The following is a 57,671-nucleotide window of genomic DNA, read 5'->3' as shown; positions in this document are numbered from 1 at the left end:
CACCATATGTTGAATATCAGCCTAAACAAACGGTCATGATATAAATTGGAAAATTAAAAACTTGATTATATAAACATTTGTACCAAAGTATAACAATTAAAGAATACTTTGAAGAAAATGTAATTAGTAAAATATATTATATTACCTACAGAGCTGTTTTTTAGTTCTGGCTTTTAAAATTAGAGCCAACATGCATTCTCTCAAGGGTCTGGTCTGAAGACTACGAGTATTCCAAAGAACTCAACTTATTTCAGCAAAGTTAAAATGCACATATTGCAATATTATGCTAACAATTGTGAAAATATATTCGGTCATAAATGTATACAAGTCAAACCAAAATGGCAGATATTGTTTACTTTTAGTATTCCTTACTTTCTAATCATATCTTGCAGCTATAATCTTTGTCCTTATGTTGTATCAAAAATATCTGACGAAAACGATCACCATTTTATTGATCTTTTTCATTAACCAAACCGGATGTAAACAAGCATCAGAAAAGACTCCCCTAAAGCCGGACATTCTGGTGAAAAACATGGATACCACGGTGCTACCGGGAGATGACATTTTTTTATATGCCAATGGCAGCTGGATAAAAAGTAATCCAATTCCTCCTGAGGAAAGCCGATGGGGTATTGCCAACCTGGTTGTAAATGAAAATTATCTCAAATTGCGAAACATATGTGAAGCTGCAGCCAAGAATCCAAATGCTGATCATAATTCAAGAAGAATAGGTGACTTTTGGTCGATGGCAATGGACTCCATACATGCAGACCAACTGGGCATTTCACCACTTAAACCTCTTTTGGACCAGATCGATTCCATACAATCCATTCCTCAATTATTACATATGGTGGCTGAACTGAATAAACTAGGTTCAAATACTGCTTTCAGCCTGTATGCCACTCAGGATCTTAAAAAAAGTGATCAAATGGCACTTTACTTAAATCAGGGTGGACTTGGTCTTCCGAATAGGGATTATTATTTCAATACAGATCCTCGAACCTCCAACATCAGAAATGAATATCCTCATCATATTGCTGTTATGCTCCAATTTCTCGGTAGAACTCAGGAGCAATCTTCTCGTGACGCACAACAAATTCTTTCACTTGAAACGGCACTGGCCAAATCCTCCAGAAAATTGGAAGATCTGAGAGATCCAAATGCCAACTACAATCCCTACACCATTGCAAAATTTAAAATGTTGACTCCGGCCATCAATTGGACAGAATGGCTGCAAGCTGCAGAAATAAAAGTTGATTCCTGCATTGTAGGCCAACCCGAATTTTTCAAAACGTTGAACGGATTGTTGACGACTTTGCCAATTGATCATTGGAAAGCATACCTTCGATGGAATCTGGTTAACTCTTTTGCCCACACATTGTCCAAAGAAATAAACGATCAGAATTTTTCATTTTATGGAAAACTATTGAGTGGTGCCCAGGTGCAGAAACCTCGATGGAAAAGGGCGCTGAATGAAGTGGAAAATTCAATGGGTGAATTGTTGGGTAGGGAATTTGTTAAAGAGTACTTCAGTCCTCAGGCCAAGAAAAGATATGAAGACATGGTAGAGGCCGTAAAATCCTCTTTTGCTGACCACATCCGGAATTTAGAATGGATGAGCCCTGAAACAAAGGTCAAAGCTTTGACTAAACTACAGACCATGAATAAAAAAGTGGGCTATCCTAATCAGTGGAAAGACTTTAGCAGTATGGAGATTGCAAAAAATTCATATTGTGAAAATGTCATGAACGCAAGAAAATGGTGGTATGCAGAACAAATCGACAAACTCTACAAACCGGTTGACCGGACGGAATGGGACATGACTCCACAGACATACAATGCCTATTACAATCCTTCAAACAATGAAATCGTACTGCCAGCAGCTATTTTTACTGTACCTGGTTTCAAGGATGAAGAATTAGATGATGCTTTGGTATACGGTTATGCAGGAGCTTCAACCATCGGACATGAGATCACTCATGGTTTTGATGACGAGGGACGTCAATTTGACGAACATGGAAATCTTAAAAACTGGTGGACAAAAGAAGATGAGGATCAGTTTAATGCCCATGCACAAAAAATGGTTCATCAATTTAACGAATATACAGTTCTGGACAGTCTCCACATCAATGGTAAAGCCACTCTGGGTGAAAACATTGCAGATCTTGGCGGGATAGTTCTTGCGTTGGATGCGTTTAAAAAAACACCTCAATTTCATGCTCACCAATCTGTAAACGGCCTTAAACCTGTCCAAAGATTTTTCATGGGTTATGCGCTTGGCTGGTTGGGTCACACAAGACCGGAAGAAATGGCCTCCCGTGTACTTACTGATGTACATTCACCTGCGCACTTGCGTGTAATCGGTCCTTTCACGAACCTGCCTGAATTCTATGATGCCTTCGGAATAAAAGAAGGCATGAAAATGTGGCGTCCGGATAGCTTAAGAGTGAAAATCTGGTAGACAAAAATAGCTACACTTTATAAATTCCTATTCCATCATGTTATCCAATAATTCCAATTAAGGCCTTGTCTAAAAACCATCGATGTTAGAAATCAATAATTTTTGAAAAATCAAAATGCACAATACTTCATTATGGAGTTTGCTCAATGGTAATTAAATAAAAGTGCAGTTGTCAATACGCAAAATCTAAACGATCCATTGAATAAGAACAAATCCCTTTCCGATTACCTCACCAATGTAAAATCACCACTCATCTCTACGATCCCTTTGTCAGTTCTTAACCTTGCATAAAAAACAAATACACCGGGATTTAAAGGCTGGGAATGATAAGTTCCATCCCATCCCACATTTGGTTGATTGACCGGAACACCATTACATCCAAATACTTTGGCTCCCCATCGATCGTAAATTACCAAATTCTCGACCGATCCATTTTCAGGGCCCTGGATAAAAAAATAATCGTTGATATTATCTCCATTTGGTGAGATTAGATTGGGTACATAAAAATTTTCTGATTCTTTAACCCGGATGTAAACTGAATCAAAACTGCTGCAATTTTGTTCATCTAAACTGAGACTGTAAATCCACCCATCCTGATCTGCGATAAAATTTAACTGATCGCAAGTTGTACAATTGCTGTATTTGTCAGGCTTCCAGTAAATACTTACAAGCCTCTTATTAGACTGAAGTTTGATTTCTACTCTTGTCCCACGTTCAACATCTTTATCAGGACCCAACTCAGTAATGAATTCGGATGGATTTAATAAAGTAAATCTTACTGAATCAGTAATGCATCCATCTCCATCCTTCACATAAACTTCATAATTCCCGGGCGCAAGATTTTCCAACCTATTTATGTTTGTAAATATTTTTTGGTTTAGGTAAAACTCATAAGGAATTGTAAAAATAGAATCATTGATGATAAATATTTTACCATTATTTTGATCAAAACATTGTATTGAATCCAACTTGTAATTAAGCTGTAATGGCTTGAATATAGTGTGAACAAAAACCAGACTGTCACAGCCGAATTGATTTTGATGTAAAAGGGTATCCATACCGCTGTCGAGAAAATTACATGTGAATAGACTGGTGAATGAAGTGTCAGCCGATTTATATTTCTTTTCCAAAAATAAAATACTGTCACAAGTATTAGTAGTATACACAACTGTATCAATTCCCACTTCCCTTAAGTCACAGGTGTACTGTATGGACCAAAGAGTATCTGATGGAATAAATTTAATATCAATTTGTACTAAGCTATCACAACCAAATTGATTGGAAAATTTTAACACCCGCTTTCCTGCGGAGGAAAAGACACAGGTTTTCTCCTCAAGAAAAACTGAATCGGAGGGTTTGAGAGATATCAATTCAATCACCAAACTGTCACAACCGTATTGATTGGTAAATCGATGACTGTATTGACCTGCTATTAAAGGATCACAAGTGCTGCTATTGACAACTATACTATCCTTTGGAATTGCGAGATGATAGACGATTACAAAACTGTCACAAAGTGCCGTGGTAAATTTTAGTGTATCTACATATTCATTCAAAAGTCCACATTCCCTTACCGTAATTCGGGTAGTTTGTTGCGGAACAAAAAAGGTATTTTGAATAACAAAACTGTCACAACCAAATCTGTTTAAGAAATGGTCTATTGTAAGTCCTACTTTTAAAGAATCACAACTCACAGCCTGTATGAATGTACTGTCTTTTTGTAAAGGGATATGTTCAATAATCACCACGGAATCGCAATATTGTCCTGCCCAAATCAATGTATCTGATGAATATTTCAGCAGTGCACAATCAAAATCTTTGATGACCGTATGAGGTGTTGGTTGCAGAACATACTGATAATAGATCAAAGAATCACATCCATTCATGTTGACAAGTCGAAGGGTGTCGCTTAATTTTTGTTTTGGGTCGCATGTGTACTGTTTAATAAATGTAGAATCAGAATCAAGTTTTATCTTTTCTAAAATTACCACACTGTCACACGCCTGAACAGTATATTTGATGGTGTCTAAAGTATTGGCTGGATAGGCACAGGAATAACTTTTAATACGCATGGTGTCACTTGCATTTCTATAGCTAAACGTTGCCGTACTACTATCTACATGACCACAAGGATCCCTTACATAAAAAGTAACCAACATCGGATTCTTTGTTGAGTCTCCATCGAAATTATGACTCAACCTTCCTGTATCACAACCTGAAAATGTATTGGAATAACCATAGTTGCTTAACCATAAATATAGAGAATCTCTAATAGCAGATACGCATATTAGATTTTTATTCTGCGGTTTAATTGTAAATCTTGGACTCACAGTATCCAGGACAATAAAATAGGCAGTTTCTGAATTTTCCAGTCCACAATCATCTAACGCTGTAAATTCAACTTTTACACTGTCACAAAAATTATGTGGTGTTCGTTCAAAAGAAGTTTTCCAACTTACATTACCACAATCATCTGCAGCAGTTGATTGTCCTTTTTTACTGACCCAGTCATTAAATTCTTTAAGTACATCTTCTGTACAATAAACGGTTTTATTAAGGGGGAGGTTTGTGAACTGTGGAGGACTCTTATCTACAATGTCAATGACCTGAGTTTCCTCTGTTAGATTTCCGCAAGCATCTTTAACAGTCCAATCTCGAATTAATTTTTTATTACATGGACCATGATTTTCTTTGGTCTCCTTAAGAGTTACTTGTGGATTGGCATCACAGTTATCTGTAATTATTAAAGTGGCTGCCTTGGGGACATCCTTTTCACATGCTACCTCAAGATCATCCTGTGGATTTTCAACTATGGGTTTTTCCAGATCAACTGCACATTCATAAATTTTAATATCATCCATCAACATTCCGATCTGATAAGTGGGAGAACTTGGGCCTGTGTCCTTTAATGTAAGTGTCGCACTGGTTGCATTGGCCGTAAAGCTATAGGATTTCTTCAACCACACTGCACTACCGGGATTGTTTGCATTCCAGCTGACATCCAGCCATGCACCATTGGCAATCTTTAAATTTGCGGAAAAGCTCCCGTTGGCTGTAAAGGTGGCATACCAGAATTCAATGGTGTAGATATATCCGGGTGTTAACCCTGTGAGTGGATAAAGCATGGTTCCAGCTATACTTCCTGTAAAAGGTGAACCAAACAAATCCACAAAGGCAGAAGCTCCGTTGGGATTTCCAGCAGCCAAAATGCCACAATAATCCTTATCTCCATGATCCACAGCACCCTGCGTAACAATCCATGGGCCAAATGAACTTCCTGCAGTGTAGGGAATATAACCTGCGGGAGCAGGGTAAGGATCAAATTCAAAATCCAATCCCTGGAAGTCTATCAACTTTGGGTTACCACAACAACAGGTGCCCTGCCCTTGCACATAACTCCCTCCGATAATCGTCAAGAGACAAATTATTGATGCTAATAATTTTAAATTATACACCTCCGTATTTTTCAACTCTTTATTATGAGTCTACATTAACGTTGGTAAGTTATGGATTCTTGATGCATCTTAGATAACTTCCTATCGTATTTTGAACAGCATCCCCAATTTGTTCGTCAATTCTTTGAAAGAATTGATTTCGATAAAACCTGTGAAATGATAAGTTCTGTTTAGTTTGCTACTTAGCAAAACTATATACCCAACTCCTTCAACTGTTTTGGATCAATCGTTGAAGGTGCATCGATCATCATGTCCCGACCTTGATTATTTTTTGGAAATGCTATGTAATCTCTAATGGAGGTACTGCCCTGCATAATAGTACAGACCCTGTCCAATCCAAATGCAATTCCTCCATGGGGTGGTGCCCCATGTTCAAATGCACCCATGAGGAAACCAAACTGATGTTCTGCTTCTTCCTTGCTGAATCCAAGGATTTCAAAATTACGTGCCTGCAATTCAAGGTTGTGAATTCTGATGGATCCTCCCCCCAGTTCTGCTCCATTGATAACCATGTCATATGCTGCGGCACGAACTCCTTTTAAATCTTCTTGATTGGTTGAATGCATCAACTCCATATCCTCCGGTAAGGGACTGGTAAAGGGGTGGTGCATGGCAAAAAATCTTTGAGCGTCATCGTCCCACTCCAACAACGGAAAATCCAATACCCACAAAGGTTTAATTACTCATGAAAGTCATTGAGAGCTATGCTGATACAAACTTTGTAAACTTGTCTTGATTAGAATTACAAAATTCTAGCTTCAAAGGGTTAATTAAGAAAACGTATTAAACCAATAATGATTAAACGATCAACAATCTAAAACTACCTTTTAGGAGGATTGTTATTACAATAACCTTCATACCTAAAATATTCGAGTGGAGTACTCTTACTCTTAAATTCAGTTAATTTTTTAGCTATGTTTGAATTTTCAGATAGATAATTCATAATCATTTCAAAAGCTTCAGAATATTTTTGATTGTCGACTATGCTTCCGCCTATTCGTTTCTTCAACACATCATCAAATTTAACTCTCAAATCCTCTTTAACAAATTGATTATTATCAAAAGCTAAGGACTTATAAAGTATCTCAGGATCCTCACGCTTTTTTGCTAACTGAAGCAAAACCCTTTTCAATGTTGACTGCTTATCAGATGTACTGAATAAATCGTCTGTTGTGTCACCATCTGCCAACACCTCGGCATAGTCCATTATCAATGAGGACTGCTCTTGTCGATTTAAATAAACAAAACCATTCATAAGCTTAAAATTTCCGGACCGCAAAGGTACAGATAATTAATGAATTATAACATGTTTTCCCAACCATATTATATTGTGAAGTACGTAATTTTAATACAATTATTATAATATTAAGTAATAAATATTATAACATTATTTAATCTGATAAATAAAAAATATAGTATTTCTCCTTATTATCTATTGATTATCAATTATTTATAAGCATATATTCATCATTTCTGAATTTCAAAATAATTTTATTTATAATACCTATATCTGCCAATCTACTTTGAAAATTATCAAAATTTCTAGGTAAAGCGGGAATACAATTGAGGCGTAATAGGGGTAAAATTTTAGACAAATACGGCTCCTTTAATTGCCATAAAGAATCAAAAAAGTTCATTTTGAACTTTAGAAATAATTTTTCATTAATAGATATTCTCATTAACAATTCATTAAAAATCAGTTCATAAGCCGGGGAAGTTAAAAATAACTCATATACATCATTGTCCACATTTACTTTAAAAATAGTAACCAATTCAAGTTTACTACAATCTGAAGACTTAATTATAGACCTAACCAATAACTTATACCTAGATAAAGAATCATTTCCATCAAATATGAATAATGAACTCCCATCTAGACTGAGTCGAGATTTAACATATTTAGGCAAATAAGAACTGTCAAACTTTAAAATTTGTCCTAGCTTTTCAATCGAGCTACTGGATAATTGATCGAATGGTAATAATTCAACTTTCATATTCAATTAATCCATCAATAGGGTGGAATCAATTTGATTCAATAGATCTCTCTTGATATTGAGGTAATCGCTCTCAACTTTTTTCAAACATTCTAATAGATCTTTTTGATTAGTTGTCTGGATAACATTGTTTAACAAATCTATAAAGTTAGTACCCCTTTCATATAAGACATGCTGTTTTGTTTCGTTAATTGGCTCCCATGAAGAATTATTGAAAGAATTAAATTTAAATTTAAAATTCATATGTGACAAATGATTTGAACCCGATGTGGCTACTATTTTGATAATTGAAAACCAGTTTGAATTAAAAATTTTAGAATTCAGATCAGCAACATTTTGTGATCCATTACAAGTTAGTTCGGAATCTGAAAATTTTCCTGATTTTAAAAATAAAACACCTTCCTTAGAATAGTTAAAATAATCACTAGGATCAATATGCTCATGCGATGTAAAATGAACATGCGAATAATTTTTAATCTGTTTCAAGGGAAAATCCTCATTACTTTCATAAATTTGATCATATTGTAACCACTCAATTGGATGATGAGCGCATGAAATAACAAGCGGTCTTTCCTCTTTAATGCGATGAATTTGATCAATGTAATTCACATCTTGAGTGTAAACTTGATTGCCTTGCTCCTTAAATATGGTTACCAAATCTATCAACAATTCCGAGAGTCCAGGCTCACCTAAACGAGATCCATATATTCTCTTAAGGTAACGCAAGATATCTTTAATTCCATCCCCATGACTATTAAGTGAACTATTAAGGATATTAAAACATACATTAAAGTTTGAATCAAAAAAGTAAGTTGCACAATTCCAACTATCTAACCCAGATTTATCTATTCCAACAACATTAAATTCACTAAAAAGATTTAGAAAAGCCTTATAGTTAGAAACCACATTAAGTCTACTTTTATCTTTGTAATCGAATTCCAAATATTTCTTAATTGCTATAAGTATTTGTTCCTTATCTATTATTAATCCTTCAGTATTATTAATAAAAGTACTCAATAACCTCTCCCATTCAACATCATGATTGCCTGGGGTGAAAATAATTGGTACATTTTTTAACTTACTGAATAGCATTTTAAACTTCTTAGAAATTTCATTAAAATCGAAATTTTTAGCGTTAAAAACTAAATCTCCATTAATTAATACATGCGTTATCCTATCTTTCCACTTACTTTCAATTTCAAAAATAAAATTATCCCATAAATAGTCAAATCCAGATTTTTTATTATCTCTATCTTCTACGAAGGGAAAACTCTGACTATACTCAACACGAAAATGAATATCAGATAGAAACAAAATATATACATCTTTCTTAAGTTGCATAAACTATATTTTAATCAAATAAGTAAATTTTGTATTTAAGAGCAATATCCCATAATTTATAAAACATTACCTGATTTTTTTTCATTTTCTCCTTGAACAGGTCTTTATCAGGCACAAAAAAATCTCCATTAGGATCTATAAATGTATTCTTGTAACCTTTAATTCCATTTCCAATCATACTTGCTTGAACCTGTATAAATTCTGGAATTGGATTGCCTTTCTCATAATGTCTCCTCAATAAATGGATTTTATATGGATCGGAGCTGCATCCACTGTTAAATTTCCGAAAATAATAAAGACAATCAAGCATAACTACATCAAATATTTTATTCAAATTCATTTCCGAATCCAAAGGTATCTGACTTTCATAAATATTCCAATTTCTTACAAGTTCTTCCATCTCAAAGTTTCTTAATAATAATCTATTTTGAAAAGCAATTTTTTTAATAAATCGAAATTTATCAGAAGGGCTTAACAAAATATTTTGTACCTCACTTTCAAAACATTTTAATACATTATACTCCGATGTCACTCTATCCAAGAAATCTTGTACACTAATATTAAAATTACCATCAGATACCACCTCACCAGCATACCTACTTATGCGTATAAAAAAATAATCCCACTCATTAATCAGTTCTGGTACTGGGCATGACAATTTCTCTAAATACTCTTTATCAAACAAATGTATTATTACTAAACCCCTAATCAAACATTCGGAAAATTTGTGTTTATTAAAATTTCCTAAAGTATTGTATTGAGTAGAATTCTGCAAATGATAAACCCAATGCCAATACCAAAATAATGATGTATCCCCATTAAAATTGACTAAATATACATACGCATCAGCAAAAAAATAATGCGGGTCAAAATTCTCTAAAAATAAAAATTTATATTTTGATCCCCAAGAGGAAGACTTTGAGTTCCAAAATTGAATTAAATCAAATTGATTTTCATATGAACCATTTAAAAATAATTTTTCCTCCACAGTGTAAAAATAAACTTTATTTATAATTTCTTTATAAATAGTAGCCATCATTAATGATGGATCTATTAAGTGATGAATATTATAATTCACAGAAATTCTGTTTGATTCAGTATTAACTTCATTTATTCTTGTTAATAGATAACCCTTTTTTAAATTATGCGGCAATCCTCGTCCTAACATTTTTATTAATGTATCATAAATGCTAATTACTTGAGTTGATGAAGCATTAAAATCAACATTGAAATCATGCAAATTCTCAAAATTGTAATTATTCAACACTCTATCAATAAAAGCATCCTCAAATGCTTCAATAAAATAAATATATTTTTTCTCAATTTCAGCGACTGGAATTAGTTCACAGTCTTCAGATTTTATAAAGGATTTCAAATTATCAGCATCCAAATCAATTTGAGTTCTCAATTCTTCAAGGAATGCTTTGAAATCAATAATATATGAATACATAATTGGATCAAGAATATTAGTATTATAATTATGAAATACTTTAATCAATTTCATTCTAATCTGTCTTGATAACCCTAGTGATTTAATGTTTGAATCAATTTCATCGATGTTTTTAATTAGATATTTTTTCAAATAATTAGAAAAATTATTTACCCCATTGGAAGTACTTAGATCACCGTTTTGTTTAGCTTCAAATTTTACTGTTGTTTTAAGTTTCCTAACATGATCAAATATTTCAGAATAATTATCTCTTAATAAAGTATAAATTTTATGATTTGAATTAAGACTTTTAGGTTCTTTTTCAATTGTAACATAATCAATTTTACCTGATTTGAAAAAATAGGGGGTATTGAAATTATCAATTTTCTTTATGTATTCAATAAAATTTTTATAATGACCTGGTTTAATATGCCATTCAATATCTGTGTATAATTCAGTTTCAAATTTATTATTTTCATCAAAGAATTCTTTAAATACTCCAAAATGGGAATGCGTATCTACAAAACAATGTGAATTTAAAATTTTTTCCTTTTCAATTCCAACTTTATTATAAAGTGATTTTTCTGCTAATTCATCTTTATTTTCACAATCATTCAATGTATATTCTCGAACATCTTGAATTATTTCTCCAAGTATATTAAACTGATCGGAAAAGACAATGAGTGTAATTTCACACCAATTGTATGTGTTTAAAATTATATATTTCTTACCATTTACCAATTTTTGCAACCTTTCTTGAATAACTTCTATAAAATCAGCCCCATTTCCAATCAACAATCCATTGTTCAATTTCAAATTCGAAATCATAATATATGGATATTTCATTACCTCTAATCTATTATCTTTAAGTAAGTTTGTGAACTTGGTAATTAATGATTCACTATTGAATTTCTCATTGGCAGTACCAACTTGAATTTGATAATTTATTGGTTCATTTGTAATTGTGTTATCTTTATAAGGTGGCTCAAAAACTTTTTGAGCAAATTTATAGGTATCTATAAGAGAAATCAAAGCAACATCGAAGGCACCAAATAGATGATATGCCAATGGCTTATATAAATACTTTTCATCATATTCAATTCCAGTTAATTCTTTAAATTGATCTTTCTGTTCTGAGTACAGTTTAGAAATATTAGTTATATAATCATTTGGATCAATTCTAGGTGGATAAGTAGTAAAAGCAATATGTACTGCATGATCCCAAACCTTTATATCCATAACCTAATCTACTTGATTTGTAAAGAATTTACAAAACTATAGATTTAGGATAACATGTTGGATACTAAAATGACAATTCCTTCAACTGTTTTGGATCAATCGTTGAAGGTGCATCGATCATCATGTCCCGACCTTGATTATTTTTTGGAAATGCTATGTAATCTCTGATGGAGGTACTGCCTTGCATAATAGTACAGACCCTGTCCAATCCAAATGCAATTCCTCCATGAGGTGGTGCCCCATGCTCAAATGCGCCCATCAAGAAACCAAACTGATGTTCTGCTTCTTCCTTGCTGAATCCAAGGATTTCAAAATTACGGGCCTGCAATTCCCGGTTGTGAATTCTGATGGACCCCCCCCCTAATTCTGCACCATTGATAACCATGTCATATGCTGCGGCGCGAACTCGTTTTAAATCTTCTTTGTTGGTTGAATGCATCAGCTCCATATCCTCCGGTAAGGGACTGGTAAACGGGTGGTGCATGGCAAAAAATCTTTGCGCTTCATCATCCCATTCCAGCAATGGAAAATCCAATACCCACAAAGGTCTGAATACTCCAGGCTGAATTAATTCCATCCTCCTGGCGATTTCAAGTCTCAGGTCTCCAAGCTGTTTTAACACTTTATCTTTTTCACCGGTGAGGATAAAAACTGCATCATGGGTTTCAGCGCCTATCTCAGCAGCCAATTTTTGCAATTGTTCTTCCGTATAAAATTTACTGATTGAAGATTTAGTCCCTTCAGGGGAGTACTTCACATACATGAGTCCCTTTGCACCTATTTGTGGTCGCTTCACCCATTCGGTGAGATCATTTATTTCTTTATTGGTGAATTTGCTTTCCAGTCCTTTTACTATAAACCCCTTGATGAATGGAGCACCATCTATAACCTGAAAACCTGCTCCTCGCAGTAATTCCAAACTTACAAATTTAAGGTCAAATCTAAGATCCGGTTTGTCCGAGCCATATGATTCCATGGCCTCTTGATAACTAATTCTTGGGAATACCGGAAGTTCCAAATCCAAAACAGATTTGAACAACGACCGCATCAATCCTTCAAAAGTTTGCAGGATATCTTCTTGTTCCACAAAGGCCATTTCACAATCAATCTGGGTAAATTCGGGTTGACGATCGGCCCTTAGGTCTTCATCTCTAAAACACCGGACAATCTGAAAGTATTTATCCATACCGGCCACCATGAGAATTTGCTTAAAGGTTTGCGGAGACTGAGGTAAAGCATACCATTGTCCTGGATTCATACGACTCGGCACTATAAAATCCCGGGCCCCCTCAGGTGTTGACTTGATGAGATAGGGAGTTTCAATTTCAAGGAATCCAAGTTCGCTGAGGTACTTCCTGGTCTCCAATGCGATCTTATGTCTAAAAATTAATTTTTCCTTTACGGGATTTCTTCGAATGTCGAGATAACGATATTTCAATCTCAGCTCCTCACCTCCATCGCTTTCATCTTCAATGGTGAATGGTGGAACTAATGAGGTATTCAGAATCTTTAATTCCCTGACTTCCAATTCTACCTCTCCTGTAGGTCGATTAGGATTTTTACTGCTCCGTTCACGGACAACACCCTTTGCTTGCAAAACAAATTCCCTGCCTGATTTACGGGCCAGGGTGCATAAATCTGCATCAGTTTCCATATTAAACGCTAACTGCGTTATACCATATCGATCTCTAAGATCAATGAATGTCAACCCGCCAAGATTTCTGGCTATTTGAACCCATCCGGCAAGTATCACTTCCTGCCCTACATGAGCCATTCTCAATTCTCCACAATGATGCGATCTGTACATATTTGTCTTTTTTGCGCTGCAAAAATAAGCGAACTGCAACTCAGAGCACAATTATTTCACATATGGAGAAACTTTTACTTTAAGGATTTTAAAAAGCTTCCATAGATAATTCATGTCATAGCTATTTCCTTTGGTCCATGAGGATAACAAACCGGTTCAAGATATTAATGACGCCTTTTATGAATAAAATTAAAAAGACATATATAAAAAAAGTTTATAAATTGACATTAGGCAAATAACCTGGAAAAGAATTTATTGGAAAGCTTTTTTTAGAATTTATAAATTATTTAGTGATTTAAGCTTCAGAAGATATTCCAGTGAAAAGGTTGTTTAAACAATCAGGAAATTACGGCCACTTCTAGGATGAGTTTCAATTTTAGATTCCGTCTCCATCAACCACCACCGCCTCAAAGATCAATTTTTTTAAAACCGGTATGTTTATTTCAGATTTCTTCTGAAAAGTCTTCATGTATACTTGTTTGCGATCCTTCTTTTCAAGATAATTGTCTTCATCCACCAGCAGATTGCCATAGCAGAAGCCAATGGTCACACCCTTTTTTACCCCACTCCAAGGAATACTCGAAGGCCAAATAAACAAAATTCTTTTCTTCATAAAGTAGAACGGAACATTGTAACTAATCTTCTCTCTGATCTCCGGAATACATTTGAAAATGAGTTCCCTGAGGCAGACAAAAATATCTCTTTCCTCTGGGGGAAGAAACTCAACTATCTCTTCTGCATCCCTGAATTTTTGTTTCTGTTTCAGCATTAAGTCTAATTGTTTAGTTAAGGTTGTTTCAAGGGCCAAACCATTTTTATCGAACCAAAATCATAATGCAATCGTGTGTTTTCTTTTTCCAGGATTAGTTCTCCCTTTTTATTGACAGCAACAATCTGAGCTTGGAAAACTTCCCCATCCGGCCTTTGAAATGAGCATAATTGTCCATAACGGTACAATCTCTCATTGTAGGCAGCCAGCCAATGATTGAACCTGCCTTGTTTAAGGTCTTCAAATCTGCCCATAAGCTCTTGATGAAGAACTGAAAGAATTTCCTTTAAATCGAATTCCTGATGTGCCTCAGTCCTCATCGAGCAAGCAGTGTGAAGTTCTTTAAAATCAACTTGATTTACGTTTAGTCCAATACCCAATATTGAATATTGAAGATGATGTGCGCGAAGGGTATTCTGTATGAGGATGCCCGCAATCTTTTTGTCATGAATGATAACATCATTTGGCCATTTTATCTCTGCCTCGGTCAAACCAAATGAATTCAGTGCTGCTAAGACTGATAAACCAGCCAATTGATGCAAAATAAATATATCCTCCAATGGAATGAATTGTGTCCGAAAAATAAAACTGGTCAAGAGGTTCCTACCAGATTCACTAAGCCATTCTCTGCCATATTGTCCTCTCCCTTCTGTCTGAACGTCAGAAAATATACAAAATCCATCGGTTGGATTGGTTTTTGATATAAGATCCAAAGCAAACCTATTGGTTGAATCTACTGTTAAAAGATGAATATGTTTGAAATTCAGGGATTCCGGAATCAATTTGTGGTTTATTTTTGCGTTATTCCTTATTGTTTACTCTAAAAATTTAATATTCTGATACAATCTAAAGCCAGGTCCAAAGATCTCCTCAAAGAAGAGGAAGAAGAGTTTCTGGACCTCATCATCGACGCAATCCAGGACATCAAAGGTAAAAATATCGTTCAGATTGATTTAAGACATCTTCAGGATGCTCCGACTAAATTTTTTGTCATTTGTGAAGGGGAAAGTTCCACTCAAATTAAAGCAATTGCAAACAATGTTGCCAGACGGGTGAAGGAAGAAACCAACAACAGAGCCAGCCATGTGGAAGGGCAAAATGGGGCAAAATGGGTGTTGGTGGACTTCTTTGATGTGGTCCTGCATGTTTTTGACAAAGCCACCAGAGATTATTATGACCTTGAAGATCTTTGGAGTGATGGAAAGTTTAAAGAATTTCAGAATATTTAACAATACAAAGGATTTAGCGTTATTAGAACTGTAAGTTCACCTAAAATCAATTTCAAAAATTATGGAATCTCAAGAAAACAATCAAGATAAAAAACCAGCCCCATCAGGAGGTGGTTTTAACTCCTATTGGATATATGGTATTTTGTTTTTGGCAATCATTGGTATAAACCTGTTTTACATTGCAAACCCAAGCAAAGATCCAATTACTTTTACCAGGTTTGAAGATATGGCCGTTAAGGGTGACATATCCAAGGTAGAAGTTACCAACAATAAAAATGCCTTTGTATATCTCAAAGAGGAATCATTGGTAAAAGAAGAATATAAAGATGCGGCCAAAACCACTTTAGGCTCAAAACCTCATTATTATTTCAACATTGGACCGGCAGAAAATTTTGCTACCAAAATGGATAAGCTAAATGAAAGGTTGCCAGCCAAGGTGGATATAAACTATGTTGAAAAACAAAATTGGCTGGGCCCTATACTTTCATTTGTTTTGCCATTTCTGATTATACTCGGCATTTGGATGCTGTTCATGAGAAGAATGGGCGGTGGATCCGGTGGTCCTGGTGGTCAAATCTTCAACATTGGAAAGTCCAAGGCCATGCTTTTTGAAAAAAACAGCAATACCAATATCACTTTTGAAGATGTGGCAGGCCTTGAAGAAGCTAAGGAAGAAGTAATGGAGGTGGTCGACTTTCTTAAAAACCCAAAAAAATATACGGCGCTCGGTGGGAAGATTCCTAAGGGAGTTCTCCTGGTAGGTCCTCCGGGTACTGGAAAAACCTTATTGGCAAAAGCCGTGGCGGGAGAAGCTGGCGTTCCATTTTTTACCATATCCGGTTCTGATTTTGTGGAAATGTTTGTAGGGGTAGGTGCTTCAAGAGTTAGAGACTTATTTCGTCAGGCAAGAGAAAAAGCTCCCTGCATAGTCTTTATTGATGAAATTGATGCAGTGGGTCGTGCAAGAGGTAAAACCCAGTTTCAGGGAGGAAATGATGAGCGGGAAAATACCTTGAATCAGTTATTGGTTGAAATGGATGGGTTCAGTACTGACAAAGGCGTAATCCTCATGGCAGCCACCAACAGACCAGATATTCTGGATACAGCATTGTTAAGACCGGGTCGCTTTGACCGTCAGATCTCTATAGATCCACCGGATCTTAAAGGAAGAGCTCAAATTTTTAAAGTCCATCTCAAGAAACTCAAACTGTCGGACAAAGTTACTCCGGAGATACTTTCTGAAATGACACCTGGATTTGCAGGTGCTGATATTGCTAATATTTGCAATGAGGCTGCTTTGGTAGCTGCACGTAGGAATAAAAAAGAAATTGAACTTGATGACTTCAACTACGCATTAGACAGAGTGATCGGGGGATTGGAAAAAAAGAATAAATTAATTTCTCCTGAAGAGAAAGAAGTCATAGCCTATCATGAGGCCGGTCATGCGATCTGCGGATGGTATCTCCCTTTTGCTTCTCCTTTGGTTAAAGTTACCATAGTACCAAGAGGTATAGGAACATTAGGTTACGCTCAGTACCTTCCAAAAGAAGAATACATAACCCGGACTGAAGCCATGCTTGATCGTATCTGCATGACCATGGGAGGAAGGGCAGCCGAAAAAATCACTTTCAATAAAATTTCGACCGGAGCACAGTCTGATCTTGATCAGGTAACAAAGATGAGTTACAGCATGATTTCTGTATTTGGAATGAATGAAAAGGTCGGAAACGTTTCCTTCTATGGCATGTCTAACGAATCTTTCCAGCGACCTTACAGTGAAGAAACAGCCAAACTAATGGATGAAGAAGTACGCAACCTGATCAATGGTCAGTACGAGCGTGCCCAAACATTATTAGGCGAAAAACGACACGAGTTGGAGACCTTGGCTTCTGAATTGCTTAAAAAAGAAGTCTTGCTCAAATCTGATGTTGAAAGACTTATTGGTCCAAGCCCTTATCATAAAGATAAACTCTCTGAGCCTATCCCATTTTCGGGTCAGCACGTATCCGATGAAAAGCCAGTAGAGGAAGAAAAAAAGGAAGAAAACAGTAATTAAAAAGCTGTATTTCCATAAAGCCTGATTAATTTGTAGTTTTGTCTGTACGTATGCCGGACATAATATCACATCTTGACCTTCAAAAGATACCTCAACACATTGCCATCATTATGGATGGCAATGGAAGATGGGCTAAAAAAAATGGCCAGCCTCGATTGTATGGGCATAAGGCTGGTGTAACTTCAGTTAAAGAAATAACTGAAGCCTGCGCCGAACTCGGAGTTAAACATCTGACATTGTATGCCTTTTCAACTGAAAACTGGAACAGGCCAATTCTTGAAGTTTCAGGGTTGATGAATTTATTGGTTGAAACAGTCAAACTTGAACTCCGAACTTTACTCAAAAATGACATCAGGTTAAACGCCATCGGGGATCTCAACGGGATGCCTGAGAAAACAAGGAATGCCTTACTATCTGGGATTCAGGAAACCTCCTCTAACAAACGAATGCAACTAAACCTTGCTCTTAATTACAGTTCAAGGTGGGAAATATTGCAAGCAGCTCAAAAAATTGCTTCTGATGCCAGGTCAGGTCTACTGGACCATGAATTAAATGAAGATTATTTTTCTAATTTACTCACTACCCGTAATATTCCTGATCCTGATCTATTGATTCGCACAAGTGGCGAACAAAGAATTTCAAATTTCTTATTGTGGCAATTAGCTTATACTGAACTATATTTTACAGAAGTGCTATGGCCTGATTTTAGAAAAAAAGAACTGTACAAAGCCATTTTGGATTATCAATCCAGGGAAAGACGTTTTGGAATGATTTCCGAACAACTCATTTAGTATATCCCCTTTAGTACTCGATATAACTTTTAGCCATTCGTTTCAAATCGTGCCCTTCTTCATGGTAAAAATCTTTTGGAATTTATGTTATTCCAGTTATGATTCATAATATTTCATTTATACAATTTTAACTATTTAATAAGCATTTGGATGCCTTAAATTTGATAACTTTAATTTTATTATAAATACAATGAAAAAATCTGTTTTGATATCAGGATCGCTTTGGGATTATATTTTGTCATTAATAATTGGGTTAGTTTTTTTAAGCTCTTGTAATACTACCCATTTTACTACTGTCAACAATATGCGGAACATTAACGGAAAGATTTACCTGTTGAATGATACCATTCTTGAAGGCAATGTCACCATAGGACTGGATGGCTCCTGGGGGAACAAGTCTTATGTAGAAATTTTAGAAAAAGGTCGTAAAAAAATTACCAAAGTCATGGTGGAAGATATCAATGAAGTCTATGTGAGGAATAATTATTACCAACCTAAAATCATTGATACCGGAATTTTTGGTGGAGAAATAATCAGATTTTTAAAGCGTATCACCAAGTCTGACTCCAAAATTCAATTGTTCGAATACCATACTCAAAGTACAGTTAATTCAGGTTTCGGACCCAGATCAGGAAGCTATAATGAAGATAATTTTAAATATTATGTTTCACTTCCCTTTCACAACAGATATGAATGTTTCAACATCAATGGTGAAGATATAGTCCCTGATATGGAAAGAAAGGTAAGTAAGTTCTTTGATGAATGTCCCAAACTCACAAAAAAAATTAAAAACAAGGAAGACGGATTCTATTATTCCTTCTTTACCGGATCTGCTGATAAAAAAATAAATATCTGGACCAACATCATAGAAGAATATGATAAATGCATGGAAATTAATAAGGGCAAATAAATGTGTACAAAATACCCCAATTGCCCAATTTTGACTTTTAATAAATAGATTCTAGGGAAAATCTCTATATCGAATTGGTTAGCCATCAAGATATTAGATTGAATTAATAATTTATTAATATCTAAAGCTGTGATTTTTAGCACACTATGCATTAAGATTTAATAATTTATTGATTTTCAGCACTTAATGTTATTAAACTGTCATTTTTTTTACGAAATTTGTCACACCATACGTGTGTTCAAATCTCAGTTTTAACTTTCATCATTACTGAAAATTTCATTTTCGGCTGTGTTGTTTGTGACTGATTGACGGTACAAGTGTGATTTACTACAGGCTACTAATTCAAACAAATCATGTCGACGCAGAATCTATACAAAGTTATTATTCAGGGGAAACTTGATTTTGGCAATGACCGGTCATATCAGAAAGTTCTGCAATTGTACGCCCAAAGAGCAGAAGTTCTTTACAAAAAAGAAATTGTATTTAAACAACCTGAACTCATCTTTTTTGATGATGAAAAGACTATGGTGCTTAACCGCTATATAGGTAATATCTCTGAAAAAGTATGGAAAAACACGATCAGCCTTCTGGAGTATTGCGCCCAATTCTCTTTCTCCGGAAGTATCAATGCATGGATGACAGACAGTGGAAAAATTATGCATCATTTTCACATTGAACCTCTCGGTGAGAAATCTTCAGTCATGCTTTATCAGGAAGGCAAAAGAAAATCTGAAGAGTCCGGATCAGAGCAAGAAGCAATTAAAGTCCTCACCGAAACTATAGAAAAATTTGAGAAACATTCCCAAGCTTATGAAAAAAGAGGGTATGTAAATTTTGTCCTGAAAAATTATGATGATGCCCTTTATGATTTTAAAAAAAGTATAAGCTTTGATCCAATGAATTCTTCTTCCTGGTATGGCTTAGGCCGTTGCCACATGATCAAAAGCAATTTTAAAGCGGCTATTGAAGCTCTTGAGGAGACTACTAAGCAATCCATCGCACTTCAACCCATTTATTGGGCTGCAAGAAGAGTCAAAGCATTGGCTCATCTTGAACTAAAAGAGTTTGAAAAAGCCATTTTTGAGTATAAACTTTTCACCTCCAGACAATTTTCAAAGGAAGACACTAATTTTAAACATTTGGCTATGGCTTGGTTTAACTTTGGTAAAGCCTATTTTGCATTAGGTCAGATAGATCTGGCTCTGGAAGCATTCGATAAAAGTGTCAGCCTGGAAGGATCTGACAACAAATTATTTAAAGGCGAGATGCTTATGCACAGAGGACTGGCACGAAAAGCTGCAGGAAAATCAGATTTTATTCTTGACCTTAGAAAGGCTTCCGAGTTGGGGCACGAACCAGCAACGAAACTTTTAACAGAAATGCACCTATCTTAGGTAATAATTTATCTGATATCATTCGTTATAACGGGAAATGAAAATTCCTCTTACTCTATTTATCATCTTAATTTGCTCGTGGACGTATGCCCAAGATTACATCTCCCTTAAATCAGCTTCTGAAAAGCAATTAAAATCCTACAAGAAGGCCATGGTTGCCTACCGATCGAATAAGTTTGATGATGCCATTAAGCTATTAAATAAAATTATTAAAACTGAACCCAAATTTATTGACGCTCATATAATTTTAGGTTCTGTTTACTACGATAAAAAAGAATTTTCCTCCGCAGAAAAATCTTTTAATGAAGCAATCAACATAGACCCTACTTACCAGGTAAAAGTATTTTACACGTTGGCTTTGTGTAATTACGAACTGGAACATTATGCGGATGCAAAAAATAATATGGGAAAATTTCTTGACAAGGAAACACAAAATCAAGAACTGATCGCTAAAGCAAAACGACGATATACAACCTTCAGATTTACTGATTCTGCCGTGGCTCATCCACTTAAATACCAGCCTCAGAATTTCAGGATAATGAACTCCGATTTTTCTGAATACTTACCTAGTCTGACAGCTGATGGCAATACTATGGTGTTCACCAGAAAAATATATCGGGAAAATGAAGATTTATTTATTTCAACCAGAGTTGAAGGAAGCGGATGGTCTTCACCTGAATCACTTGACGAGATCAACACAGTCTTCAATGAGGGTGCCCCGGCCATTTCCCCTGACGGCAATACACTGGTTTTTACTTCTTGTGACAGAAAAGAAAGTTTTGGCGGTTGTGATTTATTTATTTCCAAAAAAGAAAATGGGAAATGGGGACCCGCTGTAAACCTTGGTGACAAAATTAACACCCCCGCTTACGAGTCACAACCTTGCTTTGGAGATAATGGCAATCTGATCTTCTTTTGCAGTAATCGCACCGGTTCAATTGGTGGAAAGGACATTTGGTTCAGTTATCGGTTGGAAGACCGAAGTTGGGCAAAACCACTTAATCTTGGATCTAATGTCAACACCATTGAAAATGAGGAATGTCCTTTCCTTCATCCAAATGGATTAACCCTTTTTTTTAGTTCAGACGGACACCCGGGTTTGGGTGCCAAAGATGTTTTCTATTCTGAAAAAACAGGAGCCAACAAATGGTCGACAGCCGTAAATCTGGGTTATCCCTTGAATTCAAAAGGTGATGAATCTTCATTTATTCTTAATTACAGGGGAGACACTGGTTACATTGCAAGTGATAAAGAGTTCAATGTAATGGACCAAAAAAACAAAAATATTCAGAAAAACCTTGACTTGTTTGAGTTTGTAATGCCAGAAGCTCTTAGACCAAATCCTTCTTCATACCTCTACATTACCGTAGTTGACCGTAAAACAAATGCGCCTGTTCAGGCACAATTAAAAGTATTCAAACTGGGACAAAATGAAAAATTCTATACTGGAAAAACAAATCAGGAGGGTAAAAGTCTGATCTCTTTACCTTCAAATGAAATATACGCCATCGATTTGTACCATCCTGAATATATGATTCATTCGGAACAATACAATTGTATAGAGACCAGAACAGCCTACCGGCCTTTGAGACTGACTATCAGTTTGGATAAAATTAAAGATGCAATTGGCTCCATTGTTTTAAAGAACATATTTTTTGAATCGGGTTCTGCGGTATTGAAATCGGAATCTGACTTTGAACTCAACCAAATATTTGAGTTGTTAAAAAACAAAAACATCACTAAGGTGCTTATTTCAGGACACACGGATAATGTTGGAAAGAAAGAAGACAACTTATTGCTTTCTCAAAACAGGGCCAAAGCAGTAGTTCAAGCTTTGATTGAAAAGGGAATCGATCCAAGAAGATTGGTCTCAGAAGGTAAAGGGGAAAGTCAACCTATTGCAGACAATAATACTGAGGTAGGAAGACAAAATAATCGAAGGACAGAAATCAAGATCATTCCTGAATAATGGCGAGAAAATCAATAAAAACAGTTGAACTAAATATCACTGGAGTTGGTCATAAAGGAATGGCCATAGGTAGAACTCCAGAGGGCATGGTGGTCTTTGTCAAGGGAGGAATTCCAGGTCAAAAAGCATTGGTCTCTCTTAGTAAAAAAAGAAAGGGAGTTTGGCAAGGCCGTATAGAAGAAATTCTCGAGGAAAGTGCACACCAAGTCCCTGCATTTTGTAGCCATTTTGGTATCTGCGGCGGCTGCAGTTGGCAGAGTCTGGATTATTCAGAACAACTTCGACAAAAAGAAATCCTGGTCCGGGATGCTCTTATCCGAATTGCAAAAGTCGAACAAACTTCATTCGAACCTATACTGGCAGCGCCTGATCAAAAGTATTACAGAAATAAACTGGAATTTACTTTTTCAACCCATAGATGGTTGAGCAGAGAAGAAATTGACAATGATCAAAGCAAATTAAATAAAAATGCGCTTGGTTTTCATCGTCCTGAATCTTTTGATAAAGTAGTAGACATAAACCAATGCTTTCTTCAAGATGAGATTTCTAATCAAATCCGAAACGAAGTGCGTTCTTATTCATTACAAAATGGATTAAGTTTTTACGACATCAGAACTCATTCAGGTTTGCTGAGAAATATGATCATCCGCACAAACATGAAGAGTGAAGTAATGATGGTCTTATCTGCCAGTGAATATGATCATGATAAAATTCTACCCCTTTTTAACCATCTCCAAAACCAATTTCCAAAAATAATATCTGCACATCTAGCCATAAACATAAAAAAAAACGATTCCTGGTTTGATCTTGAATGTAAAAAAATCTTTGGTCTTGAATCCCTTCCGGAAACTTTGGATCACGTACATTTTAATATTGGTCCAAAATCTTTTTTCCAGACCAATACTCGACAAACTGTTAATCTGTATAAGTTGATTGAAGAATATGCTCAACTTTCAGGAAGTGAAATCGTATTTGATGTTTACTGTGGTGTTGGAAGCATAGGAATATTTCTTGCCAGACATGCTTCGAAAGTTATTGGCATTGAAGAAATTCCTGCAGCAATCGAAGATGCACAAAAAAACGCTCAAATCAATCATCAGGATAATCTTGTCTTCCACACCGGAGATGCCCGTGCATTGCTGAATGAAGAAATGATCCAAAATTATGGTATCCCGGATGTATTGGTTGTTGATCCACCTCGAGTCGGCCTACACCCTGAAGTGGTGCAATCTATTCTCAAATTTGCACCGAAAAGAATTGTTTATGTAAGTTGCAATCCCGCTACCCAGGCACGGGATATTGCATTGATGAATGAATCCTATTATGTTAAAAAAATTCGTCCCGTGGACATGTTTCCACATACAAACCATGTAGAAGCTGTTGCACTGTTGGAGAGGAAATTGAATGACTAAATTCAATATTAATTTCATCCGTATCTTAGCTTTATGAATAAGCCCAGTATCGAAAAATTTTTACAACTTGAAGAAGATCTTCGGCGTTACAGGAAAGCCCTGAATCAAGCTCAGGAAATCATGCTAAATGAAGACATAAGTTTATATCCAATTTTTATTCTCCACCAACAAGAATTGGAGATGGGGATCCCCGTCATAGAAGCAGGTGAAAAAACTGGTTTGTGGTCTGTGCATGCATCAAGCATGGAAGAATTTATGGTTAAAAATCTAATTCAACCGGAGAAAATACCAGAATTCCAAAAACTGTATAAAAGTCATGAACACCACTTTTGCCTGTTTGTCTTGTCTGAGTTAGGAGCACAATTTATATTTTATCCAAGAGAAGAGATATTAAATCAGGAATATGGACATCTCAATTGACCTGAGATATTTTCGCCAAATATCATTTGGAAATCAAGAAATCGAAAAGGAAATGTTTTTATCTTGGAAGGAAGATAGTTTCAAAAGAATTTCAGATTTACAAATTCTTTTGGAAGAACAAAATCAAAAAAATATATTTAACAGTGTCCATGCATTGAAAACTAATTTTTCAATGGTGGATTGCTATGCAGGAATAAAATTTTGCGAATTGTTGATAGATAAAATTCAAAAAGGTGAAATCATTGATTCAACCGCTGTCAGAGAATTGGATTGCATAATAAATAAAATCATCCAATCATTCTCCGATATTTAATTTTCTCTATACTAACTCTTTTCTCAATCTTGCAACTGGAATATTTAATTGCTCCCTGTATTTTGCAATCGTACGTCGGGCAATATTGTATCCTTTACGTAACAACAGTTCTTTAAGTTTTTCATCACTTAAAGGTTTACGTTTACTTTCTCCGGTAATCATCTCAGAAAGAATTTTCTTTACTTCCAATGTAGAAACCTCATCTCCCTCTTCAGTCTGTAGGGATTCTGAGAAAAACTCTTTCAATCTTTTGGTTCCATATTCTGTTTGAACGAATTTACTGTTAGCTACACGAGATACAGTAGAAATATCCAGGCCGGTGATGTCAGCAAGATCTTTAAGGATCATTGGTTTTATTTTCTTCTGGTCACCTGTAAGAAAATAATCCTTCTGAAACTGCATGATAGAATACATTGTGCGATATAATGTATCTTGTCGTTGTCTGATGGCATCAATAAACCACTTTGCACTTTCTATTTTTTGTTTGATAAACATGACCGCCTCTTTTTCCTTCTTACCATTTGAACCCACTTTTTTGTGGTCATTATAGTTGCGAAGCATATCCAGGTAATGATCGTTTATTTTAAGGTCAGGTGCGTTTTTGGAATTTACGGAGAGTTCCAATTCCCCATCTCTGTTAGTAACCGTAAAATCAGGTACAATATAATGCCCGATCACAGAGTTAAAAGAAATCGGATCAACATATCCGGATGATGGTTTAGGGTTGAGCTTAAGAATTTCATCAATGGCAGCTTTCAATTGAGATTCCGAGATCCCTAATGATCGTTGCATTTTAGTGTAATGTTTCTTTGTAAATTCTTCGAAGTAATTCTGTAACACGATCTCCGAAAGTTTCAATATTTTAAGCTTGACTTTCTTGCTTTCTATCTTAATTTTAGCTTTGATTTGAATTAGCAAACATTCCTGAAGATTTCTTGCACCTACACCGGGAGGATCAAATGCCTGAATCATTTGTAGAATAGAAATAATCTCTTTTTCATTGGTATCTATATTTTGAGCAAACACCAGATCGTCTATTATTGCAGAAGGGTCTCTTCTCAAATAACCATCGTCATCAATTGACCCAACGATCTGAAGAGCAATCTTATATTGATCCTCATTTTTTAGTTTGAGCAAACCTATTTGGCGCTCCAGATGGTCGTGGAAGGTACTTTCAACGGCAAAAGGGACACTCTTCTGTTCTTCCATTTCACCAGTGTAGTCGTCTGCCTTATATTTATAGGATGCTGTATCGTCTTCGAGGTAATTGTTTAGATATTCTTCAAAGTCATTGGTGGGATTTTCATCAGCAGGTTCAGAAGAATCATAATCCTTCACTTCCTGATCGTATTCTCCCTCTGTTTCTTGTGTTTCATTTGAAGTCTCAAAATTCTCTGGCTCTTCTTCATATTCATTACCTTCTTCAAGAGCAGGATTTTGCTCAAGCTCCTCCTTAATGCGTTGATCCAGAATGGCCGTGGGTATCTGGAGCAGCTTCATAAGTTGAATTTGCTGCGGGGATAGCTTTTGAAGTAGCCTCTGACTTAAATGTTGTTTGAGCATAGTTTTCTAATTCTTTAAAACAATAAATCGCAATATTTGGTTCTTCGAGCCTTATTCGTAGTATTGCAGTGACAAATGTATAACTTTTTATTTCATATTAAGATTTTTTTTAATACATAAAATATAAATTATGAATATTCCTTCCAGGCTACATGCCCTGAGAGACCAGATGACCAAAGCCGGAGTTGATGCATACATTCTACCCTCCTCTGACCCACATCAAAGTGAATACCTGCCTGAGTACTGGGCTTCCAGGGAATGGATCACTGGTTTTAACGGATCTGCCGGAACATGCGTAGTCAGCATGGAACATGCAGGTTTATGGACAGATGTGCGCTATTTTCTTCAAGCAGAAGAGCAATTAACAGGTACGGGAATAACTTTACATAGAATGCTGGTCCAAACCCAAGCTGAATATTTGGATTGGTTGGCAAATCATTTGAGTCCGGGACAAACTGTCGGATGTGATTTTTGGTGTCTTTCCTTTGGCCAAGTCGCTCACTTTAATAAAGTTTTGAGCTCCAAGGGAATCTTGCTCAAAGATTGTGGTGACCTCTTGACGGGTATTTGGCAAGACAGGCCTGCATTGCCAAAAACACCTTTATTTGAACACGATATAAAGTATAGTGGAAGATCCAGAACTGAAAAGTTATCGGATGTTCGAAGCCATCTTGAAAAAAGCGGAGCAGACTGCTTTCTGGTCGCAGCCTTGGATGAAATTGCCTACATCTTGAATTTAAGAGGCAGTGATGTTCATTGTAACCCGGTCTTCGTAGCCTATCTGATGATTTATAAGAACGAAGCAAAATTATTCATCGATCCAGATAAAGTCAATTCAGAAATTGCAACTTCTCTTGTTGCAGATGAAATAAGCATTGTCTCATATTTTGAAATAGAAAATACGATCCGGTCACTCGGAGACCATAAACTTCTCTTAGACCCAATTAGCTTGAATGCAAAGTTAGCCTTGATGATCCCTGAAGGAAAAATTGTGTCGGGCTCAAGCTGTATCATGACCATGAAAGCCATAAAAAATCAAGTTGAAATCCAACACATCCGAAAAGTAATGGAGAAGGATGCGGTGGCTTTGGTTAAGGCATTCATGTGGTTGGAAAAGAAATTGGGTTCCGGAGTGTATCCTACAGAATATGAAATGGCGATGCAAATTAAATCTTGTCGTGCCTCTATGCCTCTTTATGTCAATGAAAGCTTTGATGCCATTATAGGTTATCAATCAAATGGAGCAATTATACACTACAGACCTGATCCAAACTCTTCTAAGACCATTAGGCCTGAAGGAATTCTTTTGTTGGACTCTGGAGGACAGTACTTGGACGGTACTACGGATATCACACGTACCATTGCATTATCAGAAGTCGCAGAAGAAATTAAAAAAGAATATACCGCAGTCCTAATGGGAAATATAGCACTAAGCCGACAGATATTTCCCCGTGGGACTAAAGGCATTCAATTGGATGCGTTTGCTCGACAGCATCTTTGGCAAATGGGACTCAATTACGGACATGGGACCGGACATGGCGTAGGGTTTTTTATGAATGTTCATGAACCTCCTCAGGGATTTGTAAGTGCCTGGAACCAAAGGGGGAATACAGACCTTGTTGAAGGAATGTTAACCAGTAATGAACCGGGATTCTATAAAAGTGGATCCCATGGAATAAGAATTGAAAATCTTGTACTTACACAACCTCACTCAAATGGAGATTATGGGCCCTTCCTTGCCTTAGAAACCATGACTCTTTTTCCAATCGATACCAGTCTCATTTACCAACCCGACATGGACCGTGTCTCTCTCGTGTGGTTAAACCAATATCATCAAGAAGTGTATAATAGGGTTAGTCCACTGTTAAATGAAGAAGAAAGAATCTGGCTTCAAAAAAAATGTCAATCCATTCAATAAAATTTAAATCAAATAGTAATTAAGTTCTACCTTATGAATCAAAAATTTAAAACTGCCTTAAGTATTTTAATCTTAATATTATTTTACTCATGTAAAAGTAAAGATGGAAATCCATCAACAGATCCTATTCAACAGTCAGCGGCACTTCAGAATTATGGTACTGGATTTGAACTATTACCTCAACAAAGTATCATTTATTGGTTAGGGTCAAGCCCTACCGGAACCCACAATGGAAGTTTAAAATTTAAGGAAAGTAAATTATTCATTGACCAAGCCGGTAATCTTGCAGGCGGAGTATTTAATATCGACATGACAACGATTGCCAACCTGGATATTTCAGATCCTGATGAGAAAAAGGATTTCGAAGAAAATATGAAGAGCGGAAATTTCTTTCAGGTAGATTCCTTCCCAACGGCTGAATTTAGAATTGTCGCAGTGACTGCCTCTAAAGATTCTCTTACCAACGCAATAGTTGATGGAGAGTTAACAATAAAATCCATTACTAAACCTCTTCGAATTAAAGCCCATGTCAATATTGCTGAAAACATCATGCTAATCATAATTCCGGAATTTATAATTGATAGAACGGAATGGGGAATCAATTACAATTCAAAGAAAATATTTAGTAATCTCTTGGACAATTTGATCAACGACGAAATTAAAATTAATATGAAAATTCTAGCACTGAGAAAATAAACTTTTGTCCATTCAAATGATAAATGCACTAATTTTTTTAATAAATAAAATATTATGCTTGCTTTAGTAACAGGTGCCAGTAAAGGAATTGGAAGGGCAATTGCAAAAGCTTTGGCCAATGAAGGAATTGATCTGGTCATCAACAGTAGAAGCCTTCATGACCTGACGTTACTCAAATCTGAAATTTTAACAATTCACCCAAATTTACATATAGAGATTTTTGCAGCAGACATCTCAGTTGCAAATGAGGTAGATGATCTTATTGATTTTATCATCCAGAAAAATGAACCCCTGGATATATTAGTCAACAATGCCGGAATTTATCAACCCGGAATGATACTGGATGGGCCGGACGGATTTTTGGAACAAATGATGGCCACTAATTTTTACAGTATTTTCAGATTGACACGAGGCCTGTTACCAAAATTTATTCGCCAAAAATCTGGGTACATTTTTAATATGTGCTCTGTAGCTGGTCTGGATCCATATCCGGGAGGAAGTCTTTATTGTATTTCCAAATTTGCTTTGCAGGGTTTTAGCAGATGCCTGAGAGAAGAATTAAAATCTACCGGAATCAAAGTTTCCACCATTTATCCGGGTGCTACCTGGTCAGATTCATGGAAGGGAGTGGATCTTCCTGAGGATCGATTAATGCAAGCCGACGATGTAGCACAAACCATAATTGCCAGTCTAAAACTAAGTCCTTCAGCAGTATTGGAAGAAATTATATTGAGACCTCAATTGGGTGATTTATAATGGCAGCCTACAAAACAATTAAATACGAACCAGTATCCTTTTCTGATCAGGAAATGGTTGAAAGAAGTGCTGATTTTTATCACTTTATGAACCTAAGAAGAACTGTGCGGGAATTTTCCAATAAACCAATACCCGAATCAGTCCTTCAAAATATATTATTGACTGCCAATACAGCACCCTCAGGAGCCAACAAACAACCTTGGGTATTTTGTGTGGTGACAAATCCTGAAACTAAGCAAAAAATCAGGCAGGCTGCTGAACAAGAGGAGTTTGAAAATTACCATAATAGAATGAGCGAAGAATGGCTGGAGGACCTTGCCCCCTTAGGTACTGATTGGCATAAAGAATTTTTGGAAATGGCTCCGTGCCTGATTGTAGTTTTTAAAAAATCATATGACCTTGTTGGCAGTAAAAAAAAGAAAAACTATTATGTTCAGGAATCTGTTGGCCTGGCCTGTGGATTTTTATTAGCAGCCATCCACCATGCAGGGTTAGTATCTTTGACACATACGCCAAGTCCTATGAATTTTTTGCAACAAATTCTGAATCGCCCAGAAAATGAAAAACCATTTCTTTTGATTCCTATTGGTTATCCTGCCATTGAAATTCAGGTGCCGGATATTTCACGAAAAAAGCCCGAAGAATTTCTTATTTATTATAAATAATTATGTTTGAAGTGAAATGGATTCGTGACTTTAATGGTCATCAGGGATCCGTATACAGTCTTTCTCCCACTCGTAAACCATTACACTTTTTAAGTGGGGGGAGTGATGGTAAAATTGTGCAATGGCCGGTCAATTCAAACGCTGATGGCTCAGCCATAGCAATGGTAGATGATGTTATTTTTTGTATGTATTATGATGTGGAACATGAATACATTTTTTGTGGAACACAAAAAGGATATTTGCTCCGATTGGACATTAATCTAAGTGCTCCACCACGGAAAATTGTTTTCCATAAATTTTGTATCTACCAGATTTGCAAAATGGCAGGATATATTTTTTGCACCTCTGCAGACGGCATACTCTCTTGTTTTCATCCAAAAACCCTTGAGTTACTTGATGCAATTAAAATAGGCAAAAATAAAATTAGAGCAATTTGTCCTTCCAAAAATGAGAAAGATATTTTTCTATCCGACGACCAAGGGCAAATATTCCTATACCATATAGAAGAAAAAAAGCTCGAATTGATTCACAGAATATCTTCTGGGAAAATGGTTTTTTCCCTTCTTGAGCTTAAGCCGGAAAATCATTTAATAATCTCAGGAATGGATGCCCTCATCAGAAGATTTGAGCTGGAAACAGGAAAAGAAGTTGAGATCCCAATTAAGGCTCATTTATTTACTGTAAACAAGATTTGCGATCTTGAACCTTTGCCTTTATTAGCCAGCGCCAGCCGTGACCGATCTATTAGATTCTGGGACAGAAATAATTTAGAACTGGTTAAAGATATATCTAGGGGTAAGCCAAATTCTCACACACATTCTGTAAATGATTTATGCTGGATAAGCGAGGAAAATATCTTACTTTCGGCCTCGGATGATAGGTTGGTTAAAGCCTGGAGAATAAATGAAATATGATATTAAGTGATAAAAAAATTCTGGAAGCTATAAAAAATAAAGACATTGTGATCGAGCCCTTCAAACCGGAAAGCTTGGGCACTAATTCATATGATGTGCATCTGGGAAGGACTCTGGCAACCTATGTGGACCCTCAACTTGATGCAAAAAAACACAATCCTATTTATTGCTTTGATATTCCGGATGATGGATTTTTACTTCAACCTGGTGTGCTATATCTTGGAGTAACGGAAGAATATACAGAAACTCATCACACAGTTCCTTTCCTGGAAGGAAAATCTAGTGTAGGTCGGTTGGGGATTGACATACATGCCACAGCAGGTAAGGGGGATGTTGGATTTTGCAATCACTGGACTTTAGAGATAAGTTGCGTGCTCCCTGTACGAGTTTATCACGGAATGCCCATTGGGCAGCTGATTTATTTCATGGTAGATGGAGACATTAATAATCTTTACAATAGAAAGCCCGGAGCAAAATATAATGAAAGATCAATTCGTCCGGTTGAGAGTATGATGTGGAAGAATAAATTTTAATAATAAAAACTTTTAAACTAGCCAACTCGTTAGTATTAGTGTTCATGCGCCGCTTGTCCGATAAATCTAATAATCATCTGAAGGGTTTCTTTACCGCCCTGATGATTTTTATTTATTTACTGGCCATTTTTCAAACCTCCGGTAGTTATTTCCACACACATGAGCATGATGTTGGAATCAGTCATAACGCTGAAGTAGAAAAAGATGCATGCCACAGGACCATCTATCATAGAGATCTTAACCATGGTTGTAAACACCCTAGCCATTTAACAAAAGCTGCCAAAAAATGTTCCCTTTGCGAAGGCATTTTGTTTTTAGACACAGCAAGGATTGATGCATTTGCATTTCTTTTAAATTTTTATAATGTTCAGGAAATTTCCTCCTATGCACCACTTGTAAAATTAGTTTTCCATTCCGAAATTATGAACAAAGGGCCACCCTTCAAGGTAGCCAATTCTCATATTTAATTACTTAACTAATTTTTATCTGGTATGGAGATATTTAAATCTCTATCTAAATTATTTATTCATAAAAATATTTAATCATGAAAAATTACATTTCAATAAAATCATATATACTTATTAGCTTATTTATCTTTACTACCGCATGCACTGACAATGGTGAAGGGGATGAACAAGAACTAATTACCACCCTCATTTACTCATTAAACCAAATAGGTCCAAGCACAGATTCTGTACTTATGACCTTTAGAGATTTGGATGGTGATGGTGGGAATTCTCCAGTAATTACAGTAAGTGGTCCTCTAAAAGCCAATACTGCTTACCAGGCTACTTTAAAACTGCTCAACGAATCAGTAACCCCATCAGTTGACATTACAGAAGACATTCGTACAGAAGGAACATCACATCAATTTTTTTTCAGTAAAAATGGTACTCTGAATATCGCTAACAGTTATACAGACACTGATGCAAATGGCAAACCAGTAGGAATCAGTTCTGCTCTAATAGCAAGTGGTCCTAGCTCAGGAAAATTAATAATTACACTCCGCCATGAACCCAATAAAACTGCTGCAGGAGTGAGTAATGGGGACATTACGAATGCAGGAGGAGAAACAGACATAGAAGTAAGTTTTGATGTTGAAATAAAATAATATTTGTGAAATTTTTTCAACTTATTATCCTGATTCTGATTGGGAATCATTTACTGGCCCAAAAGTGCTCCTTGACATTTTCAGGAAAAGTATATGATCCACATGAAAATTCAGGTTTGGAATTTGTAAACTTATATTTTGAGGAAACCGGTCGATATACTCAAACTGATTCGACCGGTTCTTTTTTATTTGAAAATTTATGCCCCGGTACTTTTCACCTTATTATAAATCATCTTGGCTGTGAAACTAAAAAGGTGTTTTTTAATTTACAAGGTGACAGCATTATTAATTTTGAAATAGAACATCATGAACATTTCTTGCAGACCGTTACAGTACAAAGTCATCGGGCAAATTCTGCTTCACAAACACAAAATACCATTAACTCAAATGAAATTTCAAGATTGGCCGGAAGTTCACTCGGTCAAATTGTACAACAAATAACAGGTGTCTCTTCCGTAAAAAATGGTTCCACCATCTCTAAGCCCGTCATCCATGGAATGAGTGGCAATAGAATTGGAATTTTAAACAATGGAATTGTACTCGCCGGTCAACAATGGGGAACGGACCATGCTCCGGAAATAGACCCTTTTGCTTCAGACCACATAACTGTAATTAAAGGGGTCGATGCCCTGGCTTATGGCGGCAACAATCTAGGTGGATTGGTTTTACTCGAACATGGAAAAATTGGAAAAGATCCTCACCTTCACAGTCATAATCTATGTTCATATCAAAGCAATGGAAATCAGGTAGCTTTATCCTCTAGGATGGAACAATCTAAAAAGAAATTTGACTGGCGCTTAACAGCAGGTTATAAATTCAGTGGTGACCATAAGACTCCTGGTTATTATCTTACCAACACAGGATCCCGAGAATACACCGGTTCATTTCTGATCATCAAGGATTTTAGTCCTAACAAAAATATCAAACATTTTTTAAGTGTATATCACACGGAGCTTGGAATTCTTAGAGGTGCGCATATTGGTAATTTGACAGATCTTAAAACTGCGATTGGTAGGGATACACCTTTTTTTACTAAAAATGATTTTTCCTATTCCATTGAATCACCTTTCCAAAAAGTCAGTCACTACTTTTATAAAGGAACACATCAATGGCAAGATGGAAAACAATTTACAGAATGGTCTTATGCTGCTCAACTTAACCATCGAAGAGAGTATGATGTACGCAGAGGCAATAGATCTAAAACTCCGGCATTGGATTTACTAATGCAATCGTACTTTACAGAAATTAAGAAAAAGATAGAATTTGGAAAGAAAAATATTTTTTTTGGTATCCAACAAAAATTTAATTATAATTTTAATCAACCTGGTACCGGTATTTTCCCATTGATTCCAAACTATTTATTAAACAATTCCGGAACATTTATTCAAGCAAGCTATCAACTTTCAAATACCTTTCTGGAATTAGGTTCTCGCTATGATTTTAATTTACTGAGTGTGAATACCTTTGCTTCACGTACTCCTAAAATCGAAGAGGTTAAAAATCACAGCTTTCACAATGTCAGCATAGCCACCGGAGTCAAACAAAGATTAATGGAAGGATGGACAGCCAGATTGAATACGGGGTTTACCTCTAGATCACCTGAAGTAAATGAACTCTATAGTTCAGGGTTGCATCAGGCTGTTGCGGGAATTGAAGAAGGTAATCCCCAGCTTACTAAAGAATACAGTTTGAAGACTATACTGACCAATACGTTCAACTTAAGAGAAGACTTTATATTCGAAACGAGCATTTATGCTCAAAGGATCAATAACTATATTTATCTTGAACCACAGAATGAATACAGACTTACGATAAGAGGCGCATTTCCGGTTTTTAAATACAATCAAACCGATGCAACCATTTATGGAATTGATGCATTGGGTAGATTTGAATTATTCAGACACTGGCAGTGGTTAGGACAATTCTCCTACATTAAAATGATTGACCTTGTTAAAGATCAGGCATTGGTCAATACTCCCCCAGTTCAACTTTTTAGTTCGGTAAAATATCAACAGGAAAAAATTCCATTTTTTGGTTTTATCAGTGCAGAAATGAATGCCCGATATGTGTTCCGTCGCTCAGACATCAAGGATGATCAGGATTTCATGAGTACACCATCTGGTTATTGTCTTCTAGGAGCTGAAATAACATCTGACTTTTCTATTAGCAACCACAAAGTTAAATTTGCCATTAGGTGTGAAAATCTTTTGAATGTAGTTTATAGAGATTATCTTAATCGTCTAAGATACTTCGCAAATGAAGAGGGAAGGAATCTTGCCATCAGCTTGAAGTTTGATTTATAATTTAGACTTAATAGGAATAATTTACAAAGCTCCGAGGCATTTGCAATTGGTCAATATGAATAAATAAATTCTTTGAATACAAATGAAGTTAAGTAATTAAATAAATTTGTAAATCAGGGATTTCATCAAAAATATAATATGTATTTGCTCTTAATGAGATTGCAATTTTTTCGTCCTGTTGATTCAGATCTTACTTACAAAATAACACACTTCGAAGTTTTAGTTTCCAAATATTTCAAAACAATAATGGTTAATTGAAATTGTTACTTTGCTTAGGCTTTCAAATTTAAAAGTGTAGGTCGTCGATAATCTTATAGAAAATGCCAATGAATTTTTATCTAGTGTTTCAATGTGAAAGACGAGTAAAGTTTTTGTCAAAGTTTCTCAATAGGAAAATCATAAAATATAATTGCAACAATTTATTTTTTCTTAGTCATTTTATCTTTAAGGTATTGTGCCGTATAGGAGGTGCTGACCTTGAGTACACCTTCTGGTGGCCCTTGGTAAAGAAGTTGTCCCCCATGCTTCCCACCCCCTGGTCCAAGATCAATAAGCCAATCAGCAGTTTTTATTACTTCAATATTGTGTTCAATCACTAATACCGTATGTCCTTTTTCTACCAATCCATGCAGCGCAAAAAGTAACTTTCTGATGTCATCAAAATGAAGCCCTGTGGTCGGTTCATCAAAAATGAAAAAAATATGTTGGCTGCTGTCTTCAAGACCCAGATAATATGCAAGTTTTAATCTTTGTGCTTCACCACCTGAGAGGGTTGAAGATGATTGACCTAATTTTAGGTATCCTAATCCAACATCTTCAAGGGGTTTAAGTTTTTTAACAATTTCTTTTTTGTCTCTGAAAAAGTAAAGAGCATCTTCAATACTCAGATTTAATATATCGTTTATATTTTTATCCTTGTAAGTAACTTCAAGAATTTCGTTTTTAAAACGTTTACCATTGCAATCTTCACATAAAAGTGTCACATCTGCTAAGAATTGCATCTCAACGACAATTTCTCCATCACCCTTACAGGCCTCACAACGTCCTCCTTCCACATTGAATGAAAAGTGCTTGGGCATGTATCCCCTGATCTTGGATAATTGTTGATTCTTATAAATATCTCTGATATCATCATACGCTTTTACGTAGGTGGCGGGATTAGAGCGGGTTGATCGTCCAATTCCTTGCTGACTGACCATCTCTACTTGTTGTAACAACTTAACAGGACCATTTAACTCAGCTCCCAGCAAATTCTCTTCAGCTATGGTATCTTCCAACTTACCTTGGAGTAAAGGATAAAGCAAATGTTTTACCAGAGTAGTTTTTCCAGAACCTGAGACACCCGTTACACAGATCATGTTATTTAGAGGAAATCTAACTTCCAGCTGTTTTAAATTGTGGACTTGGGCATTACTTAGGTGAAGAAAATCTATTTGACTTCTTCGGATATCGGGTAATTCAATTTGTCTAAATCCTGTAAGATAAGATGCAGTAAGATTATCGACTGACTTTGTTATAAAATCCTGGTAACTCCCGCTGAATTCCAGATTTCCACCATGAATTCCTGCCCTTGGTCCAATATCCACAATAGAATCAGCCTGCCTGATAATTTCTTCCTCATGCTCAATAACAATTACAGTATTTCCCAGATCTCTGAGTTTAAATAATACTTCTACCAGCCTTGCAGTGTCCTTAGGATGAAGGCCTATACTTGGTTCGTCCAGTATGTATAAAGAGGAGCAAAGATTTGATCCTAGTGTCCTGGTAAGGTGTATGCGTTGTGATTCGCCTCCACTTAAACTGTTTGCCAAGCGGTCAAGGGTGAGATACGAAAGACCAATATTGTTCAATACGGAGAGTCTGTTGATAATTTCAGTCAAGATGCGCTTCGCAATTTCCCGTTCGATGACCGTTAGATTAATCTTTTGAAAAAACTCTAGAAGTTCCTCTACCGGGACAAACATCATATCCCTGAAATTTTTACCGTCAATTTTTACAAAACCTGCCTCTGGCCTAAGCCTTCCGCCTTTACACATCATGCATGTAGTGCGGCCTCGATAACGGGCTAGCATTATCCGGTTCTGAATCTTATACGATTTTTCTTCAAGGTCTTTAAAAAAGGCATTTATGCCTGCAAATGAGCCATTGCCATTCCACAAAAGGTCCTTTTGATCATCTGTTAAATCATGATAAGGCTTATGAATGGGAAAATTAATTTGATGGGCCATCTTAATTAACGGCTTTAGCCAATCTTCTGATTTCTCCCCGGTCCAGCATGCAATCGCACCACTGTAAACAGATTTGGAAGGGTTGGGAATTACTTTGTTTTCGTCCAAACCTATAATTCTGCCATACCCTTCACACTTTGGACAAGCTCCATAAGAATTATTGTAATTGAAAAGCGCCGGACTCGGTTCAAGAAATCGAATACCGTCCAATTCAAGACTGGTACTGAAAATCCTTTCCTCCACTTGATTGATAATTACGTGACAGGAGCCGCCTCCTTCGGCCAATACGGTTTGGACTGAATCTGCGACACGCTTAGCAAATTCCAAATCCTTTGATTGTATTTTAAAGCGATCCACCACCACCCTATACTTTTCCGCCTCAGGAGTGTTAAGCTTGTATTTATCTAATTTTTTGTCGGTAGTAACATAGTCTTGAATTTCAAAGATTTCTCCCTGCTTCCAGATTCTTGTAAAACCCTTTTGCGTCAGAAAATCAAATTCCTGCGCAAGGCTTCTCTCAACATACTGCTTTTGAAGTGGGAATACAAGGTATACTACCACTGATTCATCCAGAGAAAGGATAAAATCCACAATATCCTTCACTTCATTTTTTCGGACTTCCTGACCACTGATGGGAGAGTAGGTCTTACCAATCTTGGCAAAGAGCAAACGAAAAAAATCATAAATCTCTGTCATAGAACCTACTGTAGAGCGGGCATTGCTGGAAATAACTTTCTGCTCTATAGCTATTGCTGGACAAAGTCCCTTGATATAATCAACTTCGGGTTTTTTCATTCGGTGCAAAAATTGCCTGGCATAGGAAGATAAACTTTCCACATAACGCCGCTGCCCTTCCGCATAAAGGGTGTCCATGATTAAAGAGGATTTTCCCGATCCGGAAACCCCGGTAACTACCACCAATTGATTTTTAGGTATTTGAACATCAATATGGCGGAGGTTATTGGAATGCGCTCCCTTAATTTCTATATGGTTCAGGATCTTGGCTTTGGCCATGAATTGATTTTAGTGATACAACCCGCAAAGTGAAGGCTTTTTTTTGATATAAAGAAGTTGATTAACAGCAAAAGTGAAATACAACTTTTAAACACCTCAGTGAAATTGAATGTTTTCGGGAAATCAAACCAAAGCTGTTCCATATCGGACCTTACAACCCATAGCCATCATGGATACCATTTAATTTTTGGTGACCAAAAAATTCCCCGACAGATAAAAATATTGCCTTATTAAGGATTATTTATCTTCGGCATTTACTCAAATACTCACAATAATTTTAGCAAATTCATATACTTTTCGATATTTGGTACCGTTTTTGCACTTGAATGAAAAGCATTTGTCGGGTTAAATTTGTGTTAAAGGAATCTTGGACATACTGCTCAATCAAAATTAAAAGTATCTTTGTCTTTATAAAGAGTCTTATTCTTAAATTACTAACTAATTTTTGCCTATCGATTGAAACTTCTACTTTTTTATTGAATCATTAAATAAACGAGGTATGCAAGTTTCCAAATCAAGTGATCAGGAGCTGATCCAAATGTATTTAGGCGGTAGTGAAAATGCTTTCAGCGAGTTGCTGGATCGCCATCAGAAGAAAATCTATACTGCAATTTACCTTTTTGTCAAAGATCGTGACTTGGCTGAAGACCTGTTCCAGGAGGTGTTTATCAAAATTATTGATACGCTCCGCAAGGGGAGTTACAATCATGAAGGTAAATTCTCCCAATGGGCTGCTCGGATTGCATACAATATGTGTGTAGACCATTTCAGAAGGAACAAACGAAGAACTAAAGTCAATACATCTGAAGATTTCGACATTTTCGATGTACTTGAGCTTCCTGACGAAAATCGAGAGGACCAAATAATTATGAGCGAGACCCATAGCCATTTAAGAAAATTGGTAGATATGCTTCCGGCCGAACAAAGAGAAGTTGTCATTCTCAGACACTATGCAGATATGAGCTTTAAAGAAATTTCTGCTTTAACAAGGGTAAGCATTAATACAGCCCTTGGAAGAATGAGATACGCCTTAATCAACATTAGAAAAATGATGGAAGAGAAATCTATCGTGCTCCAATAATAGATAGAAAATATCTCAAATTAAAAAGGGCAGCTTTCCTGATGGAGGCTGCCCTTCGTTTTCAATGGGTTTCTTTTGACTACTCCCCTAGACAAAAGAACGTGTGAAATTAATTTTTTTTTAGAATAAAATCCCTTTTTATCCTACAAAAATCGAATTCTCACTTTACAAACTTACCAAAATGGTAGTAAAGCTGAGACTATACCAATTACTCCAAACCTCTCAAGAGTGATGAATCTTTCTAAAGAATTTCACTTTTTAATATGTACCGTACTTTTAATCAAAGAATTACAATGAAAAAGGGGCCATGGCCGAGCGACCATGTCCCCTCTTAATAACACTATGAGAACACCCTAAAGCACAAAGATAAATCATTTTCGAATAATCCAAATAAATATTATTCCAACAGGATAAAGAGAACTTCATATTTGTGAGTTGGACAATTGGGGCTTATTGGAGTACTAAAAATAAAAAAGGGGCCATGGCCGAGCGACCATGTCCCCTCTTAATAACACTATGAGAACACCCTAAGAGACAAAGAACGGGATTTTTTAAATTAGTTTATCAGTAGAAAAATTAATTATTCGAATTTTTTTTTCTTTAATATATATGAATAAGTAAATTATCATTTTATAAAACATTTATTAATTGTCAATAAACGACTTTCCATTATCCTGGACAATAGAAAGTTTGCAAGACAAATCCTTCCGATATTTGCAGTCTTTTAGAAAGAATTATCCATGTCAGAAACGCCATTAATCGAATTTCAAAAAGGGGACTTAAATAATGAAGAATTATCCGGTCTTTACAAGCAAATGCTTTACCCAAGACTGGTCGAAGAAAAAATGCTAAACCTGTTGCGCCAAGGAAGGATCTCAAAATGGTTTTCAGGTATAGGCCAGGAAGCAATTTCGGTAGGTGTCACAGCTGCCTTGGACCCAGATGAGTATATTTTTCCTCTACACCGAAATCTTGGAGTATTCACAACCAGAGAAATGCCTCTCGATCGATTATTTGCGCAATGGCAGGGAAAAAAATCAGGATATACAAAAGGCCGAGATCGATCCTTTCATTTTGGTCAAAAAAATTTTTACATCGTTGGGATGATTTCTCATCTTGGTCCTCAACTTACACTGGCAAATGGAACAGCCTTGGGCTCTTTGTTAAATGGTGAAGCAAAAGTTTCTGTCGCTTTCACAGGTGAGGGTGGTACCAGCGAAGGCGATTTTCATGAAGCGTTAAATCTTGCTTCAGTTTGGAAACTTCCCGTAATCTTTGTGATCGAAAACAATGGCTATGGTTTATCGACACCAACAGTGGAGCAATATGCCTGTAAAAATCTTGCAGACAGAGGACTTGGTTATGGCATGAAGTCATTTACTATTGATGGCAACAATATTCTTGAAGTTTATCAAAAAATAAAAAGTATTGCTGCTGAAATTCGCCAAAATCCTGAGCCGGTGCTGGTAGAATGCATTACCTTTCGTATGCGCGGTCATGAAGAAGCTTCGGGTGTAAAATATGTTCCCAAAGAATTACTTGAAAAATGGGAGAAAAAGGATCCATTGACAAACTTTGAAAGTTGGTTGTTGTCAGAAAAGATTTTAGATTCAGATAAAATTGAATATCTAAGAAATTCTCTGAAAGCAAAAATACAGGAAGATGTTGAAAAAGTTTTTGATTGGCCAGAAGGGGAATGCAGTATTGAGGAAGAATTAAAAGATGTTTTTGCAGACGATCACTATGTGGCTTCCCCTCCAGCCGGAAACCAAAAAAATATTAGGTTTATCGATGCCATTAAAGAGGGTCTTGATCTGGCCATGAGTCATCATGACAATCTGATATTAATAGGACAGGATATTGCAGAATATGGCGGTGTATTTAAAATTACAGAAGGCTTTCTGGAAAAATACGGAAAGCACAGGGTACGCAATACTCCCATTTGTGAATCTGCCCTCATTGGTGCTGGGCTTGGCCTTAGTTTGAAAGGTTACAAATCAATGGTTGAAATGCAATTTGCTGATTTTGTAAGCTGCGGCTTTAATCAGATCGTCAACAATCTTGCAAAGTTGCATTATCGTTGGGGCGAACCTGCTGATGTGGTAGTCCGATTACCGGCGGGTGCAGGAACTCAAGCTGGACCTTTTCATTCCCAAACAAATGAATCATGGTTTGCTCATGTTCCCGGACTTAAAATTGTATACCCTTCAAATCCTTTTGATGCCAAAGGTTTATTGCTTACAGCTTTTGCTGATCCAAATCCTGTTTTGTACTTTGAGCATAAATTTCTTTATAGGTCCACTGAAGGATTGGTTCCTGAATCCTACTATAAAATTCCTTTTGGAAAGGCTGCCTTGGTGAACGAGGGCACTCAGCTCAGCATCATAACCTATGGACTTGGGGTGCATTGGGCTAAGGAAGTCTGTGAAGAACTTTCATTGAAGGCAGATATTCTTGATCTGAGAACTTTAGTTCCTTTGGATTATGAATCAATTGAAGAAACGGTAAGAAAAACTAACAGGGTCTGCGTATTGCATGAAGATAATTTTTTTGGAGGACTGGGTGGAGAAATAAGTGCATATATCGGTGAAAAATTATTCCAATATTTGGATGCACCGGTGATAAGATGTGGATCATTGGACACCCCTATTCCATTTGCCAAACGACTGGAGGAAAACTATCTTGCAAAATCAAGATTAAAACAATGTTTAATTCAACTTATAAATTATTAATTTGTAAAATTTATGATTAATTTAGAAAAATTTGTAGCTGTCAGTGGTCAGGGTAGCTTATTTAAAATGGTTGCAAGCAGACCAAATGGTCTTATTCTTGAAGATATGTCTAATGGCAAACAGAATTTTTATTCTGCGAGAATCTACCAATTTTCTCCGCTGGAATCTATTGGTATATATACCCTCGAAGATACGAAACCGCTAAAAGAGGTTTATGAAACATTCTATTCACAATCTGAAGTGACACCTATTCCTGAAGTGAACGCAGAAGATACAGTGATTAAAGAATATTTTGCAAAGGTGCTACCGGATTATGACCGTTATAAAGTTCATTTGAAAGATATGAAGAAATGCCTTAAGTGGTTTCATCAACTTTCTGATTTAAAATTAATAGATGGTACTACAGAATTAGGATTGGATGTTTCAGAATAAAAAAATAGTGGTTGTACTTCCTGCTTACAACGCAGAAAAAACATTGGAAAAAACAATCCGTGAGATTCCATTTGATATTGTGGATGAAGTAATTCTTTGCGACGATGCAAGTAATGATCTTACTGTTGAACTGGCAAAAAAATTAAATATTCACCATATTATAAGGCATGAGGTAAATAGGGGTTATGGCGGCAATCAGAAAACATTATATGCAAAAGCTTTGGCAATAAATGCAGATATTGTAATCATGTTGCACCCTGATTACCAGTACACTCCTAAACTCATTCCAAGTATGGTCAACATAATTGCACAAGATCTTTATCCTGTGGTCCTGGGTTCCAGAATTTTGGGGACAGGAGCATTGAGGGGAGGTATGCCTCGCTATAAATATGTATTTAATAGGATACTTACTATGTGCCAAAACTTGTTAATAGGGTATAAACTTTCAGAATACCACACTGGATATCGCGCTTTTGATAGTCATGTTTTAAAATCAATTGCATTTAATAATAATTCAGATGATTTCGTATTTGACAATCAAATGCTTTCTCAAATAATCTATAAGGGATTTGACATTGCTGAGGTTAGTTGTCCCACTAAATATTTTAAAGAGGCATCTTCAATAAACTTCAAAAGATCAGTAAAATACGGACTTGGTGTACTGGGTGTATCGATACAGCACTTTCTCCAAAAGACCGGATTTTTCAAATTTAAAATATATGAATAATAAAGTTCATTGTTTGATCTTCATATTATTTTAATAATTATCTGATTGCTTGATTTCAATTATATTGATAAAAAAAATCCCCAACCTTTGTCGGGGATTAGAATTCTTGAGAATTCTCGGATAAACCACATTATTCAAACAAAAAAATATGATCAAATTTCAATAAGGATGATACTAAAGAGTTTAGTCTTTATCAATTTTGTCTAAAAGTATCATGTGGTTAATCTAATATAAATCTGAAACATAAAAACCACTTAATATTTATTTGAGCTTTTGGCTATTTAAAATTACATTGTTATTACCGGGTATATAAAATAATACCATAATTTTTAAAATTTAGTTCTAAACTTTTATTTTGATCAATGTTTCCAATCAATAGAAAAAATATAAGCCAAAAATCATTAACTAATAATTTTTAATAATCTTTCCATTCTGCAAAAAATTTCCATTAGAAGTAATTTTATACAGGTATTCACCCACTGTGATTATACCATTGGCCTTTACCAAAATGGTACCTTCATTGCTGAAACCACTAAAAACTGTATTACCTTTAATATCAAATATTTCCAATCGGTATTCTGTATTATTTTTATTTTCATACATAAAAGTCAATGTCTCAGCAAATGGATTTGGATAAACTTTGACTAAAATGTCACTCTTTATATTGTCATTTGTGGCTGTAAAAGTATATTCCCCAATTGTATGAATGTAGGTATTTGTCCTGACCGGAGGATTAAAATCAAAGAGGATTTCAGAATAGTTTCTAATTATCTGATTTCTTTTTATGGAGGTATTAGGTAAAATAGAATAACAAATATAGCCTTGGGATTCTGAAAAATTTGATGAACTGTCGGGTAAACTAATAGGCCGGAATATAAACTTCAAAGTACGATCTGATTGTATCAACCAATCCACAGGATGGCTTGAAGCCTCTATCTGTAAAGACCCAAGGTCTAATAATGGGTCCATCTTGTCCAGAATAACTACACTAAATGCAGTATCATTTCCTGTATTCTGAAAACGTATTGTGTAATTCAACCTGTTGTCACTTCGAATAAAATGTTCTCCGCTCATACCCTCTGGACTGGCAATTTTATCGTTCGGATCAAATGAGGATTTTATTTCTGCGCAAAAGTCGGATACCTGTGGAGCTTCATCACCTAAACTAAAATTATTGATGAATCCCTTACTAAAATCACCGTTTGGAAGTAGACCACACCCCTCTAAAGCCGCTGTTGGCCGAACCCTGTAAGGATGATACGGAATGGTATCAAATACAATTCGCTTCGTTTTCCCAAATGCAGGCAACCTGATTTCCTGAGATTGATTTTGTAGTAAATTAATTTTACCACTATAGCCCGGCATGACATCATCTTCTACAGTGGTGAAGGATAATTCCGCCTTCATATCTCCTGTGCCAATGTTCTTAATATTAAAAACAACAGAATCGTTTTCACACCTTGGGACAATTTGCAATTCTGCGCCAGAATAAGCGGGATGAATTTTACAAGGATTTCGGGGGTAAATAACAGCCTGACTGCATAAGGTTCGGCCAATATATTGAGGATCGCAATTGGTGCTTGCAACTATTTTGAAATGACCTTTTTTATTCGCAGGAACTGTATTTAATAAAAAACGATAGGTGTTAGCAGAGGTTAAAGTGCCTGCCAGATCCGCCTTGATAAAAGTCAATTGCGGATCCAGCTGCACATCTACATAGGCATTTTGTGCGTCGACGGTGCCGAGATTCTCGTAATCAACCGAGAATTCGATGTCGCTGCACAGCCTCATTTTGGGAGTAGTCAAATGAACCCATAGTTCAGAGCATAGGATAAGGTCTTTTGCGGTTTCTTTAAGTTCGATAATCTGACCAGGTGTGGTAAAATTAATTTGACCGGTATTCTGGCAAAACTGCCTCAAATCATTCCTGTCTTTTAATTTTAGGTTAAATACACCCATTGGAAGATCCAACTCAAAGCTTCCATCTTCTTTGGTTAAAGTATAGTAATCATTGTTACCATCTGTGAAGATCAGGCTGATGGAATGGAGCCCTGGTTCAGACAAATCAGATAAGCAATCATTGTTTCGGTCTTGCCTCACAATTCCCTTAACAGTACCATTTAGAAAATTTTGACAAAGTGGAATTCCACTAACCGGGAGTCCGGAGGCTTGAGAACTACTCATTTCTGGTTTTAGTCCTGCAACATCAAAATCAAAACAATAAGGAGAAACTCTATTCTTAATAAAAAATCTAAATTCGGCTATTGAACTAAAATCTGGAATTGTAGTAGGAGCAGGTGGACCACTTATCCAACCAAATCCAATCTGTTGTTGATTTCCGGAAACTGCTGCACCTTGCAAAAGTGGATTGCCGGTTGCTCTTACATAATCCAAATCTGCATATGGATAACGAATTCCAAATCTGCAGGAAACAATATCAGTAAACCTGACCGGATGGACATTTAATATTAAAGTATCGTTCTCTATCCTCGCGCTTAAGCTTAAGTATATAGAATCCTGGGCTTGAAGTGTATGCCAACTGCACCACATCAAAACCAAGGCAAATAAAGAAAAACGAACACTTTTCATTCTTATAGGATTTTTCTAATGCAAAAATTTAACAGTTTTAAACGAAATTCAAAGACACTTTTTCATGTTTGTACCTAATATTTTTAATATATTTGTACTAATTAATTGTATTACTGTATTTTATGTTCATGTTTGTACATCATATTAAATAATTATTAATTTGAAAATTGTAGAGTTAATCCGATCATTTGATACCAGAACGTTGACGCGCTTCAAAAAATACCTTCAGTCTCCATTGTTATGCACCGACGAGTTGATGCTAAAATTGCTTCAGCTTTTAATAGAAGACCCTTCCTTTAAAACTACAAATCCTGAAAAAACCAACCTTTTCAGAGGCCTTTTTCCCAATCAGCCATTTAATGACAACCGAATGAGATTATTGCTAAGTCGTCTATTTGCTATGGCTGAAGACTTTCTTAGAATTGAAAATGAGGACGCGCAAAATACCAAACCCGCGTTATTGAAGTATTACCGGCAAAAGTCGTTGGATAAACATTTCAATCAAACATACGAAGAATTTGTCCAGGACCAAAATAATTTATATCCTAAAAATGAAAGCTATTATGAACACAGTTACCAATTAAGACTTGAAAAGTATGACTATCTGGTTACTAAGAAAAGACAAGGTGAATTCAATCTAAAAGAAATTTCGGATACCATAGAAATCAGTTACATTATCAAAAAGCTTAGACATTGCTGCCGTGTATTGCATGTACATTCCGTGTACAAACTGGAATCTCCCTTTCCATTTATCGAAGAAATCAATCATTATGTCAAGGAACAAAGATTATATGAAATCCCGGTCTTGGGATTTTACTATTTTAATTATTTGGCCATTCTAAATCCGTCAGAAGATATTTACTTCAAAAAATGTGTAGAGCTCTACCAAAATTATGATCATTATTTTGAAAACGAAGAGCGAAGAGAAGTCTATTTAAACATCTTGAATTATTGTATCCGAAAAGTAAATGAAGGTAAAGATCAGTTTAATGAGACGGTATTTGAACTTTACATGAGAGGATTAGATAAAGAGTTCCTGCTGGATCAAGGTAAATTATCAAGATTTACCTATAGAAACATTGCCGAAATTGGAATCAATCTTAAAGAATATGTATGGGTCAATGAATTTTTGGAGAGTTATAAACTAAAGTTGGAAAAACCATACAGGGAATCTTTTTACCTACTTGAAAAAGCCAGAGTACTCAGTGATCAAAAGAAATATAACCAGGCAATAGCCTATCTTACACAACTAAGTTTCAATGACCAATTGATAGAGCTTAGCACACGCCTTGAAAGAATCAGAATCTTCTATGAAATGGGCGAGTCCGAACTTTCACAATATCATGTGGAGTCAATGGAACTGTTTCTGAGACGCAAGAAAAATCTTGGTTATCACTCGGATCACTACAAAAGCTTTCTCAAGTACATGAGGAAGCTTTTAAAAACAAATCCTAAAGAAAAGAAAAAATTCAAGCAATACGCTCTTGACATTCAGACAGAAGAAAAAATTACAGGAAAGAAATGGTTGGTTGAAAAGTTCCACACTTTGGCGCAATAGACAATAATATTAAACTGTAAATAAGCATTTTACATATAATGTTTAAATATATGTTAAATTAAAGTGAATTATAAAATACAAAATGTGTAATCTTGCTTATTACTAACCTTTTAAACAAAAACGTATGAACAAAATTTTTTCAACTTTGACATTGGTTTTCTTTATGCTGGTGTCGTTTACTGCTTTCAGCCAACAAAAGTTCTGGGTCGGATTGGACTTAAATTTTAACTCTGTTAAAGTGGGTGATGGTGATGGAGTTTCTTCCTTTGGACTTTCTCCTACCCTTGGTTATATGTTTAGTGATAATATGGGTATTGGTCTTGAAATCAACTTCAGCCAACCTCATGAGGATCATACCATTTTTGGAGCTACTCCTTTCCTTAGATATGGAAAGAGCGTTGGCGATAAAGCTACCCTTTTTGGAGATTTAGGAGTTGGTTTTGCTACCGGAAAAGAAACAATAGGTACTGTGGAAACCAAAAGTACTGCATTTGGTATTGGAATCAGCCCTGGAGTTATGTACAAGTTTGCGGATCGATGGTCAGCTATTGGACATTTTGGATTCCTTGGCTTCAATTCTAATAGTGAAGAAGTGGGAAATGCTGATGCCGTAAAAACAACTGAATTCGGTATCAATTTAGGCATGAGTTCCCTGAATGTAGGGATTCAGTATCATTTTTAATAAAGAAATTCTATTCCATAAAAAAAGCCTGGTGAAATTATTTCACCAGGCTTTTTTATAAGAGAATATTTTTCCTGTTGTTTCAAGCCAATAAAACTTTTTCTCAAATTCTATCTTCCGCCTTTTTTCAAATAATCTATGACCACCAATCTAATGTCACGCCTGTAGTCATTGTTGTTTTCAATTGCAGGTTTTGTCACTTCTAAGATCTCCGGATTTCCTTCTTTTAAAAAATCCAATCCTGACTCAAGTCCAGTCATAAGAAATTCATTCATGGCAACTTGATATTCTCTATCTACCTCAAGGACTTTTTCCTGAATTAACCAATTCCCGGTTTCTGTTCGTTCAATCCTATCCCACTGGAGAAATGCCCCCCGGCCTTTACTGGACCATCCAATGTCAAGTACTTTTTTAAGCAAACTTCCCTTCATCTTAACCGATAAAACACTCCCTCCATATGGCATTGATCTTAGAATATCGTATTGAGAAAGTTTATCTAAGAGCACATCATCCACTCTGATACTTCCTGAATTCATAAAAGCACAATCGCTCTCCGGAAAGGCTACACTAATGGATTTTGCAATCATACGACAAAAAGAAGAAGGGATATTCCTGATCACTGTTTCTCTCGCATCATAAGGTTTTGAAAGACTTAATAAATGCTCTTCAGGGTCAAAACCCATCTCACGCATCAATCTGTTTTCTATTGACTTCCACCTATCCACCACCAAACCCGTCTTACCATCCAAAACTACCGATTCGTTTAACGAGACAAGTTCGGGATTAATATTAAACTTACTTTTATTTGGATCAATGGTTATTCTGTGAACATAAACGGTCTTGGCATTGGCATCCGCTTTTGCGATTATGGCATTCCCTGCGTTAAATAACATGTGATCATGCTCATGTCCTCCAAGAATTAATTTTATTTGTGGAAATCTTTCAGCCATTCTCCGATCATCGTCTTTTGTCAAATGGCTCAATAAAACTACGAAATCAACTTTGGGTTCGATAATTCTTAAAGTTGCTTCCACGCTGGTAAAAATATCTTCATATTCAACAAATTTTACAGGATTTGCAGGCAGGCATGGAGAAATAAATCCAACCCTTACTGAATGGTTGAATTCATTTTTAAAAGTAACAATTTTATATTGGGGAATTTCTTGTGAACTTCCTGCAACCTGCTTTGAAAATGGTACAGATCCTTGTAAGGTCTTATGTAAAATATTGGTTGAGACCCAATCAAAATTTGATTCGTTAATCCTTTTTAAAAGTGCGGATTCATCAATATCAAATTCGTGATTCCCAAACGCAGCAAGATCTAATCCTAAGGCGTTCAAGACTTCAATCATTTGTTTTCCACGAATTCGCTCGCCTTCAAATTTTAGGGTTCCAATCAAAGAAGGACTCAAAAAATCTCCCGCTAACACTGTATAAGTATTTGGGTTTTCTGCGAGAAGTTTGTTTCTGACTGTTGCTATCCTGGCGGCACCGCCAATTTTACCACCTTCCAATGGTGCTATCTCATAAAAATCATTAAAATGTAAAATAGTGAACTTAACTTCTGATGGGTTTTTTGATGTTGACCCATTATTCTGTTTCTTAACATTCGTTATAGAACAACTGAACAACAGTCCTATAAATAGAAACAAGAAAGATTTATTAATTTTCATATGAATGTTTAACATATTCCAATATTCTTAAAATTTTTAAATAAGATAATGTAAGTTCAAATGAATACAATTATTCAAATTAAACACAAAATATTATATACTAAAAATAAAGTTTGCTTTTTGCATTATCGCAAGTAATTTTATAATGGCATATTATTCTTTTTCCTCTAATATCTTCCTCTTTTCCAAATCAAACTCTTCTTGAGTCAATATTTTTTCATCTAACAATTTTTTCAATTCCCTTAATCTATGTGCTTTTGAATTGAGGCTATTTGCCTTTATTGGTTCACTACTTTTTAATTTTAAATTTAACGCTTGTACATTTTCAAGTAATGCAATAAACTTATCAAAAGCTTCCTTGAAACTTTTATTTGAAGCTGATTTGCCACTACTATAGCCAAACGTGTTGAATGCCTTTCCTTTACCTTCCACTGTTTGCTCAATCAGGCTGTCCTTTTCTGCAAATGCATAAATTTGAACTTCATATTGAGTTGTTGAATTGTAAATTCCTGCGCTAAATGTAGCGTCATACTTTTTAAGTTTTACTTTTATAGTCATATTCTCTTTTGAGGGTTCTTTATAAAAGTCTGATTCCTGCAAAACAGTTAACTGCATTTCAGGATATGTACGTCTTATACATTGAGTAAATTCGTCAATTATATCTAATTTTGAGCATTTATCTTTTGGCTTTTTATTGTATGATCGACTGTCAAGAAATACTATAGATACTTTGACCTTTTCGAATCCAGATTTCTCTTCAGTTTCTATTCTGGGACAGAAAATAAAACTCTGACCATTTAAGCAAAAAGAAAAAGCATAAATAAATAATAATAGTAAATTTTTCATTATATAATAAAATAATTGATTATGTTTTAAAAAAGTAAATTTTGGATTTTGCTTTTGATAAGCATGGATCTCTATTTAAAATGAAATTATTATATCTTCTTGAATCACGCATACAAGGTTGGAATATTTTTTGAATTGTCAAAATATTTATTCAATTCTTTTTCATCTATTTTATGTTTTTTCTATATCGAAGCCCTCGCAATTTAATCCCCTCTATATTGCATGGTAAGGGTGTCTAATTAATGCTTAACTTAATTTCTGCAGATTCTCTTTTGACCAATTCAAACGTTGCTCTTCCGAATCTCTTCAAAACAAGACCAAGACACCAGTATAATAACCAGAAGTCTAAGCTGAATAAGTTTCTTCTTTATAAAATGGTACACATTCCAATCTAAGGGTTTACTTTCAAGTAAAGTCTTTACAATTCCAATCCGTTGTACCCTTTACACATATCAGTAATTCCAGTGTACATAAGATATTGATGTCCGCTTGCAAATGGAATCATTTCAAGATCGGATTAATTATAATAAAATCTTTCACCCAGTATAACTGCTGAAGATTATCCCTTTCCTTTCAGAAAGAGTATGACAACATCTGCTGAATTTTAATTCTGATTTATCTTAAATGTGCTGTGCACAAATTGACACAACAATTCTTTTGGCGCCTGGCAGTACTTTCTCTTCCAGAAATAATATTGGGGTATAGACATATTCTTGCTTGTTAAATATCTTATCAAATTAATATTGGAATTCCTATAGCCATCTTACAATTTCTTAAAACCTTGCTTGGTCATACTTTTTTGTAAAAGCTATAATCCAAAACAATCATTGTCAAGCGGTAGTTAGTAGGACGGATACTGTTCAATAATAATCTAGCATTGTAATTTAGCTCTTTAGATAAACTTATTTTGAGTTATATATTTGTTTGATATTCTGTTCAAAAACTGCTCTATTAGTAGAGTTGAGGGAATTGCTCAATTAATTCTTGATAATATCTTAGTTACTCAATTTTTTATAAATCATTAAAATCTAATAAAGTGAAGCTATATAGACTTCCTCACAAAATTGGATCGGAGGATAAGATAGAAAATTAATAAATTCACCTATTAAATCTTATTAGATGTTAAAATTGAGAAGAAAATTCACCAAGGAGCAAAAGCTCGAGATTGTCAAAATGTCATTAGAAGACAATCAATCAGTTATTGAAGTAGCTGAGCGTTTTGCATTGTCTCCGAATGTTTTATACAATTGGCGTAGGCATTATGGTCAATACTCAGAAAATGCCTTCCCTGGTCATGGGAAGTCTTTAGGTACTAACCAGGAAAAAGAACTGGCTGCCTTAAGGAAAAAGTAAGAGAATTTGAATTAGAGAAGGAAATCTTAAAAAAAGCCATGGGCATCTTCTCGTCACCAAAAAAGATAAATTTGCTTTCAAAGAAAAGTTCTCAAACAATTATTCTGTTTAGATGATGTTCAAAATATTTGATGTAAGTAAAAGTGGATATTATAAATGGCTCGGTTATGTTCCTGAAAAAGAGGAAATTAAACATAAACTAAAGGAAATAATTCATGCTAAATTTAAAAATGTCATGGGCCATATTTAAGCCCTAGAATTACGCAAGAGCTTAATAAGAAAGAATTCCAAATGTCTAAAAGTTCATCAACTATAATAATGAAAACTATTAAAATTCAAGCCAGAAGGAAGAAAAAACTTGTTATTACTAAAGATTCTAAACATAAATATCTCGTCCCAGAAAATCTACTAAATAGAAACTTTGAAGTGGATCAAATAAATAAGGTTTGGGTTGGTGATATTACATACATATGGGTAAACCATAGCTGGATGTATTTCACTATTGTTATGGATTTAGCAGACCGGATGATTGTTGGATGGAATCCGAGCGACAACATGACAGCCCACGATACAACAATTGCAGCTTTCAAAAAAGCTGCCAGAAAACGTGGTTTGCAAGTGCAAAATCAAATTATGTTTCATTCAAATAACGGATTACAATATGCCTGCGCAGAATTTACTTTGTTACTAAAGAAATTTAACTGCACACAAAGTATGTCCAGAAAAGGAAATTGCTGGGAAAATGCAGTAGCAGAATCATTTTTTAAAACAATCAAATGCGAATGCATAGACAACTATAAATTTAAAGACCAAGAATCTGCATTATCAATAATACTTAGATAAATTGAAGGGGGGTATAACACCATCAGAACCCATAGCACATCGAATGGGAAATCACCATTAGAAGCTTTTTATGAAAAAATTCATATTTTAGCGTCCTAATCATATTCCTTCTGTCTGCTATAACGAGTAAGTCCAATATCATATGAATTATCACACGTTGTCAATAAACTCCAATCTTTAGTGATCAAATAGCACCCATCTGTAAAGTTAAATTTGATTTTTTTTCACTTATGTTCCAAAAATGATTAAATGAATTTCACTATTTGATGATTCAATAGAAACTAAAATTATAATACAAACAAGTAAATTAAAGCTATTTTAAACCAGATGCAACAATGAAAATCTACTTTGTTGTTTCCTTAGTGGATATTGATTAAATAATTATTGCCAATCAATCATAATACAACCATTTTCGGTTATTGTAACAGAGTTTGTACCTGAATATGTTTTATTATCATCCGTATTTGTCCATGTAAAGGTATATTTACCAACAGGAAGTATAAAATTTGCACTATAGGAATTTATACTACCACATGGTGGCGGTGGTGGAACTTCTGTTGCTTCATAAGTCTTAGTTTGTCCATCAATTGTTACACTGTACTTATCATGACAACAATTTCCATAAAAAATGATTTGGCCAGTACTAGTAGTTTCTTTTTTGCAACATGAAAATAATGAAATAAACAGAATGGAAAAGGATAATAAAAATAGATTTTTCATTTGGAAATAATTTAATTAATAGAAATTACGACGAATAAAGTATTAAATGTACGTTATTTAATTTAATTTATTGTAGACTAGAGACTATTAAAATATATGTAAATCGTAAGTTAATTACAATTAAAACATTCTTCTAAAACAGGGGGGCAACATCTGCCGGAATGTCATGAGTCTAAAAGGTCAGATTCCGCCGGAATGGCAGTCGCAATTTATCACCTGAATAACCCACAATATGACAATGAAAACGACCCAAATTTTGAAAATTTGAGGGGTCAGCTTCACCGGTAAAAGGGGTCAATGTGAAACGGAATAGGAGGGGCAGATTCCGCCGGAATCTACAATTATTGGTTTACAGACATATTCTTCCCAGTTAAGTATCTTTTCAAACTCACATTGCTATTCCTATAGTATTCTTGCAATTTCTCAAATACTTCCATAGTCATGTTTTTTACACAAAGCTATTATTTATAGTGACCAATGGCAAGTGGCACTAAGTAGAACGGATACGAAATAATATTGGGGTATAGACATATTCTTGCTTGTTAAATATCTTATCAAATTAACATTGCAATTCCTATAGCCATCTTACAATTTCTTAAAACCTTCCTTGGTCATACTTTTTTGCAAAAGCTATAATCCAAAACAATCATTGTCAAGGTGTAGTTAGTAGGACGGATACTTTAATTCTTAACTAAACTTCTGGAAACAATTTATACCTACCAAAATTAAGAGCCACAAACGCACGAAAACCTTTGAAATCCGCTTGCAATATACCTTGTGTTGTTACCCGTTTACTATTTCATTTTATATTCAAATACGTTAAATATCTCATAAAAATGATATTTTTTTAATAATTGGTAACTTGAATCTAATGCACTATTTATATTGTTATTAGGGTATGAAAAACTTGCAGCAGCATCTAAAAAAACTATCTTCTTCCATTTTTTAAAATCTATTTCGGTAATGCTGTTTACACCATAAACATTCTCCAAATTTAGAGAATTATTGACGTTTGAATAAATATTATTAGTATTGTAGTCTTTAAAAATCTCTTTATTATAATAATATGCAAAGTTTAATATAAAATGGTTAGGGCAAATTAATACAAGTGTATGAGAATCTTTAATCATTTTTATCTTATCAACAGCTTCTTTAACATTTCTCTTATTTGTTATATTTGGTTTAACAGTAGCCACAAATAACAGGCATATGATAGTTGGTATTAAATATCTATATTTATGAATTCTAATTAAATAATCTACTGAGATACCTACGATCAAACAAAAAGCAATTGCAGCAGGCATCAAATACCTGTCCAAGAACATTGGAATTAAATATGAAATACCAAACATAAAAAAGAATACAAAAACAAACCAAAAAACCACAAGTCTATTTTGTATACTTTTCTGTTCTCTCTTATTATATATTATAGATTTCACAAATGCAGAAACAAGAATTAAAATACAAAAAACGGCTACAACTGGGGCGTTTGAAAATTGACGTAACATGTTATAAATACTATCTACCCCGTTGGGAACCCTTACCCATGTTCCATTTAAAGAAGATTCAATAAATCTATTTAAAACTATAAAAATGTTAGGTAAGTAAAGTAATCCAATTATAAATATACAAATTAGTAATTGTAGCCAATATTTTAGAATTAATTTTCCATTGAAAACGAGAAAAATAAACTGAGTTATGAGAATAAAAAAACCGAAATAATGAGAGTAAATAAGCAAGATATTTATAGTGATCAGAATGATTAAGTTATTTCGAACTGTTGTTTTTGCTTTATTATCTAATTCTATCTCAGCGGTAATATGGTGTAATACCCCCATAAAATAGTACATGGAAACAACAGACAACAAGCCTAACAATGAATATACTCTTGCCTCATGAGCAAATAGGATGTGGTAGTTAGAGAAAATGAAAATAATACTTGAGTAAAGTCCAATGTGTTTATTTAAATACTTAGTTCCTAATTTAAAGACGAATAAAACCGAAATACTACTGAATATTAAAGAAGGAAAACGGACAGAGAATTCGGAAATACCAAAAAGTTTTACCCATAAACTCAATATAATTTCATATAATGGTGGATTATTCCCATCCGAAAGTAATTTAATTATTGAAGCAATATCCATTTGAGCATGATAAACACTAAAAGGTTCATCACCTCCTAATGAATTACTTGAAAGGAAAATACCTTTAATCAAAAAGTTAATTAAGACTAAAATTATTGCAATAATCGTTTGCTCGTGTTTTATTAAAAAGACCATAATTATTATAAATTTTAGCTATTCATTGCAGTGCTTATTCTGTAAGTTATTCTAAAATGGTTTACAACGGCTGAGTGTAGCAGCAATAAGGGATTGCAGGCTACTATCTTCCTTTCTGCCACCACCGAAGTATAGGCGGGGTTGAAAGCTTGATTAACCACTGAAACTTTTACTGCTGCTACACTATGTTGGCACCGGTTTATTTTAGAGCTTAATGCCAAATGTCAATGTTAGCAGGCTCACTTTTAATTTTGCATCATCCAAATCTTGACTATCACCGTTATATTCAATTTCGCCTTTAAGATTATGTTCCCCCAATCCATTGTAATGCATTCCTATTATAAATTTGTCATTTATCAGAAGACCCCCTCCTATTTTATATGCAATTTGAGTAGATAATTTATAGCTAAATTCTACCTCTTCATTATCTAATTCAACTGTCATATTTGTTAACTTTAAAATATCAGCACCGATTCCAATATTAACAAATAACGAAATTTTATCATTACCTTTAAATGAATAATTTAGCCCTGCAGTAACTGGTACATTGATGTATTTTCTAAATTTAATATCAACATCTGATATAAATTGATCTTTAAAATCATCTTTTATATCATCCTTCACATCACTTTTTAATCCATTGTAATTAAAATCAGCTCCAAGATAAAGGCCTAAACCTTTGTCATTGAGTTGATATAGGTATTTACCTCCAAGACTTAGTCCAACACCAGCACCACCAGAATCATCATCATCAATATCGCCATCTCCAAATTCAGAAAGGGGAAATGATGGTCCGGCATGAACGGAAAAACTATTTTGAGAATAAACTTTCCCAAAGAAAAAGATGGCAATTACTATTGCCGTTAAAGTAATCAATAATTTTTTCATAAAAATACAATTTAGTTTTTACCTACTCTTTAAAGGATTTTCGGTAACTCCTGTTAATAAAGTTTATTTATCACGGTTATCCTTAATTTGGTACCAACGGCTGAGTGTAAATATAAATTATTCCATTCAAAAATTTGTAAAATCCGTCGTGTAATCTCATGTAATGCAATTTTAGTAGTTGTAAGAGTTGAATGTTTTAAATTGAGGGTGACAGGTCGACAAAGCAAAACAAGCTATAGGCGTCTAAAATAAAGCCAATTTAGAATAAAAATAGGGACTTTCTTGTAAGGAGATACCCAATTTTTTATTTTTTCTGTTAATTCTGGAACACCGAGTATATAAAAACAACGTTTGATGTTGTAAACGAACATAATGAGACTATTTTCACCATTGACTTTCTTCTGACCTTTCAGGTTGTGGTAATAATTTTCCACTTTCATTTTATTGTTCCAAAGACATACTTCCCCCAAGCGGGACAAGCTATTGATCTTTTGACGTTTGCGATAAAATGAAGAGTTTTCTTCTTAGCTGTATTGTCCCTTCGCTCTTTTTGTATTTTTTATTAGCTGAGATAATGT

Annotated in this window: 44 protein-coding genes; 27 read left to right on the top strand and 17 right to left on the bottom strand. The window is 35.2% G+C overall.

Annotated features, from left to right (window positions below):
• Positions 1-409: 409 nt before the first annotated feature.
• Positions 410-2,461 carry a M13 family metallopeptidase gene (locus IPJ53_02590; protein ID MBK7797976.1) on the top strand — a complete coding sequence of 684 codons (2,052 nt, stop codon included), beginning with the start codon at positions 410-412 and terminating at the stop codon, positions 2,459-2,461.
• Between the two features lie 224 nt (positions 2,462-2,685).
• Here IPJ53_02590 and IPJ53_02585 read toward each other — a convergent pair whose 3' ends face one another.
• The 9 genes from IPJ53_02585 to IPJ53_02545 form a co-directional block, all read right to left on the bottom strand.
• Complete coding sequence (locus IPJ53_02585; GenBank protein ID MBK7797975.1) at positions 2,686-5,877, bottom strand: gliding motility-associated C-terminal domain-containing protein; 3,192 nt, start codon at positions 5,875-5,877, stop codon at positions 2,686-2,688.
• A gap of 230 nt (positions 5,878-6,107) precedes the next feature.
• On the bottom strand, positions 6,108-6,596 hold the full coding sequence (locus IPJ53_02580) for a hypothetical protein (protein MBK7797974.1): 489 nt from the start codon (positions 6,594-6,596) through the stop codon (positions 6,108-6,110).
• A gap of 140 nt (positions 6,597-6,736) precedes the next feature.
• A complete protein-coding gene (locus IPJ53_02575; protein MBK7797973.1) occupies positions 6,737-7,171 on the bottom strand; it encodes a hypothetical protein in 435 nt (144 codons plus the stop codon).
• Between the two features lie 187 nt (positions 7,172-7,358).
• The gene (locus IPJ53_02570) at positions 7,359-7,910 is read right to left on the bottom strand and encodes a hypothetical protein (protein ID MBK7797972.1); all 552 of its coding nucleotides are present in this window, start codon (positions 7,908-7,910) and stop codon (positions 7,359-7,361) included.
• A 6-nt stretch (positions 7,911-7,916) separates the two neighbouring features.
• Entirely contained in the window at positions 7,917-9,251 is a 1,335-nt protein-coding gene (locus IPJ53_02565) for a metallophosphoesterase (GenBank protein ID MBK7797971.1), read from the bottom strand.
• Between the two features lie 10 nt (positions 9,252-9,261).
• Entirely contained in the window at positions 9,262-11,919 is a 2,658-nt protein-coding gene (locus IPJ53_02560; protein MBK7797970.1) for a hypothetical protein, read from the bottom strand.
• A gap of 64 nt (positions 11,920-11,983) precedes the next feature.
• On the bottom strand, positions 11,984-13,726 hold the full coding sequence (aspS, locus tag IPJ53_02555) for an aspartate--tRNA ligase (GenBank protein ID MBK7797969.1): 1,743 nt from the start codon (positions 13,724-13,726) through the stop codon (positions 11,984-11,986).
• A gap of 376 nt (positions 13,727-14,102) precedes the next feature.
• The gene (locus IPJ53_02550) at positions 14,103-14,495 is read right to left on the bottom strand and encodes a DUF1801 domain-containing protein (protein ID MBK7797968.1); all 393 of its coding nucleotides are present in this window, start codon (positions 14,493-14,495) and stop codon (positions 14,103-14,105) included.
• A gap of 17 nt (positions 14,496-14,512) precedes the next feature.
• Positions 14,513-15,277, bottom strand: a complete 765-nt coding sequence (locus IPJ53_02545; protein ID MBK7797967.1) for a biotin--[acetyl-CoA-carboxylase] ligase — start codon at positions 15,275-15,277, stop codon at positions 14,513-14,515.
• 57 nt (positions 15,278-15,334) lie between these two features.
• Here IPJ53_02545 and rsfS point away from each other — a divergent pair, with 57 nt between their 5' ends.
• From rsfS to IPJ53_02500, 9 genes are all read left to right on the top strand, one after another.
• Positions 15,335-15,724 (top strand): ribosome silencing factor, encoded by a 390-nt coding sequence (rsfS, locus tag IPJ53_02540; GenBank protein MBK7797966.1) that lies wholly within the window; start codon positions 15,335-15,337, stop codon positions 15,722-15,724.
• A gap of 61 nt (positions 15,725-15,785) precedes the next feature.
• Positions 15,786-17,780 carry an ATP-dependent zinc metalloprotease FtsH gene (gene ftsH / locus IPJ53_02535; GenBank protein MBK7797965.1) on the top strand — a complete coding sequence of 665 codons (1,995 nt, stop codon included), beginning with the start codon at positions 15,786-15,788 and terminating at the stop codon, positions 17,778-17,780.
• 50 nt (positions 17,781-17,830) lie between these two features.
• On the top strand, positions 17,831-18,571 hold the full coding sequence (locus IPJ53_02530) for an isoprenyl transferase (protein ID MBK7797964.1): 741 nt from the start codon (positions 17,831-17,833) through the stop codon (positions 18,569-18,571).
• Positions 18,572-18,761: 190 nt separating this feature from the next.
• Entirely contained in the window at positions 18,762-19,481 is a 720-nt protein-coding gene (locus tag IPJ53_02525; GenBank protein MBK7797963.1) for a hypothetical protein, read from the top strand.
• A gap of 353 nt (positions 19,482-19,834) precedes the next feature.
• On the top strand, positions 19,835-20,875 hold the full coding sequence (locus IPJ53_02520) for a tetratricopeptide repeat protein (protein ID MBK7797962.1): 1,041 nt from the start codon (positions 19,835-19,837) through the stop codon (positions 20,873-20,875).
• Positions 20,876-20,912: 37 nt separating this feature from the next.
• Complete coding sequence (locus IPJ53_02515) at positions 20,913-22,844, top strand: PD40 domain-containing protein (protein ID MBK7797961.1); 1,932 nt, start codon at positions 20,913-20,915, stop codon at positions 22,842-22,844.
• Positions 22,844-24,256, top strand: coding sequence for a 23S rRNA (uracil(1939)-C(5))-methyltransferase RlmD (gene rlmD / locus IPJ53_02510; GenBank protein MBK7797960.1), 1,413 nt, complete (start codon positions 22,844-22,846; stop codon positions 24,254-24,256). Before IPJ53_02515 ends, rlmD begins: the two co-directional genes overlap by 1 nt.
• Before the next feature lie 33 nt (positions 24,257-24,289).
• Complete coding sequence (locus IPJ53_02505) at positions 24,290-24,676, top strand: hypothetical protein (protein MBK7797959.1); 387 nt, start codon at positions 24,290-24,292, stop codon at positions 24,674-24,676.
• Positions 24,660-24,989, top strand: coding sequence for an Hpt domain-containing protein (locus IPJ53_02500; GenBank protein MBK7797958.1), 330 nt, complete (start codon positions 24,660-24,662; stop codon positions 24,987-24,989). The genes IPJ53_02505 and IPJ53_02500 overlap by 17 nt, the downstream gene beginning before the upstream one ends.
• 6 nt (positions 24,990-24,995) lie before the next feature.
• Here the strand turns inward: IPJ53_02500 and rpoN are convergent, their stop codons facing one another.
• A complete protein-coding gene (gene rpoN / locus IPJ53_02495) occupies positions 24,996-26,552 on the bottom strand; it encodes an RNA polymerase factor sigma-54 (GenBank protein MBK7797957.1) in 1,557 nt (518 codons plus the stop codon).
• Between the two features lie 130 nt (positions 26,553-26,682).
• Here rpoN and IPJ53_02490 point away from each other — a divergent pair, with 130 nt between their 5' ends.
• The 9 genes from IPJ53_02490 to IPJ53_02450 all read left to right on the top strand — a co-directional run bounded on the left by IPJ53_02490 (position 26,683) and on the right by IPJ53_02450 (position 35,448).
• Complete coding sequence (locus IPJ53_02490; protein ID MBK7797956.1) at positions 26,683-28,470, top strand: aminopeptidase P family protein; 1,788 nt, start codon at positions 26,683-26,685, stop codon at positions 28,468-28,470.
• A 33-nt stretch (positions 28,471-28,503) separates the two neighbouring features.
• Entirely contained in the window at positions 28,504-29,166 is a 663-nt protein-coding gene (locus IPJ53_02485) for a YceI family protein (GenBank protein MBK7797955.1), read from the top strand.
• Between the two features lie 54 nt (positions 29,167-29,220).
• Positions 29,221-29,922: an SDR family oxidoreductase gene (locus tag IPJ53_02480; GenBank protein MBK7797954.1), complete on the top strand. Its 702-nt coding sequence runs from the start codon at positions 29,221-29,223 to the stop codon at positions 29,920-29,922.
• Complete coding sequence (locus IPJ53_02475; GenBank protein MBK7797953.1) at positions 29,922-30,587, top strand: nitroreductase family protein; 666 nt, start codon at positions 29,922-29,924, stop codon at positions 30,585-30,587. Before IPJ53_02480 ends, IPJ53_02475 begins: the two co-directional genes overlap by 1 nt.
• A gap of 11 nt (positions 30,588-30,598) precedes the next feature.
• Positions 30,599-31,501 (top strand): hypothetical protein, encoded by a 903-nt coding sequence (locus IPJ53_02470; GenBank protein ID MBK7797952.1) that lies wholly within the window; start codon positions 30,599-30,601, stop codon positions 31,499-31,501.
• The gene (locus tag IPJ53_02465) at positions 31,498-32,034 is read left to right on the top strand and encodes a dCTP deaminase (protein MBK7797951.1); all 537 of its coding nucleotides are present in this window, start codon (positions 31,498-31,500) and stop codon (positions 32,032-32,034) included. The genes IPJ53_02470 and IPJ53_02465 overlap by 4 nt, the downstream gene beginning before the upstream one ends.
• 44 nt (positions 32,035-32,078) lie before the next feature.
• The gene (locus tag IPJ53_02460; protein MBK7797950.1) at positions 32,079-32,501 is read left to right on the top strand and encodes a hypothetical protein; all 423 of its coding nucleotides are present in this window, start codon (positions 32,079-32,081) and stop codon (positions 32,499-32,501) included.
• 77 nt (positions 32,502-32,578) lie between these two features.
• The gene (locus IPJ53_02455; protein ID MBK7797949.1) at positions 32,579-33,145 is read left to right on the top strand and encodes a type 1 periplasmic binding fold superfamily protein; all 567 of its coding nucleotides are present in this window, start codon (positions 32,579-32,581) and stop codon (positions 33,143-33,145) included.
• A 5-nt stretch (positions 33,146-33,150) separates the two neighbouring features.
• Positions 33,151-35,448 (top strand): TonB-dependent receptor, encoded by a 2,298-nt coding sequence (locus IPJ53_02450; GenBank protein ID MBK7797948.1) that lies wholly within the window; start codon positions 33,151-33,153, stop codon positions 35,446-35,448.
• 419 nt (positions 35,449-35,867) lie between these two features.
• On the opposite strand, the gene uvrA is transcribed toward IPJ53_02450, so the two are convergent.
• The gene (gene uvrA / locus IPJ53_02445; GenBank protein ID MBK7797947.1) at positions 35,868-38,690 is read right to left on the bottom strand and encodes an excinuclease ABC subunit UvrA; all 2,823 of its coding nucleotides are present in this window, start codon (positions 38,688-38,690) and stop codon (positions 35,868-35,870) included.
• A gap of 499 nt (positions 38,691-39,189) precedes the next feature.
• Here uvrA and IPJ53_02440 point away from each other — a divergent pair, with 499 nt between their 5' ends.
• The 4 genes from IPJ53_02440 (at position 39,190) to IPJ53_02425 (ending at position 43,662) form a co-directional block, all read left to right on the top strand.
• Entirely contained in the window at positions 39,190-39,771 is a 582-nt protein-coding gene (locus IPJ53_02440) for a sigma-70 family RNA polymerase sigma factor (protein MBK7797946.1), read from the top strand.
• Positions 39,772-40,511: 740 nt separating this feature from the next.
• Entirely contained in the window at positions 40,512-42,503 is a 1,992-nt protein-coding gene (locus IPJ53_02435) for a dehydrogenase E1 component subunit alpha/beta (protein ID MBK7797945.1), read from the top strand.
• A gap of 12 nt (positions 42,504-42,515) precedes the next feature.
• Positions 42,516-42,935: a hypothetical protein gene (locus IPJ53_02430; GenBank protein MBK7797944.1), complete on the top strand. Its 420-nt coding sequence runs from the start codon at positions 42,516-42,518 to the stop codon at positions 42,933-42,935.
• Complete coding sequence (locus IPJ53_02425) at positions 42,922-43,662, top strand: glycosyltransferase family 2 protein (protein MBK7797943.1); 741 nt, start codon at positions 42,922-42,924, stop codon at positions 43,660-43,662. Before IPJ53_02430 ends, IPJ53_02425 begins: the two co-directional genes overlap by 14 nt.
• A 405-nt stretch (positions 43,663-44,067) precedes the next feature.
• Here the strand turns inward: IPJ53_02425 and IPJ53_02420 are convergent, their stop codons facing one another.
• Positions 44,068-46,251 carry a T9SS type A sorting domain-containing protein gene (locus tag IPJ53_02420; protein MBK7797942.1) on the bottom strand — a complete coding sequence of 728 codons (2,184 nt, stop codon included), beginning with the start codon at positions 46,249-46,251 and terminating at the stop codon, positions 44,068-44,070.
• Between the two features lie 160 nt (positions 46,252-46,411).
• On the opposite strand from IPJ53_02420, the gene IPJ53_02415 reads away from it, so the two are divergent.
• Entirely contained in the window at positions 46,412-47,809 is a 1,398-nt protein-coding gene (locus IPJ53_02415) for a hypothetical protein (protein MBK7797941.1), read from the top strand.
• A 124-nt stretch (positions 47,810-47,933) separates the two neighbouring features.
• The gene (locus IPJ53_02410) at positions 47,934-48,491 is read left to right on the top strand and encodes a porin family protein (GenBank protein ID MBK7797940.1); all 558 of its coding nucleotides are present in this window, start codon (positions 47,934-47,936) and stop codon (positions 48,489-48,491) included.
• A 110-nt stretch (positions 48,492-48,601) separates the two neighbouring features.
• On the opposite strand, the gene IPJ53_02405 is transcribed toward IPJ53_02410, so the two are convergent.
• Together IPJ53_02405 and IPJ53_02400 are read right to left on the bottom strand one after the other, a co-directional pair.
• Positions 48,602-50,164 carry a 5'-nucleotidase C-terminal domain-containing protein gene (locus tag IPJ53_02405; protein ID MBK7797939.1) on the bottom strand — a complete coding sequence of 521 codons (1,563 nt, stop codon included), beginning with the start codon at positions 50,162-50,164 and terminating at the stop codon, positions 48,602-48,604.
• A gap of 153 nt (positions 50,165-50,317) precedes the next feature.
• Entirely contained in the window at positions 50,318-51,010 is a 693-nt protein-coding gene (locus tag IPJ53_02400; protein ID MBK7797938.1) for an SHOCT domain-containing protein, read from the bottom strand.
• A gap of 1,119 nt (positions 51,011-52,129) precedes the next feature.
• Between IPJ53_02400 and IPJ53_02395 the strand changes: the two genes are divergently transcribed.
• On the top strand, positions 52,130-52,363 hold the full coding sequence (locus IPJ53_02395) for a transposase (GenBank protein MBK7797937.1): 234 nt from the start codon (positions 52,130-52,132) through the stop codon (positions 52,361-52,363).
• Between the two features lie 291 nt (positions 52,364-52,654).
• Positions 52,655-53,206: an IS3 family transposase gene (locus tag IPJ53_02390; protein ID MBK7797936.1), complete on the top strand. Its 552-nt coding sequence runs from the start codon at positions 52,655-52,657 to the stop codon at positions 53,204-53,206.
• Positions 53,207-53,587: 381 nt separating this feature from the next.
• Here the strand turns inward: IPJ53_02390 and IPJ53_02385 are convergent, their stop codons facing one another.
• From IPJ53_02385 to IPJ53_02375, 3 genes are all read right to left on the bottom strand, one after another.
• Positions 53,588-53,926 (bottom strand): hypothetical protein, encoded by a 339-nt coding sequence (locus tag IPJ53_02385; GenBank protein ID MBK7797935.1) that lies wholly within the window; start codon positions 53,924-53,926, stop codon positions 53,588-53,590.
• A gap of 794 nt (positions 53,927-54,720) precedes the next feature.
• Positions 54,721-56,205 carry a glycosyltransferase family 39 protein gene (locus IPJ53_02380; protein ID MBK7797934.1) on the bottom strand — a complete coding sequence of 495 codons (1,485 nt, stop codon included), beginning with the start codon at positions 56,203-56,205 and terminating at the stop codon, positions 54,721-54,723.
• Positions 56,206-56,409: 204 nt separating this feature from the next.
• Positions 56,410-57,093 carry an outer membrane beta-barrel protein gene (locus tag IPJ53_02375; GenBank protein ID MBK7797933.1) on the bottom strand — a complete coding sequence of 228 codons (684 nt, stop codon included), beginning with the start codon at positions 57,091-57,093 and terminating at the stop codon, positions 56,410-56,412.
• Positions 57,094-57,671: the final 578 nt, after the last annotated feature.

Origin of the sequence: Candidatus Vicinibacter affinis (assembly GCA_016714365.1) — a bacterium.
GTDB lineage: Bacteria > Bacteroidota > Bacteroidia > Chitinophagales > Saprospiraceae > Vicinibacter > Vicinibacter affinis.
Note: the sequence above shows the minus strand (reverse complement) of the source record. Positions and strands in the feature narration are given on the sequence as shown.

Bases quoted from the DNA above. Each gene is read 5' to 3' on its own strand.
- IPJ53_02590 (MBK7797976.1), top strand. From the start codon at position 410: ATGTTGTATCAAAAATATCTGACGAAAACGATCACCATTTTATTGATC.
- IPJ53_02575 (MBK7797973.1), bottom strand. From the start codon at position 7,171: ATGAATGGTTTTGTTTATTTAAATCGACAAGAGCAGTCCTCATTGATA.
- IPJ53_02570 (MBK7797972.1), bottom strand. From the start codon at position 7,910: ATGAAAGTTGAATTATTACCATTCGATCAATTATCCAGTAGCTCGATT.
- IPJ53_02565 (MBK7797971.1), bottom strand. From the start codon at position 9,251: ATGCAACTTAAGAAAGATGTATATATTTTGTTTCTATCTGATATTCAT.
- IPJ53_02560 (MBK7797970.1), bottom strand. From the start codon at position 11,919: ATGGATATAAAGGTTTGGGATCATGCAGTACATATTGCTTTTACTACT.
- aspS (MBK7797969.1), bottom strand. From the start codon at position 13,726: ATGTACAGATCGCATCATTGTGGAGAATTGAGAATGGCTCATGTAGGG.
- IPJ53_02550 (MBK7797968.1), bottom strand. From the start codon at position 14,495: ATGCTGAAACAGAAACAAAAATTCAGGGATGCAGAAGAGATAGTTGAG.
- ftsH (MBK7797965.1), top strand. From the start codon at position 15,786: ATGGAATCTCAAGAAAACAATCAAGATAAAAAACCAGCCCCATCAGGA.
- IPJ53_02530 (MBK7797964.1), top strand. From the start codon at position 17,831: ATGCCGGACATAATATCACATCTTGACCTTCAAAAGATACCTCAACAC.
- IPJ53_02525 (MBK7797963.1), top strand. From the start codon at position 18,762: ATGAAAAAATCTGTTTTGATATCAGGATCGCTTTGGGATTATATTTTG.
- IPJ53_02520 (MBK7797962.1), top strand. From the start codon at position 19,835: ATGTCGACGCAGAATCTATACAAAGTTATTATTCAGGGGAAACTTGAT.
- IPJ53_02515 (MBK7797961.1), top strand. From the start codon at position 20,913: ATGAAAATTCCTCTTACTCTATTTATCATCTTAATTTGCTCGTGGACG.
- rlmD (MBK7797960.1), top strand. From the start codon at position 22,844: ATGGCGAGAAAATCAATAAAAACAGTTGAACTAAATATCACTGGAGTT.
- IPJ53_02505 (MBK7797959.1), top strand. From the start codon at position 24,290: ATGAATAAGCCCAGTATCGAAAAATTTTTACAACTTGAAGAAGATCTT.
- IPJ53_02500 (MBK7797958.1), top strand. From the start codon at position 24,660: ATGGACATCTCAATTGACCTGAGATATTTTCGCCAAATATCATTTGGA.
- rpoN (MBK7797957.1), bottom strand. From the start codon at position 26,552: ATGCTCAAACAACATTTAAGTCAGAGGCTACTTCAAAAGCTATCCCCG.
- IPJ53_02490 (MBK7797956.1), top strand. From the start codon at position 26,683: ATGAATATTCCTTCCAGGCTACATGCCCTGAGAGACCAGATGACCAAA.
- IPJ53_02485 (MBK7797955.1), top strand. From the start codon at position 28,504: ATGAATCAAAAATTTAAAACTGCCTTAAGTATTTTAATCTTAATATTA.
- IPJ53_02480 (MBK7797954.1), top strand. From the start codon at position 29,221: ATGCTTGCTTTAGTAACAGGTGCCAGTAAAGGAATTGGAAGGGCAATT.
- IPJ53_02475 (MBK7797953.1), top strand. From the start codon at position 29,922: ATGGCAGCCTACAAAACAATTAAATACGAACCAGTATCCTTTTCTGAT.
- IPJ53_02465 (MBK7797951.1), top strand. From the start codon at position 31,498: ATGATATTAAGTGATAAAAAAATTCTGGAAGCTATAAAAAATAAAGAC.
- IPJ53_02460 (MBK7797950.1), top strand. From the start codon at position 32,079: ATGCGCCGCTTGTCCGATAAATCTAATAATCATCTGAAGGGTTTCTTT.
- IPJ53_02455 (MBK7797949.1), top strand. From the start codon at position 32,579: ATGAAAAATTACATTTCAATAAAATCATATATACTTATTAGCTTATTT.
- uvrA (MBK7797947.1), bottom strand. From the start codon at position 38,690: ATGGCCAAAGCCAAGATCCTGAACCATATAGAAATTAAGGGAGCGCAT.
- IPJ53_02440 (MBK7797946.1), top strand. From the start codon at position 39,190: ATGCAAGTTTCCAAATCAAGTGATCAGGAGCTGATCCAAATGTATTTA.
- IPJ53_02435 (MBK7797945.1), top strand. From the start codon at position 40,512: ATGTCAGAAACGCCATTAATCGAATTTCAAAAAGGGGACTTAAATAAT.
- IPJ53_02430 (MBK7797944.1), top strand. From the start codon at position 42,516: ATGATTAATTTAGAAAAATTTGTAGCTGTCAGTGGTCAGGGTAGCTTA.
- IPJ53_02425 (MBK7797943.1), top strand. From the start codon at position 42,922: ATGTTTCAGAATAAAAAAATAGTGGTTGTACTTCCTGCTTACAACGCA.
- IPJ53_02420 (MBK7797942.1), bottom strand. From the start codon at position 46,251: ATGAAAAGTGTTCGTTTTTCTTTATTTGCCTTGGTTTTGATGTGGTGC.
- IPJ53_02410 (MBK7797940.1), top strand. From the start codon at position 47,934: ATGAACAAAATTTTTTCAACTTTGACATTGGTTTTCTTTATGCTGGTG.
- IPJ53_02405 (MBK7797939.1), bottom strand. From the start codon at position 50,164: ATGAAAATTAATAAATCTTTCTTGTTTCTATTTATAGGACTGTTGTTC.
- IPJ53_02400 (MBK7797938.1), bottom strand. From the start codon at position 51,010: ATGAAAAATTTACTATTATTATTTATTTATGCTTTTTCTTTTTGCTTA.
- IPJ53_02395 (MBK7797937.1), top strand. From the start codon at position 52,130: ATGTTAAAATTGAGAAGAAAATTCACCAAGGAGCAAAAGCTCGAGATT.
- IPJ53_02390 (MBK7797936.1), top strand. From the start codon at position 52,655: ATGTCTAAAAGTTCATCAACTATAATAATGAAAACTATTAAAATTCAA.
- IPJ53_02385 (MBK7797935.1), bottom strand. From the start codon at position 53,926: ATGAAAAATCTATTTTTATTATCCTTTTCCATTCTGTTTATTTCATTA.
- IPJ53_02380 (MBK7797934.1), bottom strand. From the start codon at position 56,205: ATGGTCTTTTTAATAAAACACGAGCAAACGATTATTGCAATAATTTTA.
- IPJ53_02375 (MBK7797933.1), bottom strand. From the start codon at position 57,093: ATGAAAAAATTATTGATTACTTTAACGGCAATAGTAATTGCCATCTTT.